56 protein-coding genes and 4 tRNA genes (2 of these 60 only partly in view) are annotated in these 56,217 nt (G+C 67.2%); 28 read left to right on the top strand and 32 right to left on the bottom strand.

What is annotated here, in order from left to right; all coding sequences use genetic code 11:
• From FB459_RS16785 to lysS, 3 genes are all read left to right on the top strand, one after another.
• Positions 1 to 1,303: the 3' portion of an adenylosuccinate synthase gene (locus FB459_RS16785; RefSeq protein ID WP_141929304.1), read on the top strand. The gene continues 2 nt to the left of window position 1, outside the view; the window shows 1,303 of its 1,305 coding nt (coding positions 3–1,305); only part of the start codon is in view: it crosses the left edge, with 1 base visible at position 1; it ends in the stop codon at positions 1,301 to 1,303.
• 1 nt (position 1,304) lies between these two features.
• Positions 1,305 to 1,553, top strand: a complete 249-nt coding sequence (locus FB459_RS16780; protein WP_129624657.1) for a hypothetical protein — start codon at positions 1,305 to 1,307, stop codon at positions 1,551 to 1,553.
• A gap of 123 nt (positions 1,554 to 1,676) precedes the next feature.
• The gene (gene lysS / locus FB459_RS16775; RefSeq protein WP_141929303.1) at positions 1,677 to 3,443 is read left to right on the top strand and encodes a lysine--tRNA ligase; all 1,767 of its coding nucleotides are present in this window, start codon (positions 1,677 to 1,679) and stop codon (positions 3,441 to 3,443) included.
• A 6-nt stretch (positions 3,444 to 3,449) separates the two neighbouring features.
• Here lysS and FB459_RS16770 read toward each other — a convergent pair whose 3' ends face one another.
• From FB459_RS16770 to FB459_RS16760, 3 genes are all read right to left on the bottom strand, one after another.
• Entirely contained in the window at positions 3,450 to 3,758 is a 309-nt protein-coding gene (locus FB459_RS16770; RefSeq protein ID WP_141929302.1) for a chorismate mutase, read from the bottom strand.
• Positions 3,759 to 3,832: 74 nt separating this feature from the next.
• Positions 3,833 to 6,052, bottom strand: coding sequence for a HelD family protein (locus FB459_RS16765; RefSeq protein ID WP_141929301.1), 2,220 nt, complete (start codon positions 6,050 to 6,052; stop codon positions 3,833 to 3,835).
• A gap of 124 nt (positions 6,053 to 6,176) precedes the next feature.
• Entirely contained in the window at positions 6,177 to 7,196 is a 1,020-nt protein-coding gene (locus FB459_RS16760) for a helix-turn-helix transcriptional regulator (RefSeq protein ID WP_141929300.1), read from the bottom strand.
• 327 nt (positions 7,197 to 7,523) lie between these two features.
• Here FB459_RS16760 and purD point away from each other — a divergent pair, with 327 nt between their 5' ends.
• Entirely contained in the window at positions 7,524 to 8,783 is a 1,260-nt protein-coding gene (purD, locus tag FB459_RS16755; protein WP_141929299.1) for a phosphoribosylamine--glycine ligase, read from the top strand.
• Positions 8,784 to 8,845: 62 nt separating this feature from the next.
• Here purD and FB459_RS16750 read toward each other — a convergent pair whose 3' ends face one another.
• The gene (locus FB459_RS16750) at positions 8,846 to 9,043 is read right to left on the bottom strand and encodes a CsbD family protein (protein WP_141929298.1); all 198 of its coding nucleotides are present in this window, start codon (positions 9,041 to 9,043) and stop codon (positions 8,846 to 8,848) included.
• A 129-nt stretch (positions 9,044 to 9,172) separates the two neighbouring features.
• Here FB459_RS16750 and FB459_RS16745 point away from each other — a divergent pair, with 129 nt between their 5' ends.
• Positions 9,173 to 10,057 (top strand): phosphoribosylaminoimidazolesuccinocarboxamide synthase, encoded by an 885-nt coding sequence (locus tag FB459_RS16745; RefSeq protein WP_141929297.1) that lies wholly within the window; start codon positions 9,173 to 9,175, stop codon positions 10,055 to 10,057.
• 3 nt (positions 10,058 to 10,060) lie between these two features.
• Here FB459_RS16745 and FB459_RS16740 read toward each other — a convergent pair whose 3' ends face one another.
• Positions 10,061 to 10,873 (bottom strand): spermidine synthase, encoded by an 813-nt coding sequence (locus FB459_RS16740; RefSeq protein ID WP_141929296.1) that lies wholly within the window; start codon positions 10,871 to 10,873, stop codon positions 10,061 to 10,063.
• A gap of 23 nt (positions 10,874 to 10,896) precedes the next feature.
• On the opposite strand from FB459_RS16740, the gene FB459_RS16735 reads away from it, so the two are divergent.
• Positions 10,897 to 11,268 (top strand): sterol carrier family protein, encoded by a 372-nt coding sequence (locus tag FB459_RS16735; protein WP_425472387.1) that lies wholly within the window; start codon positions 10,897 to 10,899, stop codon positions 11,266 to 11,268.
• Positions 11,269 to 11,405: 137 nt separating this feature from the next.
• Here FB459_RS16735 and FB459_RS16730 read toward each other — a convergent pair whose 3' ends face one another.
• On the bottom strand, positions 11,406 to 13,364 hold the full coding sequence (locus FB459_RS16730; protein ID WP_141929294.1) for a sunset domain-containing protein: 1,959 nt from the start codon (positions 13,362 to 13,364) through the stop codon (positions 11,406 to 11,408).
• A 92-nt stretch (positions 13,365 to 13,456) separates the two neighbouring features.
• Here FB459_RS16730 and FB459_RS16725 point away from each other — a divergent pair, with 92 nt between their 5' ends.
• Genes FB459_RS16725 through purM form a run of 3 tightly spaced genes read left to right on the top strand, consistent with a single transcriptional unit; the run spans position 13,457 to position 16,583 of the window.
• A complete protein-coding gene (locus FB459_RS16725) occupies positions 13,457 to 13,792 on the top strand; it encodes a cytidylyltransferase family protein (RefSeq protein ID WP_141929293.1) in 336 nt (111 codons plus the stop codon).
• Between the two features lie 24 nt (positions 13,793 to 13,816).
• The gene (purF, locus tag FB459_RS16720) at positions 13,817 to 15,430 is read left to right on the top strand and encodes an amidophosphoribosyltransferase (RefSeq protein WP_141929292.1); all 1,614 of its coding nucleotides are present in this window, start codon (positions 13,817 to 13,819) and stop codon (positions 15,428 to 15,430) included.
• A 40-nt stretch (positions 15,431 to 15,470) separates the two neighbouring features.
• Complete coding sequence (gene purM / locus FB459_RS16715; RefSeq protein WP_141929291.1) at positions 15,471 to 16,583, top strand: phosphoribosylformylglycinamidine cyclo-ligase; 1,113 nt, start codon at positions 15,471 to 15,473, stop codon at positions 16,581 to 16,583.
• A gap of 130 nt (positions 16,584 to 16,713) precedes the next feature.
• On the opposite strand, the gene FB459_RS16710 is transcribed toward purM, so the two are convergent.
• From FB459_RS16710 to FB459_RS16685, 6 genes are all read right to left on the bottom strand, one after another.
• Positions 16,714 to 16,920, bottom strand: a complete 207-nt coding sequence (locus tag FB459_RS16710; RefSeq protein ID WP_129624644.1) for a DUF3073 domain-containing protein — start codon at positions 16,918 to 16,920, stop codon at positions 16,714 to 16,716.
• Between the two features lie 315 nt (positions 16,921 to 17,235).
• Complete coding sequence (locus FB459_RS16705) at positions 17,236 to 17,856, bottom strand: copper resistance CopC family protein (RefSeq protein WP_141929290.1); 621 nt, start codon at positions 17,854 to 17,856, stop codon at positions 17,236 to 17,238.
• Positions 17,857 to 17,968: 112 nt separating this feature from the next.
• Positions 17,969 to 18,041 (bottom strand) — tRNA-Phe (locus FB459_RS16700).
• A gap of 63 nt (positions 18,042 to 18,104) precedes the next feature.
• Positions 18,105 to 18,181, bottom strand: a tRNA-Asp gene (locus FB459_RS16695).
• Positions 18,182 to 18,206: 25 nt separating this feature from the next.
• Positions 18,207 to 18,279: transfer RNA gene (locus FB459_RS16690), tRNA-Glu, on the bottom strand.
• Between the two features lie 132 nt (positions 18,280 to 18,411).
• Entirely contained in the window at positions 18,412 to 19,446 is a 1,035-nt protein-coding gene (locus FB459_RS16685) for a PHP domain-containing protein (protein WP_141929289.1), read from the bottom strand.
• A 43-nt stretch (positions 19,447 to 19,489) separates the two neighbouring features.
• Between FB459_RS16685 and FB459_RS16680 the strand changes: the two genes are divergently transcribed.
• Positions 19,490 to 19,954 (top strand): hypothetical protein, encoded by a 465-nt coding sequence (locus tag FB459_RS16680; protein WP_141929288.1) that lies wholly within the window; start codon positions 19,490 to 19,492, stop codon positions 19,952 to 19,954.
• On the opposite strand, the gene FB459_RS16675 is transcribed toward FB459_RS16680, so the two are convergent.
• Entirely contained in the window at positions 19,955 to 21,007 is a 1,053-nt protein-coding gene (locus FB459_RS16675; protein WP_141929287.1) for a hypothetical protein, read from the bottom strand.
• Between the two features lie 201 nt (positions 21,008 to 21,208).
• Between FB459_RS16675 and FB459_RS16670 the strand changes: the two genes are divergently transcribed.
• The gene (locus tag FB459_RS16670; RefSeq protein WP_141929286.1) at positions 21,209 to 22,450 is read left to right on the top strand and encodes a polysaccharide deacetylase family protein; all 1,242 of its coding nucleotides are present in this window, start codon (positions 21,209 to 21,211) and stop codon (positions 22,448 to 22,450) included.
• A gap of 33 nt (positions 22,451 to 22,483) precedes the next feature.
• Here the strand turns inward: FB459_RS16670 and FB459_RS16665 are convergent, their stop codons facing one another.
• From FB459_RS16665 to FB459_RS16645, 5 genes are all read right to left on the bottom strand, one after another.
• Positions 22,484 to 22,792 carry a DUF1330 domain-containing protein gene (locus FB459_RS16665; protein WP_141929285.1) on the bottom strand — a complete coding sequence of 103 codons (309 nt, stop codon included), beginning with the start codon at positions 22,790 to 22,792 and terminating at the stop codon, positions 22,484 to 22,486.
• Positions 22,789 to 24,576, bottom strand: a complete 1,788-nt coding sequence (treZ, locus tag FB459_RS16660; protein WP_141929284.1) for a malto-oligosyltrehalose trehalohydrolase — start codon at positions 24,574 to 24,576, stop codon at positions 22,789 to 22,791. Before treZ ends, FB459_RS16665 begins: the two co-directional genes overlap by 4 nt.
• Positions 24,573 to 26,975: a malto-oligosyltrehalose synthase gene (treY, locus tag FB459_RS16655; RefSeq protein WP_141929283.1), complete on the bottom strand. Its 2,403-nt coding sequence runs from the start codon at positions 26,973 to 26,975 to the stop codon at positions 24,573 to 24,575. Before treY ends, treZ begins: the two co-directional genes overlap by 4 nt.
• A 173-nt stretch (positions 26,976 to 27,148) precedes the next feature.
• Positions 27,149 to 27,379 carry an antitoxin gene (locus FB459_RS16650; RefSeq protein WP_141929594.1) on the bottom strand — a complete coding sequence of 77 codons (231 nt, stop codon included), beginning with the start codon at positions 27,377 to 27,379 and terminating at the stop codon, positions 27,149 to 27,151.
• A gap of 118 nt (positions 27,380 to 27,497) precedes the next feature.
• Positions 27,498 to 27,570, bottom strand: a tRNA-Lys gene (locus FB459_RS16645).
• A gap of 112 nt (positions 27,571 to 27,682) precedes the next feature.
• Between FB459_RS16645 and FB459_RS16640 the strand changes: the two genes are divergently transcribed.
• The 3 genes from FB459_RS16640 (at position 27,683) to FB459_RS16630 (ending at position 31,240) form a co-directional block, all read left to right on the top strand.
• On the top strand, positions 27,683 to 30,247 hold the full coding sequence (locus FB459_RS16640) for a DEAD/DEAH box helicase (protein WP_141929282.1): 2,565 nt from the start codon (positions 27,683 to 27,685) through the stop codon (positions 30,245 to 30,247).
• 9 nt (positions 30,248 to 30,256) lie between these two features.
• Complete coding sequence (locus tag FB459_RS16635; RefSeq protein WP_129624627.1) at positions 30,257 to 30,892, top strand: hypothetical protein; 636 nt, start codon at positions 30,257 to 30,259, stop codon at positions 30,890 to 30,892.
• 87 nt (positions 30,893 to 30,979) lie between these two features.
• Positions 30,980 to 31,240 (top strand): hypothetical protein, encoded by a 261-nt coding sequence (locus FB459_RS16630; RefSeq protein ID WP_211345219.1) that lies wholly within the window; start codon positions 30,980 to 30,982, stop codon positions 31,238 to 31,240.
• Positions 31,241 to 31,480: 240 nt separating this feature from the next.
• On the opposite strand, the gene pstB is transcribed toward FB459_RS16630, so the two are convergent.
• The 8 genes from pstB to FB459_RS16590 form a co-directional block, all read right to left on the bottom strand.
• Complete coding sequence (gene pstB / locus FB459_RS16625; protein ID WP_141929281.1) at positions 31,481 to 32,257, bottom strand: phosphate ABC transporter ATP-binding protein PstB; 777 nt, start codon at positions 32,255 to 32,257, stop codon at positions 31,481 to 31,483.
• 32 nt (positions 32,258 to 32,289) lie between these two features.
• Positions 32,290 to 33,198, bottom strand: coding sequence for a phosphate ABC transporter permease PstA (gene pstA, locus FB459_RS16620; RefSeq protein WP_141929280.1), 909 nt, complete (start codon positions 33,196 to 33,198; stop codon positions 32,290 to 32,292).
• A complete protein-coding gene (gene pstC, locus FB459_RS16615; protein WP_141929279.1) occupies positions 33,195 to 34,208 on the bottom strand; it encodes a phosphate ABC transporter permease subunit PstC in 1,014 nt (337 codons plus the stop codon). Before pstC ends, pstA begins: the two co-directional genes overlap by 4 nt.
• Before the next feature lie 83 nt (positions 34,209 to 34,291).
• Complete coding sequence (gene pstS, locus FB459_RS16610) at positions 34,292 to 35,446, bottom strand: phosphate ABC transporter substrate-binding protein PstS (protein ID WP_141929278.1); 1,155 nt, start codon at positions 35,444 to 35,446, stop codon at positions 34,292 to 34,294.
• Positions 35,447 to 35,667: 221 nt separating this feature from the next.
• Complete coding sequence (locus FB459_RS16605; protein WP_170221981.1) at positions 35,668 to 36,618, bottom strand: NUDIX hydrolase; 951 nt, start codon at positions 36,616 to 36,618, stop codon at positions 35,668 to 35,670.
• Positions 36,615 to 38,930, bottom strand: a complete 2,316-nt coding sequence (locus FB459_RS16600; protein ID WP_141929277.1) for an RNA degradosome polyphosphate kinase — start codon at positions 38,928 to 38,930, stop codon at positions 36,615 to 36,617. The genes FB459_RS16605 and FB459_RS16600 overlap by 4 nt, the downstream gene beginning before the upstream one ends.
• Positions 38,931 to 38,934: 4 nt before the next feature.
• Entirely contained in the window at positions 38,935 to 39,804 is an 870-nt protein-coding gene (gene mshD / locus FB459_RS16595) for a mycothiol synthase (RefSeq protein ID WP_141929276.1), read from the bottom strand.
• A 32-nt stretch (positions 39,805 to 39,836) separates the two neighbouring features.
• Positions 39,837 to 40,568, bottom strand: coding sequence for a response regulator transcription factor (locus tag FB459_RS16590; protein WP_141929275.1), 732 nt, complete (start codon positions 40,566 to 40,568; stop codon positions 39,837 to 39,839).
• Between the two features lie 121 nt (positions 40,569 to 40,689).
• Between FB459_RS16590 and FB459_RS16585 the strand changes: the two genes are divergently transcribed.
• Complete coding sequence (locus FB459_RS16585; protein WP_141929274.1) at positions 40,690 to 40,923, top strand: MoaD/ThiS family protein; 234 nt, start codon at positions 40,690 to 40,692, stop codon at positions 40,921 to 40,923.
• Positions 40,924 to 40,933: 10 nt separating this feature from the next.
• Positions 40,934 to 41,755 (top strand): hypothetical protein, encoded by an 822-nt coding sequence (locus tag FB459_RS16580; protein WP_141929273.1) that lies wholly within the window; start codon positions 40,934 to 40,936, stop codon positions 41,753 to 41,755.
• Positions 41,756 to 41,777: 22 nt separating this feature from the next.
• Here FB459_RS16580 and FB459_RS16575 read toward each other — a convergent pair whose 3' ends face one another.
• Both FB459_RS16575 and FB459_RS16570 read right to left on the bottom strand, forming a co-directional pair.
• Positions 41,778 to 42,281, bottom strand: a complete 504-nt coding sequence (locus FB459_RS16575; RefSeq protein WP_141929272.1) for a heme-binding beta-barrel domain-containing protein — start codon at positions 42,279 to 42,281, stop codon at positions 41,778 to 41,780.
• Positions 42,282 to 42,325: 44 nt separating this feature from the next.
• Positions 42,326 to 43,480, bottom strand: a complete 1,155-nt coding sequence (locus tag FB459_RS16570) for an LCP family protein (protein WP_141929271.1) — start codon at positions 43,478 to 43,480, stop codon at positions 42,326 to 42,328.
• Positions 43,481 to 43,523: 43 nt separating this feature from the next.
• Here FB459_RS16570 and ygfZ point away from each other — a divergent pair, with 43 nt between their 5' ends.
• The 8 genes from ygfZ to manA all read left to right on the top strand — a co-directional run bounded on the left by ygfZ (position 43,524) and on the right by manA (position 49,408).
• On the top strand, positions 43,524 to 44,555 hold the full coding sequence (gene ygfZ, locus FB459_RS16565) for a CAF17-like 4Fe-4S cluster assembly/insertion protein YgfZ (protein WP_246092505.1): 1,032 nt from the start codon (positions 43,524 to 43,526) through the stop codon (positions 44,553 to 44,555).
• 80 nt (positions 44,556 to 44,635) lie between these two features.
• Entirely contained in the window at positions 44,636 to 44,980 is a 345-nt protein-coding gene (locus tag FB459_RS16560) for a helix-turn-helix domain-containing protein (protein ID WP_141929269.1), read from the top strand.
• Between the two features lie 56 nt (positions 44,981 to 45,036).
• Positions 45,037 to 45,657 carry a hypothetical protein gene (locus FB459_RS16555; RefSeq protein WP_141929268.1) on the top strand — a complete coding sequence of 207 codons (621 nt, stop codon included), beginning with the start codon at positions 45,037 to 45,039 and terminating at the stop codon, positions 45,655 to 45,657.
• An 84-nt stretch (positions 45,658 to 45,741) separates the two neighbouring features.
• A complete protein-coding gene (locus FB459_RS16550; RefSeq protein WP_141929267.1) occupies positions 45,742 to 46,704 on the top strand; it encodes an asparaginase in 963 nt (320 codons plus the stop codon).
• Positions 46,704 to 47,129: a D-aminoacyl-tRNA deacylase gene (gene dtd / locus FB459_RS16545; protein ID WP_129624611.1), complete on the top strand. Its 426-nt coding sequence runs from the start codon at positions 46,704 to 46,706 to the stop codon at positions 47,127 to 47,129. Before FB459_RS16550 ends, dtd begins: the two co-directional genes overlap by 1 nt.
• A 40-nt stretch (positions 47,130 to 47,169) precedes the next feature.
• Positions 47,170 to 47,490 carry a DUF2516 family protein gene (locus FB459_RS16540; protein ID WP_239701062.1) on the top strand — a complete coding sequence of 107 codons (321 nt, stop codon included), beginning with the start codon at positions 47,170 to 47,172 and terminating at the stop codon, positions 47,488 to 47,490.
• Positions 47,484 to 48,275: an alpha/beta fold hydrolase gene (locus tag FB459_RS16535; protein ID WP_141929266.1), complete on the top strand. Its 792-nt coding sequence runs from the start codon at positions 47,484 to 47,486 to the stop codon at positions 48,273 to 48,275. The genes FB459_RS16540 and FB459_RS16535 overlap by 7 nt, the downstream gene beginning before the upstream one ends.
• Positions 48,272 to 49,408, top strand: a complete 1,137-nt coding sequence (gene manA / locus FB459_RS16530) for a mannose-6-phosphate isomerase, class I (protein WP_141929265.1) — start codon at positions 48,272 to 48,274, stop codon at positions 49,406 to 49,408. The genes FB459_RS16535 and manA overlap by 4 nt, the downstream gene beginning before the upstream one ends.
• On the opposite strand, the gene FB459_RS16525 is transcribed toward manA, so the two are convergent.
• Positions 49,409 to 50,203, bottom strand: coding sequence for a methyltransferase domain-containing protein (locus tag FB459_RS16525; protein WP_141929264.1), 795 nt, complete (start codon positions 50,201 to 50,203; stop codon positions 49,409 to 49,411).
• A gap of 119 nt (positions 50,204 to 50,322) precedes the next feature.
• Here FB459_RS16525 and mshA point away from each other — a divergent pair, with 119 nt between their 5' ends.
• Genes mshA through FB459_RS16510 form a run of 3 tightly spaced genes read left to right on the top strand, consistent with a single transcriptional unit; the run spans position 50,323 to position 52,899 of the window.
• Positions 50,323 to 51,633 carry a D-inositol-3-phosphate glycosyltransferase gene (gene mshA / locus FB459_RS16520; RefSeq protein ID WP_141929263.1) on the top strand — a complete coding sequence of 437 codons (1,311 nt, stop codon included), beginning with the start codon at positions 50,323 to 50,325 and terminating at the stop codon, positions 51,631 to 51,633.
• Complete coding sequence (locus tag FB459_RS16515; RefSeq protein WP_141929262.1) at positions 51,630 to 52,121, top strand: type III secretion system chaperone family protein; 492 nt, start codon at positions 51,630 to 51,632, stop codon at positions 52,119 to 52,121. The genes mshA and FB459_RS16515 overlap by 4 nt, the downstream gene beginning before the upstream one ends.
• 34 nt (positions 52,122 to 52,155) lie before the next feature.
• Entirely contained in the window at positions 52,156 to 52,899 is a 744-nt protein-coding gene (locus FB459_RS16510) for a phosphoglyceromutase (protein ID WP_141929261.1), read from the top strand.
• Positions 52,900 to 52,958: 59 nt separating this feature from the next.
• Here FB459_RS16510 and FB459_RS16505 read toward each other — a convergent pair whose 3' ends face one another.
• Positions 52,959 to 53,642: a response regulator transcription factor gene (locus FB459_RS16505; protein ID WP_141929260.1), complete on the bottom strand. Its 684-nt coding sequence runs from the start codon at positions 53,640 to 53,642 to the stop codon at positions 52,959 to 52,961.
• Positions 53,639 to 54,826 carry a sensor histidine kinase gene (locus FB459_RS16500; protein ID WP_246092503.1) on the bottom strand — a complete coding sequence of 396 codons (1,188 nt, stop codon included), beginning with the start codon at positions 54,824 to 54,826 and terminating at the stop codon, positions 53,639 to 53,641. The genes FB459_RS16505 and FB459_RS16500 overlap by 4 nt, the downstream gene beginning before the upstream one ends.
• Positions 54,827 to 55,062: 236 nt before the next feature.
• Between FB459_RS16500 and phoU the strand changes: the two genes are divergently transcribed.
• Entirely contained in the window at positions 55,063 to 55,728 is a 666-nt protein-coding gene (phoU, locus tag FB459_RS16495) for a phosphate signaling complex protein PhoU (protein WP_141929259.1), read from the top strand.
• 71 nt (positions 55,729 to 55,799) lie between these two features.
• Here phoU and ispD read toward each other — a convergent pair whose 3' ends face one another.
• Positions 55,800 to 56,217, bottom strand: the end of a protein-coding gene (ispD, locus tag FB459_RS16490) for a 2-C-methyl-D-erythritol 4-phosphate cytidylyltransferase (protein ID WP_425472366.1). The gene runs 746 nt beyond the window's last position; the window shows 418 of its 1,164 coding nt (coding positions 747–1,164); its start codon lies off the right edge, out of view — the gene reads right to left on this strand; it ends in the stop codon at positions 55,800 to 55,802.

Genomic DNA, 56,217 nt, shown 5'->3' with positions numbered 1-56,217 from the left:
GCCAGCGATCGTGCTCGTCGGTGCCCAGTGGGGCGACGAAGGCAAGGGCAAAGCCACCGACCTGTTGGGCAGCCGCATCGACTACGTGGTGAAGTTCAACGGCGGTAACAACGCCGGTCACACCGTGGTGATCGAGCAGCCGGACGGCAGCCGCGAAAAGTACGCGCTGCACCTGCTGCCCAGCGGCATCCTCACCGAGGGGGTCACCCCGGTCATCGCCAACGGCGTCGTCATCGACCTGGGTGTCCTGTCCGAGGAGATCGACGGCCTCAACGCGCGCGGCATCGACACCAGCCGCTTGCAGATCAGCGGCAACGCGCACGTCATCCCGAGTTACAACAGGGTGCTCGACAAGGTGACCGAGCGCTTCCTGGGCTCGCGCAAGATCGGCACCACGGGTCGCGGCATCGGTCCGACCTACGCCGACAAGATGAACCGCATCGGCATCCGCGTCCAGGACCTCTTCGATCCCTCGATCCTGCGCCAGAAGGTCGGTGCCGCGCTCGATGTGAAGAACGAGTTGCTGGTGAAGATGTACAACCGCCGCGCCGTCGAGGTCGACGAAGTGGTGGAGGATCTCCTGCAGTACGTCGAGCGGCTGCGTCCGATGGTCGTCGACTCCTCCCTCGAACTGTCCAAGGCGCTCGACCGCGGCGACACGGTGCTGTGCGAAGCGGGTCAGGCGACCCTGCTGGACGTCGACCACGGCACTTACCCGTACGTCACCTCGTCCAACGCGATCTCGGCCGGCGCCTGCACCGGCGCGGGCATCCCGCCGACCCGCATCGACCGCGTCATCGCGATCATCAAGGCCTACACGACCCGCGTCGGCGAGGGTCCTTTCCCGACCGAGTTGCTGGACGACAAGGGCGAGTTCCTGCGCAAGCAGGGCGCCGAGTTCGGCACCACCACCGGACGTCCGCGTCGGTGCGGTTGGGTCGACACGGTGATCGGACGCTACGCGAATCGCGTCAACGGCGTGACCGACTTCGTCCTGACCAAGCTTGACGTGCTGACGGGTCTGGAGACGGTGCCGGTGTGCGTCGCGTACGAGGTCGACGGTGAGCGCTTCGACGAGATGCCGATGAGCCAGTCCGACTTCCACCACGCGACGCCGGTCTACGAAGAGCTCCCAGGTTGGTTCGAGGACATCTCGCACTGCCGCACGTGGGAGGAACTTCCTGAGAACTGCCGCGCGTACGTGGAGTTCGTCGAGCAGCAGATCGGCGCTCGCATCTCCGTGATCGGCGTCGGACCGGGACGTGACGAGGTCATCGTCCGGCACGACCTGCTCAACGACTGACGTGCCCTCGAGCGTGCTTGTGGCCGCCGAGGCGGTCCGCGACACCCCGTCCTGGTTCGTGGCGACCATGTGGACGATCAGCCTGGTGATGATCGGGTCGGCGGCGTGGGCCTTGCTCGCCGCCTGGCTACGCCGCGGTGACGGACCGACCGAGGGGCGCCGCGCTCAGTCGAGCTGTCTGGCGGTCTTCGCGGTCCCCACCCTTCTGCTGGGGCTGTTCTTCCTGAGTTGGGCGATCGGGATCAGCTGAGTCCGACTGCGTCCGCCGCGGTTGTCGACCCGACGGGGGTACCACCGCCGCTGGATCGGGACGTGGGCCGGCTGGTTTCGGTCGGTCGGGACGGCCGGTCGATCGCCCGTAGAATGGTCGACCGTGACTGACGTGCAGCTTGACGACTGGGTTTCCCGACTGGCCGACGAAGTGATCGCCGACGCGGACAAGCGCGGCATCAAGGTCGTGTGCGCGTCCGGCATCTCACCGTCCGGCCCGATCCACCTCGGCAACCTGCGCGAGGTGATGACCCCGCACCTGGTGGCCGACGAGATTCGCCGACGCGGCATCGAGTGCGAACACATCATCAGCTGGGACGACTACGACCGGTTCCGCAAGGTGCCCAAGGGCATTGCGGGAGTGGATGATTCGTGGGCCGAACACATCGGCAAGGCGATCACGTCAGTGCCGGCGCCGCCCGGATCGAGAGCCGACTCCTGGGCCGCTCACTTCCGAGAGCAGTGTGAGCGCTCCCTGGCCGAACTCGGTATCACCTACCGGTCGATCAGCCAGACCGAGCAGTACACCTCCGGTGCCTACACCGATCAGATCCTGTTCGCGATGAGTCAACGCAGCGAGATCGACAAGGTGCTCGACCAGTACCGCACGCTTGCTGCCAACTCCACCGCACAGGTCGACAAGAAGTTGGACGCCGAGCAGGCCGCTGCGGCGGCCGAAGCCGCAGAGGGTTCAGGGGCAGCGTCCGAGGACGATGGCGGTTCGGGATCCGAGTACTACCCGTACAAGCCGTACTGCACCGTGTGCGACAAGGACTTCACCAGGGTCACCGGATACGACCAGACCACAGCGGAACTGCACTACGAGTGCGAGGCATGTGGCCACACCGAAACGGTCGACCTGCACACCTTCCACCGCGGCAAGCTGGTCTGGAAGGTCGACTGGCCGATGCGGTGGGCCTACGAGAAGGTCGTGTTCGAGCCGTCCGGTGTAGACCACCAGTCACCCGGTTCGTCGTACGCGGTCGGACTCGAGCTTGCGCCGATCTTCGGTTGGCAGCGTCCGATCGGGCCGATGTATGCGTTCGTGGGCATCAAGGGCATGGCGAAGATGAGTTCCTCGAAGGGTGGCGTGCCCGTCGCCGAGGACGCGCTGCAGATCATGGAGCCGGCTCTGCTGCGCTGGCTCTACGCGCGCCGCAAGCCGAACCAGGCGTTCGACGTCGCCTTCGACGCCGAGATCCAGCGCATGTATGACGAGTGGGATGCGTTGCAGCGCAAGGTTTCCGAGGGCAAGGGCCAGGCCGGCGATGTCGCGTCGTACACCCGCGCTTCCAGCACTTCCGCCGGCGAACTGCCCTCGACGCCGTACCCGGTTGCGTACCGCACGCTCGCGTCCATCGTCGACATCACCACGGGAGATGAAGCACAAACGCTGCGGATCGTCGGTCAACTCGACCCCGAGAACCCGCCTGCTTCCCTCGAGTCACTGCGCCCGAGGTTGACCTGCGTGGAGACCTGGGTCGCCACACGCATGGCGGACGAGGACAAGACTGTCGTCCGGGCGGAGCCCGACGCCGCAGCGATGGCCGCGCTCAGCGACAACCAGCGTGAATCGCTGCGAATCCTGCTGGACGGCAATGGAACCGAGCTCGGCGCCATCGAGGACGACTGGTCGCTCGACGGTCTGACCCATCAGGTCTACGGCGTGCCCAAGGTGATGCAGGGCGAGAGCCCCGACTTTCGACCCGACCGCAAGAAGGAGCCTGAACTCGCGGCCGCCCTCGGCGCCGCCCAGCGGGAGTTCTTCAAGTTGCTGTACAACCTGCTCATCGGCAAGGACACCGGCCCGCGGCTGCCGACGCTGCTGCTCGCGATCGGTCCGGAGAAGCTGCGCGCATTGCTGGGCTGAGCGCGCTCAGGCCGTCGGGTCCTCGCGGATCCGCTCGTGGTGGTGGATCACCTCGTCGATCACGAACCGCAGGAACTTCTCCCCGAACTCGGGGTCGAGTTGCGACTGCGCCGCGAGCGTGCGCAACCGTGCGACCTGACGTTCCTCACGGGACGGGTCGGCCGGCGGCAGGTCGTGCTCGGCCTTGTACTGGCCGACCGCCTGGGTGATCTTGAACCGCTCGGCGAGCAGGTGGATCAGCGCAGCGTCGATGTTGTCGATCGACTGCCGGTAGGAGCGCAGTCGCTGGTCTTCGGGGCCGTTCGAGTCATCCACCCCTCGATTCTCGAACACCGCTTCACCGGCGGGCCGACCGCGTCCGTGGAGTGGGCAACGGATGTCCTTGGGGATCAGGCCGGGTGGACGACCGTCATCCGGTGCGCTGCACGGGTGAGTGCAACGTAAAGCACGCGGACACCGCCGGGAGACTCTCGCGTTATCTCGTCTGGATCGACGATGACCGTGGCGTCGTACTCCAGTCCCTTGGTCGACATCGGGTCGATCAGGATGATCCGCTCGTCTGAATCGTTGAGCGAAGCGCCAAGTGCTGCAGCCCATTTCGCGGGTGTCACCACTGCGACGAGTCCCTCGACCTCGCCCAGCAGATCCTGAGCGGCGGTCACGGACGATTCGACGACATCAGGTGCTTCGAGGTCCTGTGGGCACACACCTGTCTCGCGCACGGCGTCCGGGATGTCCGCGTCGGGCACGTGCCGACGGACGACCTGAGCCGCGTACTCGAAGATCTCGCGGGCGTTGCGGTAGTTGGTGGTCATGTGGAAATGTCGGCGTTCCTTCTTGCCGAAGGCTTCCTCGCGGGCCCCGAGCGCCTCGGCCTCGTCCGGCCAGGACGACTGCGCGGCATCACCGACGACCGTCCATGACGCGTACCGACCACGACGGCCAACCATTCGCCACTGCATGGGGGAGAGGTCCTGTGCCTCGTCGACGAGCACGTGGGCGTACTCGCCCCAGCGACCGATCTTGCCCTGCAGCAGCCGTTCGCGGGCGTCGGTGGGGCGCCGCTCGAACTGCACTTCCTGCGCGGACGCGGCCTGTCCGGAGGTGCGAACCTCCTGCACGTCGTAGGCCGACGGGTCGTCGAGCAACTCGATCTCGTAGAACCCGCGCTCCTCGGCCTGGCGTTCGACGACGAGCCCGAGCCGGGCCGAGACGTCGTCGACCAGGGCGGCGTCGGCGACGCTCCACGCGCCGGTCGCGAGAGCGGCGTCCAGCGAATCGCCGAGCGCGTCCCGCTCCTGTGTGGACAGCAGACCGTCGCAATACCGTTGCAAGCGTCCACGATCGGTCATCCAGAGCAGCACCTCGCGGGGGTCGACCTGGGGCCACCACTGGTTCATGAACGACTCGACTTCGAGGTGGTCGCCGAACCGGTCGAGGAACTCCGACTTCTCCAGCGCGCCCACGTGTGGCCGCACCTGGGTCCACGCTGCCTCGCCGAGTGCGTCCTGCGCGGCAGCGGTCGCGGCGTTGTGCTGGTGATGACGCAACACCCGGCGGCGGATGTCGAGCAGTCGATCCCCTTCGATGCGCACCGGGTGACCGGAGATCATCGCCCGGAAACGTGTGGGTGCTCCCGGCGGCAGGTCGCGGGCGGCGCGGCCGAGAACCGGGCGGATTCGGAGGGAGCCCTTCACAGCTGCCGCGGTCGGCTCGTCGAGGCGGGTGGCGGTGATCCCCTCGATCACGTCGCCGAGCGAGCGCAGGGTGACGGTGTCCTCGCCGAGGGAGGGAAGAACACGCTCGATGTAGGCGGTGTACGCCGAAGAAGGACCGATGACCAGGATGCCGCCGTTCTCGTACTTGCGGCGCTCGGAGTAGAGCAGGTAGGCGGCGCGGTGCAGTGCGACGACCGTCTTGCCGGTGCCCGGGCCACCGCTGATCTCGGTGACGCCGCGGGCGGCAGCGCGGATCGCCTCGTCCTGGTGCTGCTGGATGGTGGCGACGATGTCGCGCATCTGTCCGCCGCGGGTGCGGGTGAGCGCAGCCATCAGCGCGCCGTCGCCGACGACCACCATGTCCTCAGGCGCCTCGGGCACCATCAGGTCGTCCTCGATGCCGATCACCTTCACGCCGCGGCTACGCAGCACGCGGCGTCGGATCACGCCCTTGGGATCGACCGGGGTCGCCTGGTAGAAAGCGGCTGCTGCGGGTGCGCGCCAGTCGATGACGAGCGGTTCGTACTCGTCGTCGCGGACGCCGAGGCGCCCGACGTACCGCACCTCGCGCGTGTCGCCGAGGTGGTCGGGTTTGTCGTGCTCGATGTCGAGGCGTCCGAAGACCAAGCCCTCGTGCTGGGTCTCGAAACTACGGCGACGGTTGCTCGCCTGGAACACCATCACGTCGCGTTCGAACAGGCCGGTGATCTCCTCCTCGCGTACTTCGCCGGTGCGTGAGGAACGGCCACGGGTGTGGCCCTCGGCCTCGACGAGGGCAGCCCGGTCGGCCGCCTTCTTCAGCTCGGCGTACACGCGGTCGACGTGTGCCTGTTCGCGAGACAGTTCACTCTCGATGGCGGGCGACACCGCATTCGTCGAGGACGTCGTCATTGCTTCCCCCAGCTTCGGTCGGGGACCGTACGCGTGAGCGCAGATCTCAACAGGCCGCGGCGGTTCTCGCGTGAGTTGCGTGGACCGCGCAAGTGCAAGAGTTTACGCAGGGTGCCGAGCGTGCTCAGATCAGACCGTCCTTGGCGGCGAGTACGCCGGCCTGGAAGCGTGTGGTTGCGCCGAGACGGTCCATCAATTCGCGCACCCGGCGCTCGACGGTTCTCTGGGAGACCTTGAGTCGTTTGGCGATCACGGAGTCGGTGGTGCCCGACGAGAGCAGTTCCAGGATGCGCTTGTCACGGGCATCGAGTTCGCCCGAAGTCTCCTGGGCAAGGCGCCACTCGCGACCCAGTCGCCAGGCCCATTCGGCCACGTTGCTGACGGCGGCCGCGGCGCCCGGAGTGCTGATCATCAGACCCAACGCCTCACCGTCCGGACCGTGCGCGTCGATGACCGCCAGACCTCGATCATTGACGATCGCGGAGAAGGGCAGGCCCGAGTGAAAGCGGTACAACTCGCCGGTGCTCTGCCGGGCGGTGACGACCTCGTTGAAGCGGGGGTGCGGGATCATCGACGTGTCCATCGTGACGCGAGCCGCGAGCTTGACGCCTTGTGCATTGCGGACGGGGGTCACGTGAAAGTCGGTCGGCAGTCCCAGCAGGTAGCGGGTGTACGGCGAGTTGTTGCGCAGCCCGACCACCTGAGTGCCGGACCTGGCCAGCAGTTGTTGGGTGGCCAGCGCAATCTCCTCGACACTGTTCAGGCGGTCGTAACCGCTCGGGTCGGGTGCATCGGCCGAACGATTGGCGTAGCTGCGGGATAGGGCAGAGGTGGACGCACGGATCGTCGTCGCGTACTCCTCCAGTCGGGCGGCGAAGGCGGGCAGTGCAATGTCCGGCGGGATCGCCTCCCACACGTCGTACCCGAGTGGACGAGCCAGGCTGCGACGTTCGAAGGCACGCATGCTCTTGTCGACGTACTCGGGCTCGAAGCCCCGACGGACGAATTCGTTGCGAGTGACCGACGGTGCTTCGAGCAGCGCCAGGTAGATCTCGGTGTGGTCGTCGGTCAGATCGAAATCGCCCACGATGGGAGGCGGCGGATTTCTGCTGTCCTCGCGTTGTTTCTTCCTCGTGTCGTCCATGCTCGTCCCCTCCTACCCGGCCCGTGCCCGACTCAACTCTTCGCCAGCGTACTGTCGGTTCACCGCCAGCGTCACAAGGCCGTCACGGTTTTTCTGGACATGGGCCGCTTCCGTGCGTAATAGTTGAGTCAACAACATTCCCGTTGTGCGAGCCCTTGAGCGCGTCGCCGAGTCCCCCTCCGGCCGACCCCAAGGCTCGCGGTGGGGCTCCTCCCGAGAGACCTCCCCCCTGACTTTCGGGAGGGCCCTGCCGTCTCTCTTTCTCGTTCCCGGCTCGGATCCTCGGTGGCTCCGGGCCTTTTCCGTGGTCTGGGTAGGGTCGGTCCCGTGAGAATTCTGGTGATCGGATCCGGTGCCCGCGAACACGCGATCGTGCGAAGCCTCGCCGCAGATCCCGATGTAGAGGCGGTCGTCGCGGCACCGGGCAACCCGGGCATGGCCGAGCTGGCGGAATGTCGACCTGTGGTGGCGACGGACCCGGCAGATGTACTTCGGCTCGCGCAGGCCGAGTCCGCCGATCTCGTTGTCATCGGCGCGGAGGCCCCGCTGGTCGCCGGCGTGGCAGATGTGCTGCGGGACAACGGCTTTGATGTCTTCGGTCCATCCGGTGAAGCTGCTCGTCTTGAAGGCAGCAAGGCGTTCGCGAAGGAGGTCATGGCGGCCGCCGAGGTGCCGACGGCGATGAGCCGGGTGTGCTCCACCGAGGCCGAAGCCCGGGACGCACTGGACGCGAGCGGCGCTCCGTACGTCGTCAAGGACGACGGGCTCGCCGCGGGCAAGGGCGTCGTCGTCACCGACGATCTCGAGGAAGCCGTCGCGCACGCGATGGCGTGTTTCGCCGGTGGTGCGCAGGTGGTCATCGAGGAGTTCCTGGACGGTCCTGAGGTGTCCCTGTTCTGCATCACTGATGGCGAGACGGTCATCCCGCTGGAGCCGGCGCAGGACTTCAAACGCATCGGCGACGGCGACGAAGGACCCAATACCGGTGGAATGGGAGCGTATTCGCCGCTGGACTGGGCGCCCGGCGACCTCGTCGATCACGTCGTCCGCACCATCGCGCAACCCACGGTCGACGAGATGAGGCGGCGAGGAACGCCGTTCTCCGGAGTTCTGTACGTCGGTCTGGCACTCACCTCACGCGGGCCGCGGGTCATCGAGTTCAATGCACGCTTCGGCGATCCGGAGACGCAGGTCGTCCTTGCCCGGTTGCGCACGCCACTGGCGTCCTTGCTCAGCGCAGCAGCTCGCGGCCGACTCGACCAACTGGAGTCGTTGCGCTGGCATACGCAGCACGCGGTGACGGTCGTGCTGGCGTCCGAGGGCTACCCGGCTGCGCCGGTGACGGGGGACGTGATCGAAGGGCTTCCTGTCGAAGGCGATGCGTACGTCCTGCATGCCGGCACGTCGTCGGACGACGGCCGTCTGCTGTCGGCCGGAGGGCGCGTGCTCTCGATCGTCGCCTTGGGTGACGGTCTGGCGCAGGCTCGGCACAAGGCGTACGCAGCGATCGACCGAATCGGCATGCGGGGCGGTCAGTTCCGTACCGACATCGCGCTGAAGGCCGAGCGCGGCGAGATCTCCGTCTGAGCGCTCAGGACACGACGAGGGCCCGGATCCGTGCGGATCCGGGCCCTCGTCGTGTCTCCGGGTCAGTTGCCGGTGACGGAGTCCTTGGCGTCGCCGAACGAGTCCTTGGCCTTCTCGCCGGCCTGCTTCATCTTGGCCCCCGACTGCTCGGCCTGGCCCTCGGCCTGCTGGCCCGGGTCGTTACGAGCGTCGCCGATCTTCTCCTGGGCTGCGCCCTTGAGCTCTTCGGCCTTGTTCGAGATCTTGTCTCCGATACCCATGCTCGGTCCTTTCCCTCTGACGACCTCACGGCGATTCCGTGGCCGTCGTTCCTTCCATCTTCACCCGCGGATTCGCAGATTTGGGCAGTCGGCGTCATCGGATTCGGTGGCCTCGGGAAGAATGTCGACATGAGTCTCGACCTGCCGGGATACGCCCACGCCTACTCGGGAAAGGTGCGCGATCTTTACACCCCCCTTGTGGGTGACGTCGCCCGCGACGACCAGATCCTGCTGGTCGCCTCCGACCGCATCTCCGCCTACGACTTCGTGCTCGACTCCGTCATCCCCGACAAGGGAAAGGTGCTGACCCAGCTCTCGCTGTGGTGGTTCGAGCAGTTGGCCGATCTCGTGCCCAACCACGTGATTTCCACGGACGTGCCGGACGCCGTTGCCGGTCGGGCGGTGTTGGTGGAGCGGCTGGAGATGGCGCCGGTCGAGTGCGTGGCTCGCGGTTACCTCACGGGGAGCGGACTGGCTGACTATCAGCGCTCCGGTGTGGTCTCCGGTGTCTCGTTGCCGGATGGATTGGTCGACGGATCGCGTCTGCCCGATCCCATCTTCACGCCCTCGACCAAGGCGCCCCTCGGTGAGCACGACGAGCCGATCTCCTACGACGAGGTCGTGGCCGAGGTCGGAGCGCCACTCGCTCAGCAGTTGCGGGACCTGACGATCGCGATCCTCAAGCGAGGCAACGAGATTGCGGAGAAGCGCGGGATCATCCTCGCCGACACCAAGGTCGAGTTCGGGCAGCGCCCGGACGGCACGTTGGTGCTCGCCGACGAGGTGCTGACGCCCGACTCCTCGCGCTTCTGGCCGGCGGACTCCTACGCGCCCGGGGGGCCGCAGCCGTCCTATGACAAGCAGTTCGTCCGGGACTGGCTGACGTCGCCGGCGAGTGGCTGGGACAAGAGTTCCGGCGAAGCGCCTCCGCCGTTGCCCGATGAGGTCGTTGACAAGACGCGTGCCAAGTACGTCGAGGCGTACGAGTCTCTCACCGGACGCCGATTCGACTGACGCTCAACGGAATCGGAGGGTGCCGCTCGTCTCGGGCGGTGGTGCTGGATCCTCGTCCGGGTCGGCGATCGGCTTCGCCGAGCGTGCCCAAGCCGCAGTCTCGCCGGCGCGGACGAAGGCTGTCGGAAAGTCGGACGCGGCAGCGCGGCGTCCGAGTGCGGCCTCGTCGAGCGTCGATGACGCGATCAGGACGTAGTTGCCGAAGCGTTTCTTCTTCATGACCTCGGTGGTGGTCAGGAGCGCCATCGTGTCGAAAGCCGTTGCGGCAGTAGCCAACACCCGCTTGAGGAAGGCGCGCTCCGGTCGGTCGGCGATGTTGAAGAGCAGGACACCGTTCGGTTTCAACACGTGCGAACACCGGTGCAGTGAGGCGGTCGTCACCAGGTCGCCGGGTATCCGGCCTTCGTCGAAAGCGTCGATGACGACGGCGTCCGCGCTCGCGTCGGCCAGCTGCTGCAGACCGGTCCAGCCGTCCGTCGGGCGCACCCGAATGCGGTGGCCACGGGGGAGCGGCAACTTCTCGCGCACAGCCTGAGTGAGCTCGGCGTCCGGCTCGAGGACGATCTGCGGTGAACCCGGTCGGGTGTGCTGGACATACCTGGGCAGCGTGAGTGCTGCCCCGCCGACATGGGTCACAGCGAGCGGTCCGGCGGGTAGTAGGTCGAGGACGCTCGCGAAGTGCTGGACGTACTCGAACGCCAAGAGCCCCGGGTCGCCGACATCGACGTAGGACTGCGGGTGCCCGTCACGCAGCACGGTGACACCACCGCGTTCGTCGTCTCGGAACTCGATGCGAGCGTTGTCGTCGGAGGGCACGGTGAGAGCCTAAGGCGGTGGCAGTGCGACGAATTGACCCGAGTGCAGGTAGGCAGGCCGTCCAGGACTGGTGTGCTGACCCGCAGGTGCCGCGTCCGACGCTCGCCACGGCGGTCCGTTACACGCTGGAGGAACTCGGTCTGCAGGCGCCGGGACGGTCGGTCGAGGTACGCGTCCCGCCGTTCGGTGCGGTGCAGGTGATCGAGGGAACGATGCACCGTCGGGGTACGCCGCCGAACGTCGTCGAGTTGTCCGCTGCGACCTGGCTGGCGTTGGTCGTCGGTGATCTGGCCTGGGCGGATGCCGAGGAGAGTGGCGACTTGCGTGCGTCCGGTGGGCGAGCGGATCTCTCTGCCTACTTGCCTTTGCTTCCGCGTCGACCGGTGCGTTCGTAGAGCCCGGACGCAGGCGCCTCCGCTTGTCGGAGCCCACGCACGCCGGGTGAGACCTGCGAGTTTTCGGCGCCAGATGTGCCGAACCCCGCCCGGAGTCGTGGGCGGGGCTCGATCAACAACTCGATCGACGAACGCGGTCAGCGCTTGGACGCGTCCCAGTGGCGGAAGCCCGCCGACGCCGCGATCTGCTCGTCCTTGAAGTAGACCTCGGCCTCGGTGTCGGCGTACGCCGGGGAGTCGGTCGTGTGGAAGAGCATCGAGTCGGCGTTGCCCTTGATCCAGCCGGTCGGGCCGGAGCCGTCCTCCTCGGGCATCGCAGAACCTGGACCGAAGGGACCGTCGGCGGGCTCGTCGGCAACCTCGGTCGACGCGGGGTCGGCCGGCGCCGCGGTGTCGGAAGCAAAGGCGCCGTCCGACGGCAGGTTGGGCTGCGCCGCGCGGGGAGTTCCCTGAATCTCACCGCTGCGCTGGTCATCCCGCATTGGAGCGACCTTGCCGCTCGGGTGCTGCTCCTCGAAATCCCCCAACGGCAGCGCGGGGGTCGACCATTCGCCGTCCCGCGACGCGGATGCATCTCCGGCCGGGTCATTGGGGTCGACGGCCGGTGTGGCGCTCGTCGAGGACCTTTGCTCGGCAGGTGCTTCTGCCGCGGGGTCAGCATCCTCGGCCGCCTTCGACTCGGCCGGTTCCGTCGGTTCCGCGTCCGCCTGAGCTGCCTTCGGCTCCTCGACAGAACCGTCTACTGCGGATGCTGCGGGTGGGTCGTCCAAGGGCGGGGGCGGGGTGGCCCAGTCGTCGCCGCCGGTCGCTGCGGGTGCCTCGGTCGAGGTGGGCTCAGCCTGCTCGGACTCCTCGGCGGGTTCGGTTTCGGACTCCGTCTTGGGTGCCTCAGCCGGTTCGTCCTTCGGCGCCTTGGCGGCACGTTCTTCCGTCGCGTGGCTCTCCTGTGCGGATGCTCCGGTGTCGGCCGGATCGGCAGACTTCGCCGACTCCGTCTTTTCGGCGGCAGCGGTTTCGGGTGCGTCGTCCAGGGGCGGGGGCGGGGTGGCCCAGTCGTCGCCACCGGTCGCAGCTGGTGCCTCGGCGGGCTTGGGCTCAGCCTGCTCGGACTCAGCCTTGGGTGCTTCAGCCATGGTTGCTTCGGCAGGTTCGGTCGCCTTCGGCTCCTCGACGGGTTCCGCAGTCGTTGCCGGCGCGGTCGTCTCGGCGGCGGGGGCAGCAGGAGCGTCGTCGAGCGGCGGGGGAGGGGTGCCCCAGTCATCGCCACCGGACGCTGCCGGCGCCTCGGCCTGCTTCGGCTCGTCGGCGGACTTGTCGGTCTTCGCCGCTTCGGCGGGAGCCTTGGCCGACGCATCGTCCAACGCGGGTGGTTCGGCGTCCCAGTCGTCTGCGCCCGAAGCGGCGGCGGGGGCCGCCTTCGGTTCGTCGGTCTTCGAGGTCTTGTCCGCTGTGTCGTCGGTGACGGGCGCGGGTTCGGCGTCCCAATCATCACCGGACGTGGCAGCCGCCGCAGCAGGCTTGTCCTCCACGGCGGGAGGCTCGGCGTCCCAGTCGTCCCCCCCGGATGCGGCAGGAGCCTCGGCCGGCTTGTCGTCGGCCACGGGCGCAGGGTCGGCGTCCCAATCGTCACCGCCGGACGAAGCAGCCTGCTCTGCCGGCTTCTCGTCGGCGACCGGAGCAGGGTCGGCGTCCCAGTCGTCGGCCGCACCAGCAGCGGGCTCGGCGGGTTCGGACTTCTTGGTCTCATCCTTCGTGGCGGCGTCGTCCTTCGCGTCCGACGTCGCAGCAGCGACCGCTCCGGTGGCGCCGACGGCTCCTGCGGCGGCGGCACCTCCGGCAGCGTTCGAGGGACCGGAGTCCTTCACCGGCTGCTCGGTCTTCGCCGTGGCCTTCTGCGGAGCCTCGCTCTTACCCGCCGTGACCTCCTCGGCGGGGGTCTGCTCGGTCTCTTCGACCTCGGGCTCAGGCGAGCCGACCTTCTTGTCGGAGTCGACACCATGGATACCGACCGACCCGCCGCGCTTGGGATCGCGCAGCACGATGATCGCCAGCTGGATGAGGATGATGATGACCAGGACGAGAATGACCCACTTCATGGGCACTCCTTCGCAGTGCAGAGAACGTGCAGGAACAGTGCAGGAACAAGACCTGTCGGCAACCCTAGCCACCGGTCGCATACCGTAGGCACGTGTCACAGCAAGTGCCCGACGAATCCGACGACGTCACCGACGTGAACGCCGACCCGGGGGTCACCCACCAAGCAGCCAGGGAAACCTCCGACGAACCTACCGGTGAGTCACCCCAGCTGCTCCCGGTGCGGCGTCGCCCGAACGTCCTGATGTTCGTCCTGACCGGGGTCGTGCTCGGAATCATCGCCGCCGTCGTCGTCGCGAATCTTCCTACCGACGATGCCAACTACTCGATGATGACCACCTTCGGTTACTTCGCGGCCATCTTCGGTCTCCTCGGCGCCATGCTCGGCGGCATCGTCGGCGTCCTGCTCGACCGCCGCGCCGGACGGTGAACACCTGCGTGGGAGGATCGTGACGTGGCTCGCTCCGACGGACGTCTCTCCCATGATCTGATCCCCGGCGAGAAGGGCCCGCAGGACGCCTGCGGAGTCTTCGGCGTCTGGGCCCCCGGCGAGGAAGTCGCCAAGCTCACGTACTTCGGTCTGTATGCGTTGCAGCACCGCGGTCAGGAGTCGGCCGGCATCGCGACCAGCGACGGGCGCAGCATCCTGGTTTACAAGGACATGGGTCTGGTGTCCCAGGTCTTCGACGAGTCGAGCCTGGGCAGCCTGCGCGGTCACATCGCGATCGGCCACACCCGTTACTCCACGACCGGCGGCAGCACCTGGGAGAACGCCCAGCCGACGCTCGGCGGCCACGCCGGCGGCACGGTCGCCCTCGCCCACAACGGCAACCTGATCAACACCGTCGAACTGCGCGAGATGGTCGACAGCGAGCACGCAGGCCGCACCGTCCGCGGCGAGATCGCCCGCGGTAACACCTCCGACACCGCGTTGGTGACCACACTGCTGGCCGCTGACGAGGACAAGTCGCTCGAGGAAGCCGCGCTCGACGTGCTCCCGAACCTCGAAGGTGCCTTTTGCTTCGTCTTCATGGACGAACACACCCTGTACGCCGCCCGTGACCCGTACGGCGTTCGTCCGCTCGCGCTCGGACGCCTCGAGCGCGGCTGGGTGGTCGCGTCCGAGACCGCGGCGCTGCAGACCGTCGGTGCGAGCGTCGTCCGCGAGGTCGAGCCCGGCGAACTCATCGCGATCGACGAGAACGGCCTGCGCAGCTACAAGTTCGCCGAACCAAAGCGCAAGGGATGCGTCTTCGAGTACGTCTACCTCGCCCGTCCCGACGCCGTGATCAGCGGACGCGTGGTGCACGAGGCCCGCGTGGAGATGGGCCGCCAGTTGGCCCGCGAGCACCCCGTCGAGGCCGACATGGTGATCGGAGTGCCGGAGTCGGGAGTTCCGGCAGCCACGGGTTACGCCCAGGAGAGCGGAATCCTGTTCGGACAGGGGTTCGTGAAGAACGCCTACGTCGGCCGTACCTTCATCCAGCCGAGCCAGACCCTGCGACAGCTCGGAATTAGGTTGAAGCTCAACCCTCTTGAGCACTCGATCCGCGGGAAGCGCATCGTCGTCATCGACGACTCCATCGTGCGCGGCAACACCCAGCGGGCGCAGATCAGGATGTTGCGCGAGGCCGGCGCCACAGAGGTCCACGTCCGGATCTCCAGCCCGCCGGTGCAGTGGCCGTGCTTCTACGGGATCGACTTCGCAACCCGCGCCGAACTCATCGCGACCGGGCTCGGCGTCGAGGAGATCCGGGCATCTATCGGTGCCGACTCGCTCGGCTACATCTCCACCGAGGGCATGATCGCCGCGACGAACCAGCCGCCTTCCCAGTTGTGCGCGGCCTGCTTCACCGGCGAGTACCCGATCGAACTGCCCGAGGACGGCCGCATCGGCAAGCACGTCCTGGAGACCCTGCCGATCGAGATCGCGTCCGGCCACGACCGCAGCATCACCCTCGCCCCCGAGGACCGCGTCGATCGTTCAAGCCGCTCCGGTGGTTCGGACGCCGAAGGTGTCGGCACCGGGGTCAGCGGCGGCGGGTCGGGTGCCCTCGACCACCCGTGAGCCGCACTCACCTCCCACTCAGCGCGAACGAGAGCAGACGATGAGCGACACCCCGATCACCTACGCCGACGCCGGCGTCGATGTCCATGCCGGTGACAAGGCGGTCGAACTGATGAAGGCGTCCGTGCGCCGCGCGCAGCGTCCGGAGGTACTGGGCGGACTCGGCGGCTTCGCGGGCCTGTTCGACGCCTCGATGCTCACCCGTATGCAGCGTCCGGTCCTCGCCACTTCCACCGACGGTGTCGGGACGAAGGTCGCGGTCGCCCAGGCGATGGACAAGCACGACACGATCGGTTTCGACCTGGTCGGCATGGTCGTCGACGACATCGTCGTATGTGGTGCCGAGCCGCTGTTCATGACCGACTACATCGCCACCGGCAAGGTCGTGCCCGAGCGCGTCGCCGCGATCGTCGGTGGCATCGCGGCCGCCTGTGAGCAAGCCGGTGTCGCCCTGGTGGGCGGCGAGACGGCAGAGCACCCGGACCTGCTGGAGCCTGACGAGTACGACGTGGCCGGTGCGGCCACCGGTGTGGTCGAGTACGCCGACCTGTTGACCTCCGACCGTGTCCGGGTCGGCGACGTCGTCCTGGGCATCCCGTCGTCCGGACTGCATTCCAACGGACTGTCGCTGGTGCGCAAGGTCGTGGCCGGCGCGGGATGGGGCTGGGAGCGTGAGGTGCCGGAGTTCGGTCGCACGCTCGGCGAGGAGGTGCTGACCCCGACCCGGGTCTATGCCGCCGACCTGCTGCGCCTGATCCGCACCGACGGCGTCGACATGCACGCGCTCTCGCACGTCACCGGAGGAGGCCTGGCGGCGAATGTCGCCCGCGTGTTGCCGCAGGGCGTCACCGCTGTCATGGACCGCTCCACCTGGACACCGGCACCCGTCTTCACCGTCATCGGCGAACTCGGTCGCGTGCCGCAGACCGACCTCGAAGCGACCCTGAACATGGGGGTGGGGTTCGTCGCGGTGCTTCCACAGGAGTCGGTGGAGACCGCCCTGGAGGTGCTGGAGTCGGTCGACCTGCCGGCGTGGCAGATGGGAACGGTCGTGTCCGCCGAAGACGCAGACACGACCCGCGGTGAGGTCATCACCGGCGCGAAGGGCGTGGACGCCGGTGGCGCCCAACTGATCGGCACCTACGCACGCTGAGCGGACGTCGAACGCACACTGACACCGCCTCGAAGCATCTTCGAGGCGGTCACCGGTGGTCGGGACAGATCACCGGTGCGAGGTCAGCGATGCGTACTGCTGGTCACCGAGAATTCGGTCACCCGACGAATCAGCGGTTGTGGGAAGCCCAATCCGCGTAGTCGTCGTAATCGTCGTCATCACCCTTTTCGTCGTCTGCGGCGGAACTCTCCGCAGATCGGGTGGAAGACGAAGCGCGAAGTTCGCGCTCCAGAGCGGTGAGGTCGGTGTCGGGAGAGAAGTACTTCAACTCCCGGGCAACCTTCGTCTGCTTTGCTTTGGCCCGGCCGCGCCCCATGGCGAGACCCCCTCGTGTGTGTTGCCGGTGTGCCCGTAACGAAGAACCCTCGAGCCGAAGCCCGAGGATCGATCATCCGGAGACCCCGGGATCTTTGGTATCTGTCGTGGGGTCAACGGTACATCAGGGAACGACCCACCGATGCATCAGTCACGAGGATGCTCGTCCGAATGCTGGCCACGCGGTCCGGGCCCCTCGTTATCGCTGGAATCGGGGGAGCTGGTGCAATCAGCGTCGGTGCCGGAATCCGCTTCTGCGCGGGCTGAATCAGCGATCTTCTCGTCGGGTTCGTTCGCCGCCTGGGTCGGGGAAGACTCATCCAGCACTTGCTTCGTCGGTGCGCGTGTCGACGTCGTCGTCCTTGAGGCGTCCCTTGGTCAGGAAGGCGCCACCGGCGATCAACAACAGGGCAAGGGCGGCAGCGGCGATGATCAGCGGTGCGTTGTTGTCGGTCTCGGACGTCGGCACCTCCTGGGCGGGCGGCGTCGGCTTCGAGGACGAAGGCGGGATCGTGGCCTCGGAACTGGCGTCGGCGCTGCGCGACGATGCGGCGGAGTCGGCGGGATCGCTCGCGCCCTCGACGGTGAAGTCGAACGTGCCCGAGATGGGGTGGCCGTCGGACGAGACCACGCGCCAGACGACCCGGTAGCCACCGTTCGCGAGCGGCGTCTTCAGGTTCTGGGTCACGCGGGCACCGCTGACGGCCGGCGTGCCCTGCGCGACGGTGCCTGCGGGCCCGTCGACCCGGACCGCGGCGCCTGTGCCAAGCACAGCATTGTTGAAGACCAGCGAGACCGCATCGATCGGTTCGGTGCGAGCGCCTGCCTTCGGGACCGAGTCGGTCAGCCTGTCATGAGCCATCGCCTGCCCCGGGTTGATCAGCAGCAGGGGCAAGAGCAGCAGTGCGAAGGTGACTCGCGCCAGGATCCGGAGCATGGGTTCATTCTGCCCACCACCGGATTCGCGGCATGTTGCGGGTTCATCCGGCTCGCGCTGCCACTCAGCAGACGCAGAAACCCGCTGCCATGGGCAGCGGGTTTCATCGATGTGGCCAGAGACGGGGTCGAACCGCCGACCTAGCGATTTTCAGTCGCTCGCTCTACCAACTGAGCTATCTGGCCAACTCCGCCCGGTGAAAAAAGCCCCACCGAACCTTTCGGCTCGGCAGGGCCTCGTCACCGAACTGGCGACCCCGACGGGACTCGAACCCGCGACCTCCGCCGTGACAGGGCGGCGCGCTAACCAACTGCGCTACGGGGCCTTGCTGTTGCAAGACCTGACTTGCGTATCCCCAACGGGATTCGAACCCGTGCCGCCGCCGTGAAAGGGCGGTGTCCTAGGCCGCTAGACGATGGGGACCTGTCCTGGTCAGTTCCACCGCCGAGCGAACTCGGCTCGGATCCGTTGAGGACCTGCGCAACTATAGGGGAGTCTTCGGAGGATTTCCAAAACGACCCCGGACGCCGGCCGATTCGAACGCATTTGTGCAGGTCAGCGCCTCGCGGCCCACTCCACGAGCCGGTCACGTTCCCAGGTGTTCACGATGCGTTCGATCGGGATGTCGAACTCCTGCGCGCGGGCGCAGCCGAACTGCAACAGGTCGAGCTGACCGGGCGCGTGGGCGTCGCTGTCGATGCTGAACAGGCAGCCGGCATCCCGAGCAAGGACGAGCAGGTCGTCGGGCGGGTCGCAACGCTCCGGGCGCGAATTGATCTCGACGGCGACATCGCTGTCAGCGCATGCCTCGAAGACTGCCTTCGCGTCGAAGCAGGACTGACCTCGCGTGCCCCGTGAACCACCGGTGAGGCGTCCGGTGCAGTGCCCGAGGACGTTCGTGCGCGGGTTCTGGACGGCGGCGATCATCCGACGGGTCATCGGCGCGGACGCCATAGCAAGCTTGGAGTGCACGGACGCGACGCGCAGGTCGAGCTGATCGAGCATCTCCTCGGTCTGGTCGAGTCCGCCGTCATCGAGAATGTCGACCTCGATCCCCTTCAGCAGGGTGAACGAGTCGGCGAGGTGGGTGTTGATGCGGTCGACGAGTTGCAACTGCTCGGCCAGGCGCGCCGCGGACAGTCCGTTCGCCACTCGAAGTCGCGGCGAATGATCAGTCAGCACGAGGTATTTGTGTCCGAGTTCCATTGCGGTAGCGACCATTTCGGGAATCGGTGATCCGCCATCGCTCCAGTCGGAGTGGCTGTGGCAGTCGCCGCGCAGCGCGGCCCGCACCTCTTCACCACCGTCCACCATCTTGTCCGGGTACTTCGCCTCGACGGTCGCCAGGTACTCCGGCCGCTCGCCCGCGAGCGCCTGCCGGATGACGGCTTCGGTCGACTTCCCGATCCCGGGAAGCTCGGCCAGGGTTCCGGCCTCCGCACGCTGTCGGAGTTCCTCGCGAGGTGTCGCCACCACCGTCGAAACCGCCTGACGGAAGGCCTTGACCCGGTAGGTGCCGGCTCGCGCACGCTCGAGCACGAAGGCGATCCGGCGCAGGGCGTCGACGGGTTCGATGACAGGTTCGGCCATACGGCGAGACTAAGGGGCGACGGGCGCCGCTATCGTCACCTGCGTGAGAGCCGGGCTGTTCGTCGCACTGCTGGCCGTGTCGTTGGCCTGGATGCTGTGGGCCCAGGCGCGGATGCAGCACCGTGTCCTGTCGTTCCTGGTGGGGCGCGCGGGGGGCAGTTCATCGCGCGGAGCACGGGTGACCCACCTGGTGCAGGCGGCCGCCGCGCTCATCGCCGTCCTGGTCCTTGCTGCAGCAGTGCTTGTCGAACTGCGCTGGAACGCGGTCTACCTGCGGGTGCCGCTCGCCGCGTCCGTCCTGCTGGTCTACGTGCCCTTCGCGGCCACTCTGGGTCGCACCAAACTGCGCAAGGTGCGTAAGACCGTCGAACAACGGATGAACGAACTGGGCGCCCCGCCGGCCGTCACAACTGCGATCGCCCGGGCGGGACGCCCGTGGAGCCTGTTCGGCTCGCTGGTCATGCTCGCGGCGGTGCTGATCCTGACCTGGCACCACCTGCGTAACTGACTAGCTCTTCTTCTCGTCCTCCGTGGACAGGTCGGTCGGGTTGGGCTCGTCGACATCGTCGACGGTCGTCTCGACCAGCTGCTGCTCGAACAACGAGGGGCGGTGACCCGAAGCGTCCGAACCGTCGGTGGCGCCGTTGTTGCCCGTACCGAACGCGTCCGAGCCGTGGTCGGCGTGCTGGGTGGACGGCCCGTCCGAGTTGTCACCTGCGGCCCGGTTCCAGCCCTCGTCGCTGTTGTCCGTCGACGCGCCGCGGTTGTCGGTGACGTTCTTCCAGATGGGGGTGTCGTCGACGTCGCCGGCCGGGGCAGCACCGGGAGCGTCCGATGCGCCCTCCGGAGTGGCGGAACCGGCAGCCGGACGTGACGCTTCGGCACGTAGGGCGTCCGAGCCACCTGTGCCGGTGGCCTCGTCCGAGGCCTTGTCGCTTCTGTTCTGGCCGTTGTTCGTGCTCTGGTCGGCGCTGCCCACGGTGGACTTGTTGTCCGAGGATGCGGACGCCGTCGTCGCAGGAACGAACGAGGAACGCGCGACGGCCGGCTTGGCGGTGCCGGCAGTGACCTGGCCGGCCGAACCCTGCTTGTCGGCCTGCTTCTCAGCCAGCTTGGACGCTGCCGTGTCGGCCGTGCGCGCGGCCGCGTCCTGGAAGGACTTGATCGCGAAGACCAGGCCCACGGCGGCGACGGCCATCCAGATGCGCGGGTGCCGCACACCCTTCTTCAGCAGGTAGTTCTCGGCCTTGGCGTCGAGCTTGAGCCCGCTGCCGGAGCTCAGCAGGCTCAGACTGCCGGCGGCCGCAGCGATCGCGGAGCCGGAGGTGACGGCGACGTCACGCTTGGTGTTGACCGGCTTGAGGCCGAGCGCGTCGGAGTTCTCGGCGGCCTTGTCGGTCATGAACAGCGAGCCGGCCGTGCCTGCGGTGTTCGCGACCGTGAGGCCCCGACGGGCCCAGGTGGGGATCCTGGCCGGGCGGGCAAGAACGCCCAGACCGGCGACGGCGGCAGCGAGCAGATTCTGGGCTGCGGGGGAGCGGAGAGCGGAGTTGTTCGGCATGGCTCCCACTCTAGGAGCCGACACCACCCGCGCGGCGGGCATCGGACGGGTCAAACAGGACCCAGGACTTGGCAAACGATCGGCAAACCTTGGCGTGGGGGCTTGGGTATGGCGCCAAGGGCTGGCACGGTGTTGAAAGGTCCAGTCCGACGACGCACAGGGGCGTCCAGGGTTAGAACGAAGTTTCAGGGGGAAAATCGAATGTCTCGCACCGTCCGCCGTCGATCCGTCATTGCAGCGGGGTTCGCAGCCAGCACGCTGGCCGCCTGCAGCGGGGAGGACAAGGCCGATCCCAAGCAGCCCGGAAAGAACCCGGACGCCGAATCGTCCGGCACGAGCGCTCCAGGTAAACCGTCGGGCAAGCCGAGTATCGACAACCCGCGGCTGATCGGTGACGGATCGACCGCGGACTGTGGTCCGCAGCCGCACCAACCCGAACCGGAGAAGCTGAAGCCGGGACAGGCCCCGCCGCAGTTCGTGGTGATCTCCTGGGACGGCGCGGGCGAGAACCAGGACATGCCGCCGCTGTTCGAGCGCTTCCTCAAGGTCGGCAAGAAGTACAAGTGCCAGCAGACGTGGTTCCTCACCGGAATCTTCCTGCTCCCCGAGTCGAAGCGAACGCTCTACAAAGGTCCGGGCTTCAAGGCGGGTGCTTCCGATGTCGGATTCCAGAAGGACGCCGAGATCCGCCGGACCATCGAACTGCTGCGCCAGGCCTGGCTCGACGGCCACGAGATCGGCACCCACTTCAACGGACACTTCTGTGGCGACAACGGTGTGGAGACGTGGTCCGAGGCGGACTGGCTGGACGAGATCCGCCAGGCCAAGAACGTCGTGCGGACCTGGAAGACGAACACCGGGTTCACCGACCTACCGCCGCTTCCATTCGATTACGAGAAGGAACTGGTCGGCGGACGTACTCCATGCCTGCAAGGGGTGAAGAACGTCCGTAAGGCGGCGAGCAAGCTCGGCTGGCGTTATGACACGAGTGCCGGGAACAACCAGGTGTGGCCGAAGAAGGACGGCACGCTGTGGGACCTGTCGCTGCAGTCGATCCCGTTCGCCGGCAAGGGCGGCACGGTGCTTTCGATGGATTACAACATCATGGTCAACCAGTCCGGCGGCACCAAGGGCGATCCGGCGAAACGTCCGGCCTGGCGCAAGCAGGCGGCCGACACTTACGTCGCCGGCTTCGAGCGCGCCTACGACGGCAACCGGGCACCGCTGATCATCGGCAACCACTTGGAGGGCTGGAACGGCGGCATCTACATGGACGCCGTCGAGGACGCCATCGGCCGGATGGCGGCCAAGCCGGACACCCGTTTCGTCACCTTCCGGCAACTGTGCGACTGGCTCGACGCCCAGGAGCCGGCCACCCTGGATGCACTTCGGGCACTGAACGACGCCCCCGAATCCGGTTGGTCGAATTTCCTGGTGAAGTGACCGATACCGCTGTGATGCAGCGGTTTCGGGAAATCACTCGCCGGGCTGTGGCCCGTCGTAGCCCTCGATGACGAGCAGTTCGCCGTCGGAGGACGCCTGGCGGTACTTCTTCGCCTCGGCGTACTCCGGTGAGTGGTACGCCGCCAGGGCAGCCTCATAGCTGGGGTATTCGACGACCACGTTGCGGTCGCGTGCCTCGCCCTCGACCGCCTCGAAGGTGCCGCCGCGCACGAGCAGACGCCCGCCGTACTTCGCGTACACCGCACCGTTGCGGTCGGTGTACTGGGTGTAACCGTCCGGGTCGTGCACCGAGATGTGTGCGATCCAGTAACCCTTGCTCATCGAACTGTCCCTTCGTTGTCGGTACGGGGCCCGAGCAGGACGACGCCGTCCGGCTCGATGACGACGTCTCCACCAGCGTCCATGGAGGTCTCGAACGCAGCCACGATGTGCTGGTCGTTGTCGATGCGCGCCGGTTCGCCACCGAGGTTCGCGACGACCCGGTGCTCACCTCGGTGCACGATCAGCAGATCGTCCGAGCGCTCGATGCGCGACGATTCCGGTGACGGGTTGTGCAGGTCGGCAACCTCGCGGCGCAGCGAGATCAGCGTACGGTACCAGTCCAGCAGCGCGCGATGGGTCGGCTCGTCGAGCTCCTGCCACTGCAACACCGACGCGTCCCGCGTGGACCTCGCCTGCGGGTCGGGCACCTCGTCGCTCCAGCCGTGATCGGCGAACTCCTTGCGGCGTCCTTCTGAGACTGCTGTAGCCAGGTCGGACTCCTCGTGATCGGTGAAGTACGCCCACTTGGTCGAAGCGCCCCACTCCTCACCCATGAACAGCATCGGTGTGTACGGCGAGGTGAGCATCAATGCGGCACCGATCGCCAGACGGCCGGGGGAGACCAGGTGAGAGAGGCGGTCGCCGGTGGCCCGGTTGCCCACCTGGTCGTGGGTCTGCAGCGACACCACGAAACGATCGCCGGGAGTGCTCGCCCCGTCGATCGGACGGCCGTGGTGGCGCTGCCGGAAACTGCTCCAGGTGCCGTCGTGGAAGAACGGCGTGCGGGCGATCTTGGTGATCGCTTCGGGGTCGGCGAAGTCGGCGTAGTAGCCCTGCGTCTCGCCGGTGAGCAGCACGTGCCAGGTGTGGTGGACGTCGTCGGCCCACTGCGCGTGCAAGCCCTGTCCGCCCTCGCCACCCGGCGCTCGGTCGGTGACCGTCGCCGGGTCGTTTCGGTCGGACTCGGCGATCAGGAGCAGCGGCCGACCGAGCACGTCGGACAGCGAATCCGTCTGTGCCGCAAGCTCTTCCAGGAAATGCACGGCGCGATCGTCGATCAGGGCGTGCACCGCGTCCAGGCGCAGCGCGTCGAGGTGGAAATCGCGGAACCACATTGTGGCGTTGTCGATGAGGTAGCGGCGGACCTCGTCGCTCTGTGGCCCGTCGAGGTTGACCGCCCAGCCCCACGGTGTGTGGTGACGGTCGGTGAAGTACGGGCCGAAGACCGGAAGGTAGTTGCCGCTCGGGCCGAGGTGGTTGTAGACGACGTCGAGGCACACCCCGAGGCCCTTGCTGTGGGCGGCGTCGACGAACCGCTGCAGCGCTGCGGGACCGCCGTAGGCCTGGTGGACGGCGTACGGGCTGACGCCGTCGTAACCCCAGCCACGCTCGCCCGGGAACGCGGCGACCGGCATCAACTCGATCAGGTTGACGCCGAGATCGACCAGGTGGTCGAGACGCTCGATGGCAGCGTCCAGCGTGCCCTCGTCGGTAAAGGTGCCGACGTGCAGTTCGTAGATGACCGCGTCATTGCGTTGGATGCCCTCCCACCCCTCGTCGGTCCACCGGTGCCGGGCGAGGTCGACCACCTCGGAACGGGCGTGGGGTCCGTCGGGCTGCGACAGCGACCGCGGGTCGGGACGCTCGTCGGCGCCGTCGACCCGGTAGGCGTATCGCGATCCCGGGCCGCCGGGGGCGTCGACCTGCCACCATCCGTCGTCCGCCGGGTGCATCGGTACGGACGTGTCGTCGACGCACAGCTCGACCTCGTTCTGCGCCAACGGTGCCCAGACACGGAAGGTGTGATTTCCCGGACTCACAGCGGTGTTCTCCTTGGTCGTCATGAGGCGGCGAGCTCCAGCAGCGCCACCGGCATCGTGGTGAAGAGGTCGGCACAACGCACGTGGCGGCCGCCGTCGTACAGGCGCCCGGACAGCAGGTCGGTCCAGGTGCCCTCCGGCAGTTCGACGGTGGCGTCGGCCCAACCGCCCTCGAGAGCGAGCCGACTCGGGGTGCGGGTGGCCAGAACGGCGACGGCGGCGGGCTGCTCGCGGCGCAGCACGCCGGACACCAGGCCGGGTGCGTAGTTACGCACGAACCCGAGCAGGTGCGGGCTGTCGGACTCGATCGGGGTGTACCCGCCGGAGTCACCGAAGACCTCGGGGTGCCGCTGGCGGGTCAGCAGCGCGCTCTGCACGACGAACTGCTTCTCGGAATCGAGATCAGGAGTCTCGTGGGTGCCGAGAGTCTGCGCACGCTCGGAGTATTCGACTGGACGCCGGTTGTCCGGGTCGACGAGCGACAGGTTGACGTACTCCGTGCCCTGATAGGTGTCGGGCACGCCGGGCAGCATCAGCTGAATCAGCTTGGTGCCCAACGTGATCGCCCGGATGGACTCCGCCAGATCGGCTTCGATCCGGGTGCTGAGCGCGGAATGTCCGGCGTCGTCGCGCAGGCGCTCGGCGAACGCGATCACCCGTGCCTCGTACTCGGCGTCTCCGTCGACCCAGGCGGTGTGTTCCTTACCCTCGCGCAAGGCCTTCTCCAGATAACCGGTCAGCCGCTCGTCGTCGATCTCGCCGACGCCGAAGAGGGTCTGCCACACCAGGTGAGCCGTCGGTCCGTCGATGTGACCCTGCGCGAGTGCGGCCGCGGACGCGGACAGTTCCTGCCACGCAGACGGCTCGCCGGCGACCGCGAGAATCCGGGCTCGGACGTCCTCGCTGCGCTTGGTGTCGTGGGTCGACAGGCTGGTCATGGTGCGCGGCCAGTTCCGCTGCTGGTAGACGGCCCACTGGTGCAGCAGGTCGGGGCTGGCGCCGGCGACCAGCGTGGGGTCGGAGCCGACCTCGTTGAGTGCAACGAGGCGGTGGTAGCGGTAGAAGGTGGTGTCCTCGATGCCCTTGGCCATCACCGGGCCCCAGGTCTGCTGCAGGCGAATGGCGAAATCCGTTGCGGATTCGTCGTCGTCGGCGAGCAACGTCACTGGGATGAGGGACTCGATCTCGTGCTGGAGTTGCGGACGCGCCTCGACCGCGGCCGTGAAGGCCTCCCGCAGTCGCGCCCGGGCGGCCGGCGTCAGACGCTGATCGGGCTGCACGTATGCGCGGTACACCTCACCGGCGACGAGCAGCTCCACGACCGCCTCGCGCAACCGCTCCGGGTCGAGATCGGGCAGCGCCTCGCGGGCGCGACGGGTCAGTCGGTCGACCTCCGGCGCGAGCGCATGCGTGACGATCCAGCGCTTGGAGTCCTGGACGATCGCGTGGAAGTCGGGATTGCCGCCCGCCGCGATCCAGGTTTCGTCCAGCACGTCGGCGCTCGCGGAATCCGTGAACGCGGCCTGCACGACCCGTAGTGCGTCGTACCCGGTGGTGCCGGCGCACTTCCAGTCCGTCGGCAGGCGCTCGTCACCCTCCAGGATCTTCTCGGTCCAGATCGGGGTGTCCTTCTTGCATGCGGACGTCAGGCGTTCCAGGTAGCCGGACGGGTCGGCGAGGCCGTCCGGGTGGTCGATCCGGAACCCGTCGATGAGGCCTTCGTGGTGCAGGCGCACCAGCAGCTCATGGGTGGCGTCGAAGACCTCGGGCAGTTCGACCCGGACCGCGATGAGTCCGTCGACCTCGAAGAACCGGCGGTAGTTGAGCACCTCGTCCTTTTCGCGCCAGGACGCCAGGCGGTAGTGCTGCCGGTCCAGCACCTGGGCGACGTCGCCCTCCTCGGTGCCGAGGGCGACCGGCCAGACGTGCTCGTAGTAGCGCAGCACCGGTTCGCCGCTGTCGAAGGTGTCGAGGGTGAGTTCGCCGGCCTCGAGCACTTCAGCGAGTGACCGGCCGAGCACGGGCAGGCCGATGCGCCCGCCGCCCACCTTCCAGTCGATGTCGAACCACTGCTCGGTGGACGCGTCCCGCCCGTCCCGCAGCACCTCCCACAACGGACGGTTCAGGTACTCCGGGGCGACGAACGCCATGTGGTTGGGGACCACGTCGACGACGATGCCGAGGCCGAGCGCGTGTGTCTTCTCGGCGAGTTCGCGGAAACCGTCCTCGCCGCCGAGCTCGGGGTTGATCCGCGTGTGGTCGACGACGTCGTACCCGTGCATGGAGCCGGGGACGGCGGTCAGGATCGGGGAGAGGTACAGGTGTGAGATGCCGAGTTCGGCGAGGTAGGGCACCTGCTGCGCCGCGTCCGCGAAGGTGAATCCGGAGTGCAACTGCAGGCGGTAGGTGCTGGTGAAGGGCATGGCTCCCATCTTGCCCACCCATGGCGTCCGGACGGGCGTTGCGGGGTGGCGATGCACATCACGCGGGCCGAGCAAGGAGACGAGCAAGCAGGTGAGCAAGCAGGTGAGCAAAGAGAACGGGGCGCGTCACCCGTGGTGACGCGCCCCGACATGCGCTGGATCGTGGTGCAGCCCTACTGTTGCTCGCCGCCCTGGCCGTCCTGGCCGGCGCCCTGGTCGCCACCACCGAACTGGTCACGTGCGAAGTCCTGGCCCTTGTCGACGTGCTCGGCGTGCTGGCCGCCGGTCTTGTCGTCGACGAAGTCGCCGCCCTTTTCGATGGCCTGGTCGACCTTGTCGCTGTGCTGGCCGCCGAGGTCCTTGGCCTTGTCGCCGAGGCCGCCCAAGTTGTCGCCGAGACCCATCACAATCAACTCCTTGTTGTCGGTTGGTTCGTGCCAGGTGACCCTCGTCGGGAGCACCTGACAACCAGGGAACCACTCCGGTCAGCGTGGGTGGGGCTTGACGGTCGACAGAAATCTGTGGGCCCTCCGGGGCTCGAACCCGGAACCAATGGATTAAAAGTCCACTGCTCTGCCAATTGAGCTAAAGGCCCTCGCTCGCGTGGCGAGCGGAGGTCAGCCTACCTACCGCACAGCGGACCCGAAAACCGGCGGAGCGAACCGGCGATTCGGAAGGCCGAGCGAGTGTTGGCAGGATGGTCGCTGATGACCACCACCTCGCCGTCGAAGGCATCCGACCTCACCGCGCGCATCCCTGAGGGTCCCGACTCCGATGCGCTCTACGAGGCGTTCGCCGCGTGGGCCACGGACGGTGGGTTGTCGCTCTACCCGCACCAGGAAGAGTCGATCATGGAGATCCTCTCCGGGGCGAACGTGATCCTGGCGACGCCGACCGGCTCGGGAAAGTCGATGGTCGCGACGGCGGCGAGTTTCGTCGCGATGGCCGAGGACCGCGTGAGCTTCTACACGGCTCCGATCAAGGCGCTGGTGTCGGAGAAGTTCTTCGCCCTCTGCGAGATTTTCGGCGCCGACAACGTCGGCATGCTCACCGGCGACGCGTCGGTCAACGCCGACGCCCCGATCATCTGCTGCACCGCCGAGATCCTCGCGAATATCGCTCTGCGCGAAGGCAGTTCGGCGGACGTCGGCATGGTGATCATGGACGAGTTCCACTTCTACTCCGATCCGGATCGCGGTTGGGCGTGGCAGGTACCCCTGCTGGAACTCCCGCAGGCCCAGTTCGTGCTGATGTCGGCGACTCTCGGCGATGTCAGCTTCTTCGCGCAGGACCTCACCCGCCGCACGGGTAGACCGACTGCGGTCGTCGCGAACGCCGAGCGCCCGGTGCCGTTGTCGTTCGAGTGGGCGATGACCCCGCTGCACGAGACGCTGGAGGAACTGCTCACCACGCACCAGGCGCCGGTGTACGTCGTCCACTTCACCCAGGCCGCCGCGCTGGAACGAGCGCAATCACTGCTCTCGCTCAAGATCCTCACCGCCGACGAGCGGGCGCAGATCGGTGAGTTCATCGGTGGGTTCCGGTTCTCGGCCGGCTTCGGCAAGCAACTGAACAAGCTGATCCGGCACGGCATCGGGGTGCACCACGCCGGCATGCTGCCCAAGTACCGCCGGTTGGTCGAGACCCTTGCCCAGCGTGGACTGCTCAAGGTCATCTGCGGCACCGACACCCTGGGCGTCGGAATCAACGTCCCCATCCGGACGGTGGTCTTCACGGGGCTCACCAAGTTCGACGGCACCAAGCAGCGGCTGCTCAAGTCGCGCGAGTTCCATCAGATCGCCGGTCGCGCGGGTCGGGCCGGGTTCGACTCCAGCGGAACCGTAGTCGTCCAGGCGCCCGACCATCAGATCGAGAACGCCCGCGCGCTGGCCAAGGCGGGTGACGACCCGAAGAAGCAGCGCAAGGTGCAGCGCAAGAAGCCGCCCGAGGGCTTCATCAACTACACCGAGGAGACCTTCGACAAACTGGTCGGTTCAGCCCCGGAGGCGCTGCAGTCCCGCATGCGGGTCACACACTCTATGATCCTGAATGTCGTTGCGCGCGAGGGGGATCCGTACGCAGCGATCAGCCGTCTGCTGCGCGAGAACCACGAGGACGAGCGTCGTCAGCGGCGACTGTCGAAAAGGGCCATCGCCCTCTACCGGGAGCTTCTCGCAGCCGGAGTCGTGCGCCGACTGGACGCACCGCTGGACGACGGTCGTCAGGTCGAACTCACCGCGGACCTGCACGAGAGCTTCGCCCTCAACCAACCACTGTCACCGTTCGCACTCGCGGTGCTGGATGTGTTCGACCCGGAGTCACCCACCTACGCACTCGACGTCGTGTCTGTCGTGGAGGCGATTCTCGAGGACCCCTTCCCGGTCCTGCGGGCCCAGCAGTACCGGGCACGCGGCGAGGCCGTCGCCCAGATGAAGGCCGACGGAATCGAGTACGAGGAACGGATGGAACTGCTGGAGGAGGTCACCTGGCCCAAGCCGCTGGAGGAACTGCTCACGGCCGCCTTCGAGGCCTACCGCAGGAACCAGCCGTGGGTGCCGCAGGAGGCGCTCTCGCCGAAGTCCGTCGTCCGGGAGATGTACGAGAACGCCTGGAGCTTCGGCGAATTGGTACGCCAATACGAGTTGTCCCGCTCCGAGGGGGTCGTGCTGCGCTATCTCACCGACGTCTACCGCACGATGCGTCAACTGCTGCCGGACACCCGCAAGAACGAGGAGATCGACGACATCGTCGAGTGGTTGGGGGAGTCGATCCGCCAGACGGACTCCAGCCTCATCGACGAGTGGGAAGCGCTCACCAACCCCACGCAACTGCTCACCGCGCAGGTGATCCCGCCGACGCCGCGCGGTGTCACCCGCAACGAACGGGCCTTCCGGGTGCAGATCCGCAATGCGATGTTCCGGCGCCTCCAACTCGCGTCGATCCGCCGCGTCGATCGGTTGGCCGCGCTCGACCGTGCGGCGAGCGAGTCGACCGACCCGCCCACGCAGATCGTGATGGATGAGGCCGCGTGGTCGCAGGACCTTTCGCACTACTTCGACGATCACGACGAGATGGTGCTGACCCCTGACGCACGGGGTCCACAGTTGTTGCGCATCGAGCAGCAGGCCGACCTGTGGCGGGTCCGTCAGGTCGTGCTCGACCCCGATGGTGACCTGGACTGGGGCATCGATGCCGAGGTGCCGTTGGCAGCGTCCGATGAGGCGGGGGAGCCGGTCATCGTCGTGCTCGGTCTCAACCGCATGGACGCGTAGCCTGGAGCGATGTCCGACGAGCAGCGTCGCCCCCGGCGTCCCCAACCGATGTCCCCGGAACAGATCGAGTCGCACGTCGGCAGCTTCGACCCGGCGCGGGCCAGCGAGATCGCGCACGAATCCGCCGCGATTCTGGTGCGCACCGGCCGCGCGGACGATGACCCGGCCTTGACGGCGCGACTGGTGAACCTGGTCGGCGAACTCGGGCTGTCGACGGTTGCCGACCTGTGGTCGAGGCAGCCGGCAGTGAGTCTTCCCGGTGCCCTGTGGCGCTTGTACGCCTTGCGTGAGTGGATCGTCCGGGACGCTGCGGGGGCGTCCGCCGACTTCGCCGAGGGCAGGTTGCGCGCCGACGTGCCCGCGGCCATCGCCGGCTCGGCCGAGCCCCCGTCACCGGATGCCATGCTGGCTCTCGGTGACGCGATTCTGACCGGCGTCTATCGCGGCGAACTCGACACCGCGCTCGAGCGTGCCGCTGCGTTCTGCGAGGTCGTCGCGACCGGTCGAGCACACCGCGCGGACTTCAGCGACGGCTACGACGACGAGGCGGCACGCACCCAGACCGTGTCCGCCTCCGCCATGCGAGGTACGGCGTCGGACCTGCGGCGAGCAGCGGCCGCCTGGCGGTCAGGCACATTACATTGAGCTCAGTGCATCACGGCGTTATGAGGACGGTCACAGTCCCTATTGGACGGTTGTCCTACTTCGGGGGTGGGGGATACCGTTCCGGCCGTGGGTAAGAACAAATGGACCTCGGTCAAGCTGCGCCTCAAGCCGCCGATCGGGGGTCACAAGAAGCTGACCGTCGAGGTCAAGGAAAAGCACCTGACCGAGGACGTCGGCAGCTTCACCTTCGGGCTCTGCAAGAGCTGCGACTGGCGCGGCCCAGGGCGTCGATCCCGTGAAAAGGCCCGCGACGACGTCTCCCATCACCACGACAAGTGCGACGGCAAGGGCAAGACCGTCGTGGCCGAAGGTCAGCTCAAGAAGTAGCTCGTCACGATCACCCGGTCAGGGGAACAAACCCCGGTCGGGGCGGGTTAGGCTCTTACGTGTTCGGGCGGCGGCAGCCCCGGGTCCCAAAATCAGCCGCTACGAGCGGCCACGCGCCGTGAGGCGCTCCCCGCCCGGATACGACCAAGGCCCCGCACCACTTTTCGTGGTGCGGGGCCTTGTCGCGTCGGCGAATCCCCCTGATCGCCGCCGGCGGGCTGATCGGCCCGAATCGGCCGATCAGCCGAAGCGGCCGGAGATGTAGTCCTCGGTCGCCTTGACCTTCGGGTTGTTGAAGATGGTCGTGGTGTCGTCCATCTCCACGAGCCGGCCGGGCTTCCCGGTGGCCGCGAGGTTGAAGAAGGCGGTCTTGTCCGAGACGCGCGCCGCCTGCTGCATGTTGTGGGTCACGATCACGATCGTGTAGTCCTCCTTCAACTCGTGAACCAGGTCCTCGATCGCGAGCGTGGAGATCGGGTCGAGCGCCGAACACGGCTCGTCCATCAGCAGCACCTGCGGCTGCACCGCGATCGCGCGGGCGATGCACAGACGCTGCTGCTGGCCACCGGACAGTCCCGCACCCGGCTTGTCGAGGCGGTCCTTGACCTCTTCCCAGAGGTTCGCACCGCGCAGCGCACGCTCAGTCCGCTCGGTGAGTTCCTTCTTGTTCTTCATGCCATTGAGGCGAAGGCCCGCGGTGACGTTGTCACCGATCGACATGGTGGGGAAGGGGTTCGGACGTTGGAAGACCATGCCGACCGTGCGGCGCACACCGACCGGGTCGACGCCGTTGGCGTAGAGGTCCTGGTCATCCAGTAGCACCTTGCCCTCGACGCGTCCACCGGGGATGACCTCGTGCATCCGGTTCAGCGTCCGCAGGAAGGTGGACTTACCGCAGCCGGACGGACCGATGAACGCGGTCACCGAGCGGGGCTCGACCGTCATCGTGACGTCCTCGACCGCCTTGAAGTCGCCGTAGTAGACGTTCAGGTCCTGGACGTCGATGCGCTTACCCATGTACGTGATTCCTTCTGTGACGAAAACGGCGGTCAGCTCTTCACCTTGCTCATCCGGCTGACGAGCCGGCCGAGCAGGTTGAGCACGAGGATGAGCAGGATCAGGGTGAGCGAAGCTGCCCACACGCGCTCCTGGGTGGGCAGGAGACCCATGTTGTCGCGACCGTCGTTGATCATCGTCGGCAGCGTGCCCATCAGGCCGTCGAACAGGTTGGTCGAGATCGAGCGGAAGTAGGGCGCCAGGATGATCAACGGTGCGGTCTCGCCCATGACCCGGGCGAGGCCCAGCAGGATGCCGGTGACGATGCCGGAGAACGCCGTCGGCAGCACGATCTTCACGATCGTCTTCCACTTCGGCACACCCAGGGCGTACGAGGCTTCACGCAGTTCGTTCGGGACGAGTTTGAGCATCTCCTCGGTGGAGCGGACGATCGTCGGCACCATGAGGATCGTGAGTGCGAGACAGACGGCGAACGGGATTCGGTTGAATCCGAAGGTGGTCACCCAGAGCGCGTAGATGAACAGCGCCGCGACCACCGAGGGGATGCCGGTGAGGATGTCGACCATGAAGCTGACCGCGCGGGCGAGCTTGCCGCGTCCGTACTCGACCAGGTAGACCGCGGTGAAGACACCGATCGGGACCGAGATGAGCGCGGTGACGAAGCCCTGCAGCAAGGTGCCCTGGATCGCGTGGACCGCACCGCCACCCTCGCGACGGTTGGTGATGCCCTGCTGGGAATGGGTCCACCACTGCGATTCCAGCAGCAGGGAGCCACCCTTGACGATGACGGTGGCGAGGATCCAGACCAGCGGGATCATCGCGATGACGAAGGCCAGCCACATGACCGCCTGTGCGACCTTGTCCTTGACCGCGCGTCCGGCGGACTTCGAACCGAGATCGACGTGCTGGTTCGTGGCGGTGGCAGTGTCGACGGTGCTCATTCGGTGAAGGCCTTCCGGCGCTCGATGACGATACGGGCGATCGCGTTGACCACGAAGGTGAGGATGAACAGCACCAGACCCGCTGCGATATACGCGCCGGTCTTGCTGGGGCTGTCGAACTCACCGGCATTGTTGGCGATCTTGGAGGCGAAGGTCTCGCCGCCGGCAAGCAACGAAAGGTTCCATTCCGAACCGCTGGCCAGGGCAGACACGATCAGCATGACCGCGAGGGTCTCGCCGAGGGCTCGGCCGAGTGCGAGCATCGCCGCCGAGATCACGCCCGGCTTGCCGAAGGGCAGCACGGCTGTACGGATCATCTCCCACTTGGTGGCACCGAGGGCGAGCGCGGCTTCCTTGTGGGCTGCCGGGGTCTGGGCGAACACCTCGCGGGACAGGGCGGTGACGATCGGCAGGATCATGATCGCGAGGACGATGGAGACGAACGCGATCGACGATCCGCGCGCATTGCTCGCATCTGCGAACAACGGCATCCAGCCGAAGTATGTGTTGAGGAAGTCACCAACCGGCTCGAAGTACTGGCCGACGATGTTGGCGCCCCACAGGCCGTAGACGATCGACGGCACAGCTGCGAGCAGGTCGACCAGGGACGCGGCCGGCTTCGCCAGCCACTTGGGCGCGTACTCCGTCAGGAAGAGCGCGATGGCGACGCCCAGGGGCACCGCGATCAGCATTGCCACCACCGAGGAACTCACGGTCACCCAGAGCAGACGGGCGATGCCGAAGCGCATCTCGTCAGGGTTGGAGACGTCCCAGGCCTGTGAGGTGAGGAAGTTGTCCTTGTTCTTCAGCAGCGCCGGAATCGCCTGGGCGATCAGGAAGACGCCGATCAGGGTGACGATCAGGATGATGATCAGTCCGGCGGCGGTGGCGGCTCCGCCGAAGAGCTTGTCACCCAGACGTCCGGTGTTGGCGCGATCGCCCTCGAGTGGCGTGCGGCCGTCCGGGTCGGGACTGCTGTCCGCGGCCGAGACTCCGGTAATGGAGGTCATGCGTGCTACCTAACTCGCAGATGAAGAGAAAGTGCGTATGTCGGTGGTGGGCCGGCGATCGCCGACCCACCACCGACGGTGAATCACTTGATGGCGCCGATGGCGTTCTTGACCTTGCCGGCGATCTCGCCCGGCAGCGGTGCGTAGCCGATCTCCTCGATGGCCTTCTGCGCGTCGTCCGAGGCGAAGTGGTTCAGGAACGCCTTGACGCTTGCTCCGACCTTCGCGTCCGGGTACTTCGAGCAGGCGATCTCGTAAGTGACCAGCAGGATCGGGTAGGCGCCGGCCTCCTTGGTCGCGTAGTCGAGCTTCAGCTTCAGGTCGTTGCCCTTGCCGTCGACCTTCGCGGCGGCGACGGCCTTACCGGCCGATTCGCCGGTCAGTTCGACAGCACCGGAACCGTTGTCGACCTGTGCGTACGACAGCTTGTTGTCCTTGGCTGCGCCCCACTCGACGTAGCCGATGGCTCCCTCGGTGCTCTTGACGGCGGATGCGACACCGGCGGTCTTGGCCTTGCCCTCACCCTTGCCGGACCACTTCTTGGCCGGCTCTGCGGTCCACTTGTCCTTCGCCGAGGCGGCGAGGTACTTGGTGAAGTTTTCGGTGGTGCCCGACTCGTCGGAGCGGAACATCGGCTTGATGTCGCTGTCCGGCAGCTTCGCGTCCTTGTTGAGGTCGGCGATCGCCTTGTCGTTCCACTTGGCGATCTTGCCGTTGAAGATGTCGGCCATCACGGCCGGGGTGAGGACGAGCTTGTCGACACCCGGGAGGTTGTAGGTGATGGCGATCGGGCCGGTGACCATCGGCAGGTTCCACGCCGGGGAGGCGCACGCCTTGTCGGCCTCGGTCTGCTCGATCTTGCCGTCCTTCTCCTCGGTCTTCAGCGCCGAGTCGGAGCCGGCGAAGTTGACCTGCTTGGCGATGAACTGCTTGATACCTGCACCCGAGCCGGTGCCGTTGTAGGTGACGCCGGCGTCGGCGCACTTCTCGCCGTAGGAAGCGATGACGTCCTGGATCGCGTTGTCCTGGGCGGTCGAACCCTCGGCGGTGATCTTGGTGGTGCCGCACTCGTCCTTGCCGCCCTCTGCACCGCCGGCGGCCGAGGAGGAGCTCGTGGAGCCGTTGTCCTTGGAGCTGTCGCTCGATCCGGGGGTGTTGCTGTCGCTGCCGCAAGCGGTGAGGGCAAAGGCGGCAACGAGTGCCACGCTGGCTGCGCGGCCGGAACGCGTGATCTTCACGGGGGAACCTCTCAGGTGTGACTACCAGATACGCCGGCAGATGCACCGACGATGCGAAGGTAGGCAGGGCACGTGACCGAATGACCCCCAGTCGGTGAACACACGGTGAACTGGCCACATCGAAATCCCACCGTAACCTGCGGTTCTGTTATTGACCGGGCCCTCGTGTGGCCTGAATCACAGCGTGGACCCGGACGGTTGACCAAGAAACGCCGGCGAGGTCAAGGTCGGTGGCGTTCGACGGCGACCACGCGCGCCGTGTCACCCGCCCCGGCAACGTGACACACCAGCGCCTCGCCCTTGTCCATCCCGTTCTCGGCGAGGCCGCGCAAGGTCGTGCCGGCCAGCCCACCCGGAGTGCAGTAGCCGGCGATCTGCAGCAGTATCGAAGGCAGCACCGGACGGTGTGTGCAGAAGGCAACCGGGTCGGTCCTGGCGAACGCGCGGGCGACATGTTTGACGACCTTGCGCGGGTCGTCGGCGAAGCCCTCCTCCGACAGTCCGTTCTTGAAGATCGGGTCGATATCGGCATGCTCCACATACGGCGCGACCGTGGCCGAGCAACGAACCGATGCCGAACTCAGGATGCGGGTGGGGGAGTAGGCGTCCAGCAACGCGACGAGTGTGCGGGAGCGTTCGACTCCGTCCGGGGTGAGCGGACGCTCGGAGTCCTCGCCGTCCCAGTCGACCCGGGGCACGGCGACCGCGTGCCGGACGACGACGAACGGCCAGGTGGCCAACCCGAACCGGCGCTCGGCTTCGACGATCGCTTGGAGCTGAATGGAATCGCGGGTATAGCTCAACCGTGCCAAGGCCTTGTCGACCGGCAACCATGCGACATCATCGATCTCGTTCTCGAGGGCGCCGTCACCCGCGATCGCCTCGCCGGCCCAGTACTGGACGTGCTTGAGTTCGCCCGAGCGCAAGGGGTAGCTCGCGTCCGGCAGTGGGATGCCGACGCGGGCACGCAGCCCGGTCTCCTCCTGCACCTCGCGCACTGCCGCCTCGATCCATGACTCGCCGGGATCCAGCTTGCCCTTGGGCCACGACCAGTCGTCGTACTTGGCGCGGTGGACCAGCAGCACCTGCAACGCGCCGCGGTGCCGGCGCCACAGGACCACACCGCTCGCGCCGATCGTCGCCAACGGGGCCTGTCCGTTCGTCTGGCTCAACGGCGCTGTGCCTTCGTGCGGCGACGGGCGTAGGTGGCGATGAGATCGGCCTGGACGTCGATCAGCGGGTCGCCGGACGCGTCCTTGTGGTGGCGCTCCCAGTGTCCGTCGGCCTGCAGGTGCCACGACGCGGACGTGTCTGCCATGCCGAGGGCGAGCAGTTCGCGCAGGGCCCGGACGTGCTTGGGGTCGATGACCTGCACCAGCGCCTCGACACGACGGTCGAGGTTGCGGTGCATCATGTCGGCGCTGCCGATGTAGACGGTCTCGTCGCCGCCGTCGACGGCGAACCGGAACACTCGGGAGTGCTCGAGGAAGCGACCCAGGACGGATCGCACCCGGATGTTCTCCGACATCCCGGGCACGCCCGGGCGCAGCGCACAGATGCCGCGCACCCAGACGTCGACATGAGCGCCCGCCTGCGAGGCGCGGTAGAGCGCATCGATGATCTTCTCGTCGACCATCGAGTTGACCTTGATCTGCACGGTCGCCGAGCCGCCGACGCGGGCTGCTTCGGCGACTTCCTCGATCCTCGCGATCAGGCCGGATCGGACCGAGCGCGGAGCGACCAAGAGCCGTCTGAACCGGGCGCGCGGGGCCATTCCGGAGAGTTGATTGAACAGGCGAGTGAGGTCCTCGCCGACCACGGGATCGCTGGTCAGCAGGCCGAGGTCCTCGTACAGCCGCGCGGTCTTCGGGTTGTAGTTGCCGGTGCCGACGTGGCAGTAACGACGAATCGTGTCGCCCTCCTGACGCACGACCAGACACAATTTCGCGTGCGTCTTCAGCCCGACCAGGCCGTACACGACGTGCACGCCCGCCCGCTCCAGCTTGCGGGCCCAGGAGATGTTGTTCTCCTCGTCGAACCTGGCCTTGATCTCGACGACCGCGAGCACCTGCTTGCCGGCTTCGGCCGCCTCGATGAGCGCCTGGATGATCGGGCTGTCACCGCTGGTGCGGTAGAGCGTCTGCTTGATGGCGAGCACCTGCGGGTCGACCGCCGCCTGCTCGATGAACGCCTGGACGCTGGTGGAGAACGAGTCGTACGGGTGGTGGAGCAGAATGTCGCCGCCGCGCATCTCGCCCAGGATGTCGGCCTGCGTCGAGCGCTCGACCGGGGACAGCGCCGGGTGCGCCTTTGCCACGAAGGCCGGCCAGCGCAGTTCGGTGCGGGACAGGTCGGCGACCTGTGACAGGCCGCGCAGGTCGAGCGGCTCCGACAGTCGGTAGACCTCCTTGCGGTGCACGCCGAGTTCGCGGACCAGCATCTCCAGGATGTGATCGTCCATGTCGTCGGCGACCTCGAGTCGCACCGGCGGGCCGAACCGGCGCCGGGTGAGCTCCTTCTCCAGCGCGGTGAGGAGGTTCTCGGCGTCGTCCTCCTCGACCTCGAGGTCCTCGTTGCGGGTGACGCGGAAGGTGAAGTGTTCGGCGACCTGCATGCCGGGAAACAGCTCGCCGAGGTTCTTGGCGATGACGTCCTCGATCGACACGAAGCGGTCCTCGTACAACTCGTCGCTGGTCTCGTCGGCCGGCAGGTGGATCAGCCGGGGGAGCACCGAGGGCACCTTCACCCGGGCGAAGTGCTCGCGTCCGGTCTTCGGATTCACCAGCAGCACAGCGAGGTTCAGCGACAGGCCGGAGATATAGGGGAACGGGTGCGCCGGGTCGACTGCCAGCGGAGTGAGCACCGGGTAGATGCGTTCCTGGAAGTAGGTGTCGACGTGCGCGAGTTCGGGCTCGGTCAGCTGGTCCGGCCGCAGGATGCTGATGCCTTCGTCCAGCAGCGCCGTTCGGATCACCTCGTGGAAGGCGAAAGCATGCTGATCCATCAACTCGTGGGCGGCCTGCGAGATCGCGTCGAGCACCTCGCGCGGCTCCAACCCGGAGGCCGAACGCACCGCGATACCAGCGGCGATCCGTCGCTTCAGCCCGGCGACGCGCACCATGAAGAACTCGTCGAGGTTACTGGCGAAGATCGTCAAGAACCGGACCCGCTCCAGCAGTGGCACCTCGGGGTCGTTGGCGAGCTCGAGCACGCGCTCGTTGAACTGCAGCCAGGAGACCTCGCGGTCCAGGAAGCGGTCGTCGGGCAACTCACCGGTGGCGTCGTCGGCGCCGGTCTCGGCCGAGCGGATGAACCGTCCGTTCGAGCCACGGGCACGTTGCGCACGCTCGGCCATGCGGGCGAGCGCGACGTCGCTGGCGGCCGGTGCGTGCGCATCTGTCTCGGCAGTCCCCGCCGGCGTGCTCTGCGCGGCCTGCTCGGCGTCGTGCTCCGTCTTCTGCTCCACCGTGTCCATGGCGCCCATGGTGTCAGGCCTGTCCGGGCCAGGCGTACATGACGTCCTGCGCAGACCGCTCGAATCCGCGACGGCGGTAGGTGGCGATCGCCGGCTCGTTGTCGCCCTCGACGTACAACTCGATCTCCCGAACTGCCTTGTCCCGCAGGTGTGCCAACCCGATCGAGGTGACGTAACCGCCGAGGCCGCGCCCCTGGAACTCGGGGTCGACGGCCACCACGTACACCTCGCCGACGCCACTCGACTGCTCGGCGATCTTGGTCCAGTGGCTGGCCGCGAGCCGGCCGGTCGCGTCGTCGAAGACCAACAGCAGGCCGGACGGGTCGAACCACGGCTCCGCCATGCGCGCCTGCAGGTCGGGCAAGGTCATCCGTCCCTGCTCGGGGTGGTGCGCGAACGCGCGTGCGTTGACCGCGAGCCAGTCCTCCTCATCACCGGTCCGGAAGGAGCGGGCCGAAAAACCTTCGGGCACAACAGGATCGGTGATGCTGTCGTCGACCGGACGGGACATCACCCACAGGTCGCGGACGACCTGCATCCCTCGGTGTCTCGCGGTCTCCTGCGCGGCCGGAACATCACCGTGCGCCCATACCCGAACCTGCGGATTCTGGTTACGGACGAACTCCAGGAAGCGACTCGCGTGGCCGTGGCGGCGGGCGTGGGGATGGACCACGATCTCGGCCCAGGCGGTGCCGTCATCCTCCAGCCGCAGGTGGGAGTAGGCGTCCAGGCCGCCCGCTCCCTGTACGTAGCCGTGCAGGTCCTGATCGGACGCAGGGGCGTCAAGGGCGAGGAAGGTGGCCTCCGACAGCGGGGCGACGCCGTCGACGGCTTGGGCAGCGTCGGCAAGGGTCACGACGTCGGAAAGTGCTGGACGGTCCATGCTCCGATTCCACCACGTCCGGGTCAGAGCGGTCAGGTGTCGGCGTGCTCGCTCTGATCGATCTCGGAGGTCTTCTCGTCACTGCCGCGCGCCTCGCGCGGCCCGGCGAATCGATACCCGACGTTACGGACCGTCCCGATGAACGACTCGTTCTCCGGTCCGAGCTTGGCGCGCAGGCGACGCACGTGCACGTCGACTGTGCGGGTGCCCCCGAAGTAGTCGTATCCCCACACCTCCTGCAGCAACTGCGCGCGGGTGAACACGCGTCCCGGGTGGGCCGCCAACTGCTTCAGCAGCTCGAACTCCTTGTAAGTGAGATCGAGCATGGTGCGTCCGACGCGCACCGAGTACGCCTGTTCGTCGATGACCAGGTCGCCGACCACGATCTTGGTGAGGTTCTCGTCCTCCTGCTCGGGTCGGCTCGACGTTGCCAGACGCAGACGTGCCTCAACTTCGGCCGGACCTGCACTGTCGAGCAGCACGTCGTCGAGTTGCCAGTCGGCGTTGACCGCGGCCAGCCCGCCTTCGGTGAAGATACCGAGGACGGGATCGGTCGAGCCGGCTCCGCGCAGAAACCTGGCCATCGTCCGGGCCCCGACCAGATCGCGGCGAGCATCGAGCAGCACGACGTCACTCGGGGGTGGGTCGACCAGTACGTCGGTCACCGCGGGCAGGATCCGGACCCGGTGACCCAGCAGGGCCAAAGCCGGCAGCACCTCGATGCTCGCCCCGCGGGCGTCGGTGAGCAGCAGCAGGTTGGCCATGACAGACCAGAGTAGGTTCGAAGCGGCTTCGCGTCAGTAACCTGCGTCACTTCGGGCGCACTTTCGTCGGGGTGCCGGTGCGACACCAGGAGTAGCCGACCTCGGGCCGTACGCTGGGTTCATGCCGACGATGCGTTATTGGGCCGGTGCCAAGGCCACGGCCGGGGTGGAGACCGAAGCGGTCGAGGCCGCCACCGTCGCCCAGGCCCTCGAACTCGTGATCCAGCAGCGTCCGGCGCTCGCCTCCGTCGTCCCGCACTGCGCGTTGCTCGTCGACGGTCGCCGGGTGGAGGCCTCCCATGAGGTCGGGCCGTCCGACGTCATCGAGGTGTTGCCGCCCTTCGCCGGCGGATGACACGCAGCCCATGAGTGAGTCAGCGGCCACCCGGGCTGCCATGATGTCCGCCGTGCGACACAGCGACCAGGAAGACGTCGAGGAACGCCCGAGCCCGGGCGCCCTGACCGTCGTCTCCGAACTCGCTGCCGGCGCGGCCGTCGCACTTGGCACCTACGGCGGTGCGCTCCCGTTGGCCCTCGCGCTGATCGCCTGCGGCGTTGCCGTCGCGTGGGGCTGGCCGATCCTGCTGGATCTGCCTCGCCCACCGGGCAGTTCGGCTGTCCTGCTCGCCGGACTGGTCGGCATCGGCATCGTCGAACTGCTCGCGCCCCGTTCGCACGGCCTTCGTTGGCTGACGACGGCGCTCGCGATCGGTCTGATGGTGGCGTTCCTGCACGAACTCCTTCGCAGTGATGGTCGGCGTTCACTGACTCTCTCGATCGCAGGCGCGGTGTTCGGGCTTGCCGTGCTCGCCGTCGGCGCGTTCCACCTGAGCACCCTGGTCGAGTTCGACGCGAAGTTCGTCACCTACGCGGCCTGTCTCGGCGCGGCCGTCGGTGTGGTCGTCGATTTCTTCCTCGGCGGCCGGACGCTGGGTGAATGGTCGCTGCCGATCAGTCTCCTGCTGGCCGTGGCGGCCGGAGCCGCACTCGGCGTGCTCAGCGAAACCCCTTGGAACGCACCGATGCTCAGTGCGCTCGCCGCCTGCGGCATTGCACACGCCTTGCGTCGCGTGGTGGGCTCACTGCCACGCGCGTCCGAGGCGCCGGCCGCGGTCGCCCTCGGCGCGGGGAGCGTCCTGGTGGTCGGGATCGTGCCGTTCGCCGTGGTCTGGGCCCTGACCCGCTGAGCGGGCACCGTTCGGCGAAGGGTCAGTGGTTGGCGACCCGCTTGAGTTCGGCGGACACGTGGCTCTGCAACGGTTCACCCATCGCTGCCATGTCCATGGCCCACATCAGATTCGAGTTGACGTAGCCGTACATCCGGGCGCCCGCGGAGTACTCCTTGGCGCTCGGGCTGCGCAGCACACCGTCGGTGCGAAGTTCTATCTTCGCAGGGGACGTGCGGCCGTAGTACAGCTCGACGACGCCGAACGGGTGGGTGAGCAGCAGCTCGACCTCGTTGTCAGGCAGCGGACGCCAGAATCCGAGCTCGGTCGCCAGCGGACGCACCTTGTTGCCCTCCTGATCCAGCAGCCAGGTACGGCTGTGCCACTCCAGGAAAGGGCGGCCGTCGTGGAAGCAGTGGATCTCCTGGCCGAAGTTCGCGGACTCGATGGTCGGGTAGCCGACCACGCCGGCGCCCTCCCAGCGTCCGATGAGCCAGGCCAGGGGAGCCAGGTCGCGCGGCATGTCGGGGTCGATCTCGATCGGCATGAAGGTGCCTTCCTCGGTCGTGGTTCTGAAGAGTGTTGCTTCAGTTACTGCAGCGGGTTGGTGGAGGCGCTGTAGTTGCTGAAGTCGTCGTTGGCGACGGCCGCCCCGAGGCGCTTGATCTTCGCTTCATCGGCGATCACGATCGACCCGGCCCTCGGGTCACTTCCCAGGCCGGTGAACGGCGCGGTGTAGAAGGTGACGCCGCTCATCCGTAGGTTGCGCAGACTGAGGCCGATGCTCTGCACCTGCATGTCCTCGTCGACCCGAAGATTCTTGTCGGCGGTGAGGTCGTCGACCATCTTGTTGAGCTTGACCGGGTTCAGCAGGGTGCCGGCCTTCAGCGTCTTGGCCATCACGGCCTTGATCCAGGCCTGCTGGTTGCGTCCGCGGTCGATGTCGCCTTCTCGCAACTGGTAGCGCTGGCGGACGAATCTGAGAGCCTGCTCGCCGTCCATGTGATGCCGGCCGACTGTCCAGGTCTGCCTGCCGTCGTTGTACTGCTGCGGCACGTAGACGTCGACACCACCGACGGTGTTCGTCAGTTTGCCGAATCCCTCGAAGCCGATCTGAGCGGCGTGGTCGATCTTGACGCCGAGCAGGTTCTGAAGGGTCAGGATGAGCAGCTTCTCGCCACCGTACGCGTACGCCGCGTTGATCTTGTTCTTGCCGTGCCCGGGGATGGACACGTAAAGGTCACGCGGGAAATGGATGACCTGGACGCTCTTGCGGTCGTCGCTGATGTGCACCAGTTGGATGACATCGGATCGGCTGGAGTCGTTGAGGTCCTTACTGCGAGAGTCGGAACCCATCAGCAGGATGTTGAGGGCCTCGCCCGCCTCGGATTTGCGCGTCGGCTGGCCGGCATCGTCCGGGATCATGTCCGACCGCTGGATGTTGTTGTCGAGTTTCCAGTTCAGGTACGCGGCGAACCCACCCACTGCCAGCGCGCTGATCACGAACATCGTCAGCAGGGTCAGACAACCGACCTTCAGGCAGCCGGCCTTCTTCTTCGGCTCCTCGACGTCGTCAGGCTCGTCGTGAGCAGCGGGGTCCGCCTCGTCGAACGGGCCTTCGCCGGCGCCTGCGGCCACCGCACGGTGGCGTCCCCGAGAGTCACGGGGCGTCAACCGGTCGTCGCGGTCGGCGTCGCCGGACAGGCGGTCGCTTGCGGGTCCGGTGGGCTCGTTCGGGTCGGTCATGGTCGCCAGTCTAGGCAGGCGCACGCGGACGTACGCTGAACACGTGAACGCTGCGAAGCTCGACGATTACCGCTCCCCGCTCCTGGATCGCCCGAAGGCGGTCGAGGCCGACGGGCTCGACGCCGGCGTGGCGGCGCACTACGGCGACCCGATGCGTGAACAGCGACTGTTGGAGGCGAGGCAGGCCCTGGTCGACCTGAGCAACCGGGGCGTGGTCACCGTGAGCGGGCCAGATCGTCGCAGTTGGTTGCACTCGATCACCACGCAGAAGCTGGACGACCTGCAGCCGGCAGTGAGTACCGAGTCGCTGGTGCTCAGTCCACACGGTCATGTCGAGCACGACCTGCACCTGATCGACGACGGGGAGACCATCTGGATCACCGTGGAGCCGGGCACCGCCGAGGCGCTGGTGACCTGGTTGCGGTCGATGCAGTTCATGCTCCGCGTCGAGGTGGCCGACCGCAGCGCCGATTTCGCGGTGCTCGGCGACCCGTCGACAGAGGCGGTCGACATGCTTGCCTGGGTGGACCCGTGGCCCGACCTCGGCCCGGACACGGCTGCCTACTGCGACGTCGAGCCGCACCCGGCGTTCGGTCGCGCGTGGCGTGAACTGATCGTCCCGCGCGATGAACTGGAATCCGTCGTGGGTGAACGGGCGCTCGCGGGCACCTGGGCGGCAGAGGCGTTGCGGGTGAGCCAGTGGCGTCCGCGGCACCTGGTCGACACCGACCACCGCACGATTCCGCACGAGTTGGATTGGCTGCGCACTTCGCTGCATCTGCACAAGGGGTGCTACCGCGGCCAGGAGACCGTCGCGCGGGTACACAACCTCGGCAAACCACCGCGCCGCCTCGTCTTCCTGCATCTCGACGGTTCGGGCCACGTATTGCCCGACCCCGGCGCCGAGTTGTTCGCGCCCGCGAACGAACGGGCCGTCGGACGACTGACCTCGGTGGCCCGTCATCACGAGGAAGGGCCGATCGCGCTGGCCGTCGTCAAGCGCAATGTGCCGGTGGAGGCCGTGCTGCGCGCGGGCGATGTGACTGCGGCGCAGACGCCGATCGTGCGGGCCTGACGACACAGCCCCACCGGTGTGACTCGTCTCACGCTTGCTCTGGCTTGCAAAGTGCTAACTGCAGCAAGCATAATGAAGACATGACTCCGAACCCCGTCAGCGATCTCGGCGGTTACCTCAAGGACCAGCGCCAGCAGGCGCAGTTGTCCTTGCGGCAGCTGGCCGAACGCTCGGGAATCTCCAACCCCTACCTCAGCCAGATCGAGCGGGGACTGAAGAAGCCGAGCGCGGAGATACTCCAGTCGCTGGCCAAGGGTTTGCGGATCTCGGCCGAGCAGTTGTACGTGCAGGCCGGATTCTTGGACGAAGCAGGCGAGACCGAGACGCTGATCGACACCCGTGTGGCGATCAAGTCCGACCCGCTCCTTTCGGACAAGCAGCGCAAGGTTCTCCTCGATCTTTACGCATCGTTCACCGAGGACTGATCCGCCGGCCGCATCGGCAGCACATACTCCAGATAACCGAACCGGAAGGAGTGGCCATGGCCACCAAGTTCGACCTCAAGAAGTCCATCACCGCAGCCACCCCGCTGTACGCCGCCGTCGGCGCTGCGGACACGGTCTACACCACCGTCCGTGACCGTGCGCTGACCGTCGGTGCCGAGCTCAAGCCGTCCGCCGTGCAGGTTCGCTTCACCAAGCAGATCGCCGATGTCCGCGAACAGGTCGAGGCGCTGCCCGCGACCGCGACCAAGGTCATCGACGACGCCAGCATCGAGGCCGGCGACCAGTACGCCACCCTCGCCAAGCGCGGCGAGAAGGTCGTGAAGTCGCTGCGCAAGCAGGTCGACGGGATCGAGAACACCGCGCGCCAGCAGGCCAAGGACGTTCGCAGCACCGCTCGCAAGACCGCCAAGGACGCGCAGACCACCGCCGTCTCGACCCTCGCGGCCGGCCGCAAGGACGCCGCCAAGGTCGTCGCCGACGTCGCCGGCAAGGTCGAGGACGAGGCTCGCGCCGAGGTCCGCAGCAACGCCGCCAAGGAGGGCGCTGCCACCAAGCGTCCGGCGCGCAAGACCGTCGCCAAGAAGGCCACTGCTCGCAAGACCACGGCCCGCAAGGCTCCGGCCACGAAGGCTGCTTCGGCGAACAGCAACGCCTGAAGACAACTGACCCTGCTCGGCTGAGCAGAAACGACGAAGCCCCCACCTCGCCCCGGTGGGGGCTTCGTCGTTAGCCTCGCCTGCGTGACTCAACGATCGCAGCAAGCACTCTCCGAAGCCCCCATCGTCGCAGTCGTCGAACGCAGTGGATTCGTGGAGTCGGTGCACCGCGGCATCGTCGTGGCCGTCGACGCGCAGGGCTCGGTGCTGTTCGAACGAGGTGACGCGAGCGCGCCGCACTTTCCCCGCTCGTCGAACAAGCCGATCCAGGCGCTCGCGATGGTGCGGTCCGGACTCGACCTGCCCGCCGACCTGCTGGCGCTGGCGAGCGCCAGTCATTCGGGTGAGGATTTCCACCTCGACGGCGTGCGCCGCATCCTTGCCGGCGCCGGCCTTTCCGAGGACGACCTGCAGAACACCCCCGATCTGCCGTACGACGAGCAGGCCAGGCGCGAATGGCTCGCGGCCGGCCACGAACCGACGTCCATCGCCCAGAACTGTTCGGGCAAACACGCTGCGATGCTCGCCACGTGTGTGGTGAACGACTGGGACACCGCCACGTATCGGGACCCGTCCCATCCGTTGCAGGTCGCGATGGCGGACGCGCTCGCCGACCTGTGCGGCGAGTCCGTCGCCGCGACCGGGATCGACGGTTGCGGGGCTCCGGTTATGGCGGTTTCGCCGCTCGGTCTCGCGCGTGCGTTCGGCCGCCTTGCGGCCGCCACGGACGGTCCGGAACGTGTTGTCGCACAAGCGATCCGCGAGTTCCCCGAGTTTCTGGGTGGCACCCGACGCGACGTCACCGATCTGATCCGCAGCGTCCCGGGGCTGGTGGCCAAGGACGGTGCCGAGGCGGTCTACGCGATCGGGCTCCCGGACGGTCGTGGAATGGTCGTCAAGATCGCGGACGGCGGCCAGCGGGCCCGTCCGGTGGTTGCCGCAGCGGCACTGCGCGAGTTGGGGGTGGAAGCAGAGGTGCTCGAACGTCTTGCGAGCGCGCCGATCCTCGGCCACGGGCAGCCGGTCGGTGCGGTGCGGGCGGTCTGATGCGGGCAGTCCTGCAGCGGGTTACCCACGCGGAAGTGACTGTCGAAGGGGAGACGGTCGGTGCCATCGATCGTCCCGGTCTGGTGGCGCTGGTCGGTGTCACCCACGAGGACGGTGCCGAACAGGTCGCCGCGATGGCTCGCAAGATCGGCGAGCTGCGCATCCTCGCCGACGAGCAGTCCGTGCTGGACGCCGGTGCGCCAGTGCTGGTGGTCTCGCAGTTCACCGTGTACGGCAGCACCCGCAAGGGTCGACGTCCCTCTTGGAGCGCAGCCGCCCCCGGCCCGGTCGCCGAACCCCTCATCGAGGATCTCGTCGCCGCGCTGGTTGCCGCCGGGGTTGAGGTCGCCACCGGACGTTTCGGCGCGATGATGCAGGTGTCGCTGGTCAACGACGGACCGTTCACCGTCGTCGTCGACGTCTGAGCGGCGGACATCGGCGACGTTCGACGTTTAGGCTGGTGACGTGCTCGAACCTCTTTTTCGCATCCAGTCCACCGTCGCGCTGCTGCTCGGCCTCGCCCTGATGGCCACCACGGCCTTCGCTTTCGTCGATGCGCTGCGTCGCCGCGAGGATGCGTTCCGAGCCGCCGACAAGATGACCAAGCAACGCTGGTTGTTGATCACGGGCCTGGCTGCGGTATTCGCGCTGTTGGTGATCCAGTCACCGCTCAACCTCTTCGGCATCATCGCGATCGTGGCTGCCGGGGTGTACCTCGCCGACGTCCGTCCGGCGTTGCGACAGGTCGAGTCCCGCCGCGGTGGCGGTTCCCGCGGACGATGGTGAGCACCCGCACCTGCATCCTGCCGACGTCCGAAGGCGGCATCGAGTACCTGCTGGTCGGACGTGACGAACCAGTCACCGTCTTCGCCCACGGGCTCGCAGGCTCGATATCGACCACGCGCCCTTTCGGCTCCGGCATGCCCGGACGCCAGGCGTACTTCCACTTCCGCGGCCACGGTGCCTCGTCCTCGCCAGAATCGGCGTGGACCTACACCGCGCTGGCCGACGAACTCGACGCTGTGGCCACGCACGTCGGCGCCACCCGGGCGTTGGGCGTCAGCATGGGAGCCGGCGCGATCGCTCACCTTCTCGAGCGGGTGCCCGACCGCTTCGAACGCATTGTGCTCGCGCTGCCTGCCGTGCTTGACACACCCCGCACCGACGTCGCCCTCGAGCGATTGCTGGAGATGGGCCGGTTCGCCGACGAGCACGACGTCGACGGTGTCTTCGAGTTGTTGCTGCTGGAACAGCCGGGGGAGCACCGGGACGATCCCGTCGTGCGTAACTGGTGTATGGACCAGGCACACACGATCGTCCGGACAGACGTGTCCCGTGCGTTGCGGACGATCCCACACGCGACCGCGGTGCACGACCGTCGATCACTGCAGGCGGTGCAGGCGCAGGTGCTCGTGCTCGGCCAGGAGGACGATCCCGCGCACCCGCTGTGGGTCTCGCGTGAGATCGCCGACCTGATCCCGAACGCCCGGCTCGAGGTGCTCCCACCAGGCGGGATCCTGTGGAGTCATCGGGCTCGCGTACGAGAGCTCGTGCGAGACTTCCTCGCATGATCGTCCGGCTCGAACCACGCATCCGGGATTACGCGTGGGGGTCGCGCACGGCGCTGGCCGAACTGGCCGGACGGCCCTCGCCGACCGAGTCCCCCGAGGCCGAGATGTGGATGGGTGCACACGAGGCGTCGCCCTGCGTCGTCGGTCACCACGACGACCGCACAACGTTGGACAAGCTCATCGCTGCCGACCCGATCGGCATGCTCGGTGAGACGACCGTGACTCAGTTCCAGCGTCGACTGCCGTTCCTGCTCAAGCTGCTCGCACCGGAGCAGGCGTTGTCGATCCAGGCGCATCCCAGCCGTGAGGAAGCGCTGACCGCGCCCACCGGCACCTATGTCGACAACTGGCCGAAGCCGGAGGCCTGGCTCACGGTCACCGAGTTCGAGATGTTCGCCGGGACGCTCGCCTTCGACGAGATCCGTTCCGCGGCAGGGGAACTGCAGTGTCAACGGTTCGGGGAATTGATCGAGGCCGCGGCCGGCTCGGGCGTCAAGCAGTTGCTCCGGTCGATCCTGCAGGCCGAGGAGTCGGTTCAGCGCGAGCTCACCGAAGAGGTCGTCCGGGCATGTGGTGACCGACGAGACCACCCGCACTACGAGGCCATCCACCGCATTGCCGCCCAGTTCCCCGGCGACGTCGGCGCGGCGGTGCTGCTGACCATGAGGCACCACGTCGTGCCCGCGAACAGTTACGTGTTCCTGCCAGCAGGAGTGCTGCACGCCGCAGTGCACGGGGTGACGGTCGAGATCCTCGCCAATTCCGACAACGTCGTCCGAGCCGGCCTGACTCCCAAACGCATCGACATCACCGAACTGCTCCGTATCGTCGACGTCCACCGCCCCGTTGTGGTGGAGGAACCGCCGTCGGGTGTTCGAGTGCACAGCTTCCCGGTCGATGTGCCGTATTTCCAACTGCACCAAGTGAACCCGGGTACACAACTTGAAGAGGTACCAGGACGTAACAAGCCGCGCATCGTGCTCTGCATCGGAGGAACGATCACGCTCGACGACGGCGTCGAGCAGATCGAGTTGGGTCCGGCACAGTCGTGTTTCGTTCCGGCATCCGTCGACCACCTGCACTGCTCGGGCGACGGCACCGCGTACGTGGCGACCACCGGACTCGTGGGCTGATCACCTCCGATTCGGGGCGACCGCAGACCACTCCACGCTGAGTTCGCCGAGCCTGTGGCGACTGCGCCCGTGCAGGACGGGCCAGCCGTCTGCACGGACGGTGTCGACCGCCGCCAGGAAGCGTTGCCGGGCACCGAACGAACCGTGCGGCGCAGCCGTCGCCCACGCACGGTCGAAGGTCCGCACAAACTCGTGGATCGGTTCACCCGGCACGTTGCGGTGGATCAGTGCCTTGGGCAGACGTTCGGCGATCACCGACGGTGTGTCCAGCCCCCCGAGCCGCCAGGAGAAGGTCAAGCTCAGCGGTGAGCGACGGTCGAGCGTCACCCAGGTGGCCAGTCGCCCGACCTCGTCGCAGGTCCCGTCGACAAAGATCCCGGTCGGTGAAAGACGTTGTTGCACAAGGCTCCACGAAGACTCCACCTCGGACTCGTCGTACTGGCGCAGCACGTTGAACGCGCGGACCACGTCGACCTTCCCGTCCACCGGCAGCTCGAATCCGCCGATGCGGAAGCTGAGCGTGTCGTCCTGTAGGTGCTGCGCCGCGCGCACCCTGGCGGGGTTGATCTCGACTCCGACGACCCGGACGTCCGGGCGTACGGCGCGGAGCCGGTCGCGTAGTTCCACGGCGGTGACCGGTGATGCGCCGTACCCGAGATCCACCACCAGGGGCGCGCCGAGCGGGGCCGTCAGGCGATGTCGCTGGGTGGCCACCAGCCACCGGTCGCACCGGCGCAGGCGATTGGGGTTCGTGGTGCCGCGTGTGATCGCGCCCACCGGACGTGCAGAGGCCACCCGCTCAGCCTAGATACGAGCTCACTCAGGCGGTGGTCGACTGGGTGCGAGCCCCGTGGGGCGAGCGCCGCGACCGAGACCACGACCGGACGACTTTCGCGGGTGAGAGACTGAGCCGCATGACCGAGTCCAGCGGATGCCCGGTGCAGCGGGTGGCGATGATCAGTGTCCACACCTCGCCGCTCGACCAGCCCGGTACGGGCGACGCGGGCGGGCTCAACGTGTACGTGGTGGAGACCGCGAAGCGGCTGGGTGCGCGGGGCGTCGAGGTCGAGATCTTCACCCGTCGAACGTCCGCGAGCCTGGCGGAGGTCGTCACCCTCGCACCCAACGTGATCGTGCGACACATCGACGCCGGGCCGTACGAGGGTCTCGACAAGGAGGATCTGCCCGGACAACTGTGCGCGTTCGCGGCGGGAGTGATGCGATTCGTCGCCATCAGCCCGGAGGGGCATTACGACCTGGTCCACTCCCACTACTGGCTGTCCGGTCAGGTCGGCTGGCTGGCCGCCGACCGGTGGAACGTGCCGCTGGTCCACACCATGCACACGATGAGCCGCGTCAAGAATCGTGCTCTCGCAGCAGGCGATCGGCCCGAACCCAAGGGTCGCGAGATCGGCGAGGAGCAGGTCGTCAAGGTGGCCGGTTGGTTGATCGCCAACACCGATACCGAAGCCCGCGAACTCGTGGAGTTGTACGACGCCGATCCCGAACGGGTCCGCGTCGTGCCCCCGGGCGTCGACCTCGACGTCCTCAGGCCGGCCGGCAAGTCGGCGTGCCGCCGCGAACTGGGGCTGCCCGAGGACGCCGATGTGCTGCTGTTCGTCGGACGCATCCAGCCGCTCAAGGCCCCGGACGTGCTGGTCAAGGCCGTCGCGAGGATGATCGAACGCGAACCGGAGCGCCGCGGTCGGACAGTGGTCGCGATCCTCGGCGGTCCGAGTGGCAGCGGGCGGGAGCGTCCCCGTGCGCTGCAGGCGATGGCGCGCGAACTCGGCGTCGCCGACGTCGTGCAGTTCGTGCCTCCGCAGAGCCGCACCGAACTCGCCCGCTGGTTCGCGGCGGCCGACCTGACCGTCGTGCCCTCCCACTCCGAATCCTTCGGCCTGGTCGCGATCGAGTCCATGGCGTGCGGCACACCGGTGGTCGCTGCGAACGTCGGTGGGCTCCCGACGGCAGTGGGCGACGGGGGTGTGCTGGTCGACTCGCACGATCCCAACGAGTGGGCGTCGGTGCTCGCCGGCCTGCTGGACGACGACGAGAGGCGGAAAACAATGACCGACAACGCGATTGCGCGGGCCCGCGAGTTCTCCTGGGATGCGACGACCGACAAGCTGTTCGACGTCTACCGGCACGCCTGTGAGGCGCCGCCGCGGCCGTATGACACGCACCTCGACTTCGCGACGGTGCCGACTGCGGTAGTGCCGTGAGCCTGCGCGACGACGTCGCGGCGGTCCTGGAAGGGGTCCTGGCCGACAACGAACTGGAATGGGAGGCCGGGGTCAACGACGGCGAGTACGTCGTCACCCTCCCGGGGGAGAAGAAGCTGAAGACGGTCACGTCCCTCACGGTCGGTGAGAACGACCTGATCACAGCCGCATTCGTCATCAGGCAGCCTGATGAGAACCACCTCGACTTCTACACGTTCCTGTTGCGCCGCAACCTCAAGCTGCCAGGTCTCGCGTACTCGATCGATTCCTCCGGCGACGTGTACGTCGGCGGACGCGTCCCGCTCGCCGCCGTCGACGAGACCTACCTCGACAAGCTGCTCGGTGCCGTCCTGCGCGCAGCGGACGAGCCCTTCAACGACCTGTTGGTGCTCGGCTTCCTGACCTCGATGAAGAAGGAATGGGAGTGGCGAATTTCGCGCGGTGAATCCACCCGCAACCTCGAGGCGTTCAAGCACCTGCTGGCCTGACCACGGCACGTATGTCGGTGGTTAGGCTGGAGTCATGACCTACACACTCGTGCTGCTGCGTCACGGCGAATCCGACTGGAACGCCAAGAACCTCTTCACCGGCTGGGTCGACGTCGACCTCACCGAGAAGGGCCGCTCCGAGGCCGCGAACGGCGGCAAGCTGTTGAAGGAAGCAGACGTCCTGCCCGACGTCGTGCATACCTCGCTGCTGCGCCGCGCGATCACGACCGCCCACCTCGCCCTCGACGTCGCCGACCGTCACTGGATCCCGGTGAACCGGTCGTGGCGCCTGAACGAGCGTCACTACGGCGCCCTCCAGGGCAAGGACAAGAAGGCCACGCTGGAGGAGTTCGGCGAGGAGCAGTTCATGACCTGGCGCCGGTCGTTCGACACCCCGCCGCCGCCCATCGAGCCCGGCGCCGAGTTCTCCCAGGACGGTGACCCGCGGTACGCCGATCTCGGCGATGACGCGCCGCGCACCGAGTGCCTGAAGGACGTCATCGAGCGCTTCCTGCCGTACTGGGAGGGCTCGATCATTCCCGACCTGAAGGACGGCAAGACCGTTCTGGTCGCCGCTCATGGCAACAGCCTGCGCGCGATGGTGAAGCACCTCGACGGGATCTCCGACGACGACATCGTCGGCCTCAACATCCCGACCGGAATGCCGCTGGTCTACGAACTCGACGAGCATTTCAAGCCCACCGTCAAGGGCGGAAAGTACCTCGACCCCGAGTCCGCGAAGGCGGCTGCCGAGGCGGTCGCCAACCAAGGCCGCTGAAACGTAAGTCCGCAGAACGCGCGCGTCAATTCGCCGGTTCTGCGGACTTTCGGCGTGTGTCAGCTGCCTTCGTACTTGTAGCCCAGGCCGCGGACGGTGACGATCACCTTCGGGTTGCCCGGGTCTTCCTCGATCTTCGCGCGCAGCCGCTTGACGTGCACGTCGAGCGTCTTGGTGTCACCGACGTAGTCGCTGCCCCAGACGCGGTCGATCAGCTGACCCCGGGTGAGCACGCGTCCGGCGTTGCGCAGCAGCAGCTCGAGCAGCTCGAACTCCTTGAGCGGTAACGAAACCGGCTCGCCCTGAACACTGACCGTGTGGCGTTCGACGTCCATGCGCACCGGTCCGCTCTGCAGGGTGGCGGGCATGAGCTCCCCGGTGTCCTGGCCACGGCGCAGCACCGCCTTGATGCGGGCGAGCAGTTCGCGGGAGGAATACGGCTTGGTGACGTAGTCGTCCGCGCCGATCTCGAGCCCGACGATCTTGTCGACCTCGCTGTCCTTGGCGGTCAGCATGATGATCGGCACGTTCGCCTTCTGCCGGATCACCCGGCACACCTCGGTGCCGGACATTCCGGGCAGCATCAGGTCGAGCAGGACGAGGTCGGCGCCCTTGCGATCGAAGTCGAGCAGCGCGTCCGGTCCGGTCTCCGCGACCGACACCTCGTAGCCCTCCTTGGACAACAGGTAGGACAACGGGTCGGACAGCGACTCCTCGTCCTCGACCAGCAGGATGCGCGTCATGGGGTGACCTTTCGGGCTTCGTCGACCGGTCGGTCGATCGTTGTTTCGGAGGGTTCGGGATGTGCGGCCGGCAGCCGGATGGTGAAGGTCGAGCCGTGGCCCTCCTCGGACCACGCGGTGACCTCACCGCCGTGGTTGGCGCAGATATGTTTGACGATGGCAAGGCCGAGCCCCGTGCCGCCGGTGCGTCGCGACCGGGCGGCGTCGACGCGGTAGAAGCGTTCGAAGACGCGCTCGATCTCGCCGGCCGGGATGCCGCTGCCTTGATCCTTCACTGCAACGGTGACCAGGTCGGGCGAGCCCTTCACGGCGACGTCCACCCGCGTGCCGCTGCCGGAGTAGTTGACTGCGTTCTCGATCAGGTTGCGCACGGCGGTGGTGATCAGGTCGGGGTCGCCGAACACCTCGGCGCGGTTGCCCTCGTCGTGCGCCTGAATGCCGATATTGCGTTCGTCGGCCATCAGCCGCATATGCTCGATGGCCTCCGCGACGCACTCGCGCACGTCGACGCGCTGCGGATCGTCGAGGGTCTCTGCGACCTGCAACCTGGAGAACTCGACGATCTCCATGACCAACCGGTTGATGCGGTCGGCCTCGGTGCGCATCCGCTTGGTGAACCGGTGCACCGCCTCCGGATCGTCGCGAGCATCGTCGATGGCCTCTGACAACAGACTGAGTCCGGCGACGGGAGTCTTGAGTTCGTGACTGACGTTGACCACGAAGTCACGCCGGGTCTCCTCGACGCGTCGCAGCTGCGAGCGGTCGTCGAGCAGGATGAGGACGTGGTCGTCGGACAGTGGCGTCACCCGCACCCCGAGCACCAGGCGTCCGGCGCCGTTGAGTCCGCGGGTCAGGTCGAGTTCGAGTTCGTGCAGGTCCTTGTCTCGCCGAGACGTGCGCACGAGGGTGCGCAGTTGCTCATGCACGATCTCTTGCCCGCGGACGAGGCCCAGCGCCGCTGCGGACGGGCTCGCCCGCACCACGCGGTCGCTGGCGTCGACGACCAGCGAGACCGAGCGCAACGCATCGAGGATCTCGGCGGCCTCCGGGGCGATCGGCTCCGGGTTGGTGTGCGTGGTGGCGATGCTCTTCGCGGAGGTCTCGGCAGTCCGACGTCTGGCGGCCGACCAGCCGATGACGAGGCCCACGCACAGGGCGCTCAGGGCGATTAGGACCTCCAACACGCGGCCCAATGTACGGGGTCGGTGAAGCGTCGTCGGTGCTGGTCAGACGCGTACGACTGCGAGCCATCGGCCGTTAACCTGCGCGTTTGTCGCCGTTCACCGCGGCCTGCGACCCTCAGCGAGTCGCCGGTCTGGGGCACAATGGGCCACGACCGGTGAAGCCGGTCGAGGCCGGCAAAACCGCCCGTCCATCTCGGCTTCTTTCGAGTTCACCCCGAAGCAAGGATTCCCCAAGCATGCGCAACGCCTTCCACGACGACCTCGATCGTGTTTCCGATCAGCTCGTTCACATGACCGAGATGGTCGGTACTGCGATGAAGCGCGCCACCGACGCACTCGTGAACACCGACCTCGGCGTGGCCGAGAGCGTCATCGCTGCGGACGACGACATCGACACCGTGCGACGCCAGGTCGACGACCTGGCGGTCGACCTGCTGGCCCGTCAGCAGCCGGTGGCCACCGACCTGCGGATGGTCGTCACCGCCATGCACATGGCATCTGACATCGAGCGGATGGGCGACCTGGCCCGCCACATCGCGAAGATCGCCCGGATGCGTTACCCGAAGCAGGCCGTTCCGCAGGAAGTGCTGCCGCACATCACCTCGATGTCGGAGTGCGCGATCGACCTGGCGAAGAAGACCGGCGAGGCGATCGACAGTAAGGACGTCCACGCAGCGCAGGAGATCGAGCGCCTGGACGACCGCATGGACGACCTGCACCGGCAGATCTTCGCCGCCCTGCACAGCGAGGGCTGGAACCACCCGACCGAGACCGCGGTCGACGTCACGCTGCTGTCGCGCTACTACGAGCGATTCGGCGACCACGCCGTCGCCGTCGCGGACCGCATCGTCTACCTGGTCACCGGCCGGTACGGCGACCCGGACGAGGGCCTGGAGCGCTGACATTCTCCGGCGCCTTCTGCGCCATGGACCAGCCTCTGCAGAATCTGCAGGGGCTCGTTCACGTTCGGGCGTCAGCCACGGATGACCAGCGCGTTGGCGATCGCGCCAATGCCCTCGCCGCGGCCCAGGAAGCCGAGGTGATCGGTGGTCGTTGCTGAGACCGAGACGTGCGCCCCGCCGAGCGCGGCCGAGATCGCCTGTTGCGCTTCCTCGCGGCGCGGACCCACCTTCGGCCGGTTACCGATGATCTGCACACTGACATTGCCGATGCGGAAACCTGCTCGCTCGAGGGTGCCGTGCACGTCGGCCAGCATCGCCGCGCCGGTTGCCCCCTTCATCTGCGGTCGGTCGACGCCGAACTGAGTGCCGAGGTCACCCAGACCGGCGGCCGACAGCAGGGCATCGCACACCGCGTGAGCGGCGACGTCACCGTCGGAATGTCCTTCGATTCCACGTTCACCGGGCCAGGTGAGGCAGGCGAGGGACAGC

It is taken from the genome of Yimella lutea (genome assembly GCF_006715095.1).
Lineage (GTDB): Bacteria > Actinomycetota > Actinomycetes > Actinomycetales > Dermatophilaceae > Yimella > Yimella lutea.
The sequence above is the reverse complement of the archived record's forward strand: the minus strand, read 5'-3'. Positions and strand labels throughout refer to the sequence as shown.

Coding starts and splice junctions, on each gene's coding strand:
- pstB (WP_141929281.1), bottom strand. CDS start 32,257: ATGGGTAAGCGCATCGACGTCCAGGACCTGAACGTCTACTACGGCGAC.
- FB459_RS16685 (WP_141929289.1), bottom strand. CDS start 19,446: ATGGCCGAACCTGTCATCGAACCCGTCGACGCCCTGCGCCGGATCGCC.
- FB459_RS16560 (WP_141929269.1), top strand. CDS start 44,636: ATGACTCCGAACCCCGTCAGCGATCTCGGCGGTTACCTCAAGGACCAG.
- treY (WP_141929283.1), bottom strand. CDS start 26,975: ATGCCCTTCACCAGCACCTACCGCCTGCAGTTGCACTCCGGATTCACC.
- FB459_RS16650 (WP_141929594.1), bottom strand. CDS start 27,379: ATGGGTCTCGGCGACAACTTGGGCGGCCTCGGCGACAAGGCCAAGGAC.
- FB459_RS16765 (WP_141929301.1), bottom strand. CDS start 6,052: ATGACGACGTCCTCGACGAATGCGGTGTCGCCCGCCATCGAGAGTGAA.
- FB459_RS16710 (WP_129624644.1), bottom strand. CDS start 16,920: ATGGGGCGCGGCCGGGCCAAAGCAAAGCAGACGAAGGTTGCCCGGGAG.
- phoU (WP_141929259.1), top strand. CDS start 55,063: ATGCGCAACGCCTTCCACGACGACCTCGATCGTGTTTCCGATCAGCTC.
- FB459_RS16585 (WP_141929274.1), top strand. CDS start 40,690: ATGCCGACGATGCGTTATTGGGCCGGTGCCAAGGCCACGGCCGGGGTG.
- FB459_RS16705 (WP_141929290.1), bottom strand. CDS start 17,856: ATGCTCCGGATCCTGGCGCGAGTCACCTTCGCACTGCTGCTCTTGCCC.
- treZ (WP_141929284.1), bottom strand. CDS start 24,576: ATGACGACCAAGGAGAACACCGCTGTGAGTCCGGGAAATCACACCTTC.
- purM (WP_141929291.1), top strand. CDS start 15,471: ATGAGCGACACCCCGATCACCTACGCCGACGCCGGCGTCGATGTCCAT.
- FB459_RS16510 (WP_141929261.1), top strand. CDS start 52,156: ATGACCTACACACTCGTGCTGCTGCGTCACGGCGAATCCGACTGGAAC.
- FB459_RS16760 (WP_141929300.1), bottom strand. CDS start 7,196: ATGGACGACACGAGGAAGAAACAACGCGAGGACAGCAGAAATCCGCCG.
- pstA (WP_141929280.1), bottom strand. CDS start 33,198: ATGAGCACCGTCGACACTGCCACCGCCACGAACCAGCACGTCGATCTC.
- FB459_RS16575 (WP_141929272.1), bottom strand. CDS start 42,281: ATGCCGATCGAGATCGACCCCGACATGCCGCGCGACCTGGCTCCCCTG.
- FB459_RS16665 (WP_141929285.1), bottom strand. CDS start 22,792: ATGAGCAAGGGTTACTGGATCGCACACATCTCGGTGCACGACCCGGAC.
- FB459_RS16730 (WP_141929294.1), bottom strand. CDS start 13,364: ATGAAGTGGGTCATTCTCGTCCTGGTCATCATCATCCTCATCCAGCTG.
- manA (WP_141929265.1), top strand. CDS start 48,272: ATGATCGTCCGGCTCGAACCACGCATCCGGGATTACGCGTGGGGGTCG.
- dtd (WP_129624611.1), top strand. CDS start 46,704: ATGCGGGCAGTCCTGCAGCGGGTTACCCACGCGGAAGTGACTGTCGAA.
- pstC (WP_141929279.1), bottom strand. CDS start 34,208: ATGACCTCCATTACCGGAGTCTCGGCCGCGGACAGCAGTCCCGACCCG.
- FB459_RS16750 (WP_141929298.1), bottom strand. CDS start 9,043: ATGGGTATCGGAGACAAGATCTCGAACAAGGCCGAAGAGCTCAAGGGC.
- FB459_RS16635 (WP_129624627.1), top strand. CDS start 30,257: ATGTCCGACGAGCAGCGTCGCCCCCGGCGTCCCCAACCGATGTCCCCG.
- FB459_RS16535 (WP_141929266.1), top strand. CDS start 47,484: ATGGTGAGCACCCGCACCTGCATCCTGCCGACGTCCGAAGGCGGCATC.
- FB459_RS16675 (WP_141929287.1), bottom strand. CDS start 21,007: ATGCCGAACAACTCCGCTCTCCGCTCCCCCGCAGCCCAGAATCTGCTC.
- mshA (WP_141929263.1), top strand. CDS start 50,323: ATGACCGAGTCCAGCGGATGCCCGGTGCAGCGGGTGGCGATGATCAGT.
- FB459_RS16555 (WP_141929268.1), top strand. CDS start 45,037: ATGGCCACCAAGTTCGACCTCAAGAAGTCCATCACCGCAGCCACCCCG.
- FB459_RS16600 (WP_141929277.1), bottom strand. CDS start 38,930: ATGGGCGCCATGGACACGGTGGAGCAGAAGACGGAGCACGACGCCGAG.
- FB459_RS16640 (WP_141929282.1), top strand. CDS start 27,683: ATGACCACCACCTCGCCGTCGAAGGCATCCGACCTCACCGCGCGCATC.
- FB459_RS16590 (WP_141929275.1), bottom strand. CDS start 40,568: ATGGCCAACCTGCTGCTGCTCACCGACGCCCGCGGGGCGAGCATCGAG.
- FB459_RS16570 (WP_141929271.1), bottom strand. CDS start 43,480: ATGACCGACCCGAACGAGCCCACCGGACCCGCAAGCGACCGCCTGTCC.
- FB459_RS16580 (WP_141929273.1), top strand. CDS start 40,934: ATGAGTGAGTCAGCGGCCACCCGGGCTGCCATGATGTCCGCCGTGCGA.
- FB459_RS16670 (WP_141929286.1), top strand. CDS start 21,209: ATGTCTCGCACCGTCCGCCGTCGATCCGTCATTGCAGCGGGGTTCGCA.
- FB459_RS16745 (WP_141929297.1), top strand. CDS start 9,173: ATGAGTCTCGACCTGCCGGGATACGCCCACGCCTACTCGGGAAAGGTG.
- FB459_RS16505 (WP_141929260.1), bottom strand. CDS start 53,642: ATGACGCGCATCCTGCTGGTCGAGGACGAGGAGTCGCTGTCCGACCCG.
- mshD (WP_141929276.1), bottom strand. CDS start 39,804: ATGGACCGTCCAGCACTTTCCGACGTCGTGACCCTTGCCGACGCTGCC.